Raw genomic sequence first — 56,867 nt, 5'->3', positions numbered from 1 at the left:
CCGAAGGCCCGAGAAGCGACGAATGAGTGCAGGTCTTCGCCGGTGTTGAACGCCTCGATCAGGCCCGCGTCCTGCGACAGATGCGCCATGATCCGCATCTCGATCTGGCTGTAGTCGGCGGTCATCAGCTCGGCATAGCTATCGCCCACCACGAACGCGTCGCGGATGCGCCGGCCCGCCTCGGTGCGGATCGGAATGTTCTGCAGATTCGGCTCGGTCGACGACAACCGGCCCGTCGCGGCGATGGTCTGGTTGAACGTGGTGTGGATGCGCCCGTCGGAGGCCACCGAATTCAGCAACCCGTCGACGGTGACCTTGAGCCGGGTGGCGTCCCGGTGGGCCAGCAGATGCTGCAGGAACGGATGGCCCGTCTTGTCGAACAGCGACTGCAGGGCGTCCGCGTCGGTGGTGTAGCCGGTCTTGGTGCGCTTGGTCTTCGGCATGCCCAGTTCGTCGAAGAGCACCGTCTGCAACTGTTTTGGCGAGCCCAGGTTGATCTGCTTGCCGATCACCTCGTAGGCCGCTTCGGCCGCGTCGCGGATCTGGTGCGCGAAATCGCTTTGCAGCTCGGACAGTTTCGGCAGATCCACCGCGATGCCGACGTGCTCGAGCCCGGCCAGCACGCGTTGCACCGGCAGCTCCATGCCCTCGAGCAGTGCGGTGGAGTTGATCCGGGCCAGCTCTTCGTCCAGCGCGTCGGCCAGATCCAGCACCGCCACGGCGCGCAGGATCAGCGTCTGCACCGCCTGGTCGTCCACGCCGTCGGAATCGTCGAGAAGCGAAAGCTGTTGCTGCTCAGCCGTTTCGGCGCGCAGCTCGCGCCGCAGATAGCGCAGCGACAGATCGTCGAGGGAGAAGCTGCGCTGCCCGGGCCGCACCAGGTAGGCCGCCAGCGCGGTGTCGGAGGTCACGCCGGCCAGCGTCCAGCCCCGCCCGGCGAGGTCGTGCATCGCCAGCTTGGCTTCGTGCAGGGCCTTGGGCGGGCCGGGATCGGCGAGCCAGGACGCCAGTGCCGCTTCGTCGTCGGGATCCAGCGTCGAGGTGTCGATGTAGCGACCCTCGCCATCGGCGGACACGATCGCCAGCGCGGTGGCGTCGGCGTCGTAGGCCAGGTGGGTGCCGACGACGGCCAGGCCGAACCGCTTGCCGGAGCTGTGTTCGGCCAGCCACACGGCCAGCTGACCGGGTTCGAGCGCGCCGCCGCGCACGTCGAATCCCTCGTCGACTTCGGGGTCCACCGAGGCGAGCGTTTCGAACAGCCGGTCGCGCAGCACCCGGAACTCGAGGTCGTCGAAGAGCCGGTGGATCTGGTCGCGATCCCATGGCAGCATCCGCAGCGTGTCCGGGGTTTGCGCCAGCGGCACGTCTTTAACGAGGTCGGTGAGCTCGCGGTTGCGGATGACGTTGGCCAAGTGCGCCCGCAGCGCGTCGCCGACCTTGCCTCGCACCGAGTCGACGTTGTCGACCAGACCCTGCAGCGACCCGTACTCGACGATCCACTTGGACGCGGTCTTCTCCCCCACGCCCGGGATGCCGGGCAGGTTGTCGCTGGGATCGCCACGCAGCGCGGCGAAGTCGGGGTACTGGGCAGGCGTCAGCCCGTACTTCTCGACGACCGCGTCCGGTGTGAAGCGGGTGAGTTCGCTCACGCCCTTGCGCGGATAGAGCACCGTCACGTCGTCGCTGACCAGTTGCAGGGAGTCACGGTCGCCGGTGACCACCAGGACCCGGTAGCCCTCGTTCTCCGCCTGGGTGGCCAGCGTCGCGATCAGGTCGTCGGCTTCGAAGCCCGGCTCGGCGAGCACCGTGATGCCCAGCGCGCCCAGCACTTCCTTGGTGATGTCGATCTGGCCGCGGAACTCGTCGGGCGTCTCCGACCGGCCGGCCTTGTACTCCGGGTAGCGCTCCAGCCGGAACGTCTGACGCGAGACGTCGAACGCCGCGGCGATGTGCGTCGGCGCCTCGTCGCGCAGCAAGTTGATCAGCATGGCGGTGAAGCCGTAGACCGCGTTGGTGGTCAGGCCGCCGCGGGTCTTGAAATTCTCCGCGGGTAGCGCGTAGAAGGCCCGGAAAGCCAGCGAATTGCCGTCCAGCAACATCAGTGTCGGTTTGGTCTGTTCCTCGGTCGCGACGGGCACGGCTCTCACTCTAGGCATCCGCTGTGACGAGTCACCCGCCCCCGCAGAACTGCAACACGTTTCAGTTTTGTGTTTGAGCTGGGTAGTCTGGCCGAGTGCCCGATGTCACCAGTACACAACCCGCGATCGACGGGTGGTTCGCCACCGACTCGACTCCTGACGGGGCCGCCCATCCCCATCTGATCGGCAGCAAGTGCCCCTCGTGCGGAACGTATGTGTTCCCGCCGCGGGAGAACAACTGCCCCAACCCGGCTTGTGCCAGCGACATCCTGGAGCCCGTCGCCCTGTCGACCCGCGGAACGCTGTGGAGCTACACCGAAAACCGCTATCCCCCGCCCGCGCCCTATCCCGCCGCGGACCCGTTCGAGCCGTTCTCGATCGCGGCGGTGGAGCTGGCCGACGAGGGAATCATCGTGCTGGGCAAGGTGGTCGAGGGCACGCTGGCCGCCGACCTGAAGGTCGGGATGCAGATGGAACTGACGACCATGCCGCTGTTCACCGACGACGACGGTGTCGAGCGCATCGTGCACGCCTGGAAGGTGGCCTCATGAGTACGCCCGAACCGCTGTACATCCTCGGCGCGGGGATGCACCCCTGGGGCAAATGGGGTCGCGACTTCACCGAGTACGGCGTCGTCGCCGCGCGCGCCGCGCTGGCCGAAGCGGGGCTGGACTGGCGGCAGATCCAGCTGGTCGCCGGCGCCGACACCATCCGCAACGGTTACCCGGGCTTCATCGCCGGGTCGACATTCGCGCAGAAGCTCGGCTGGAACGGCGTGCCGGTCAGCTCAAGCTATGCCGCCTGCGCCAGCGGTTCGCAGGCGCTGCAGAGCGCACGGGCCCACATCCTGGCCGGGTTCTGCGACGTCGCGCTGGTGATCGGCGCCGACACCACGCCGAAGGGGGCGTTCGCGCCGGTCGGCGGCGAACGCAAGAACGACCCCGACTGGCAGCGGTTTCACCTGATCGGCGCGATGAACCCGGTGTACTTCGCGCTGCTCGCGCGCCGGCGGATGGACCTGTACGGGGCGACGTCGGAGGACTTCGCCCAGGTGAAGGTCAAGAACTCGCAGCACGGCCTGCAAAACCCGAATGCCCGCTACCGCAAGGAATCTTCGGTCGAGGACGTGCTGGCCAGTCCGGTGGTCTCCGACCCGCTGCGTCAGCTCGACATCTGCGCCACCTCCGACGGTGCCGCGGCGCTGATCGTGGCGAGCGCGGACTTCGCGCGCAAGCACCTCGGCTCGCTCGACGGTGTGCCCTCGGTGCGCGCTGTCAGCACGGTGACACCGCAGTACCCGCAGCATCTGCCCGAATTGCCGGACATCGCAACGGATTCCACCGCCGTGGTGCCCGGACCCGAGCGGGTGTTCAAGGATCAGATTCTCGACGCGGCCTACGCCGAAGCGGGCATCGGGCCCGAAGACGTGAGCCTGGCCGAGGTCTACGACCTGTCCACCGCGCTCGAACTCGACTGGTACGAGCACCTGGGGCTGTGCCCCAAGGGTGAGGCCGAGCAGCTGCTACGCAGCGGCGCCACCGCCATCGGCGGTCGCGTGCCGGTCAACCCGTCCGGCGGACTGGCCTGTTTCGGTGAGGCCATCCCGGCTCAGGCGATCGCCCAGGTCTGCGAGCTGACCTGGCAGCTGCGCGGCCAGGCAACCGGCCGGCAGGTGGAGAACGCCACGGTCGGCGTCACCGCGAATCAGGGCCTGTTCGGCCACGGTTCATCGGTGATCGTGGCCCGTTAGCTGCTTCTCGTCCCGTCGAGTGTGCACTCAGGCCGCCCCTAGTTCACACTCGGCACCGCCACCGCACACTCGATGGGGCGAAGGGGCCTCGAGCGGCTAGCCGGACTCCTCGTCGGACTCGCCGCCGAGGGTTTCCAGCACGACCTCGGCCACCCGCTTCATCGTGGTCCGCCGATCCATGGCGGCCCGCTGAATCCACTTGAACGCCTCGGGCTCGGTCATGCCCTGCTTGGACTGCAGCAGGCCCTTGGCGCGCTCGACGACCTTGCGTGTCTCCAGCCGATCCGACAGCGTCGCGACTTCGCGTTCCAGCTCGGTGATCTCGCCGAAGCGACTGACGGCCAGCTCGATGGCCGGGATCAGGTCGCTGATCGTGAACGGCTTCACCAGGTACGCCATCGCCCCGGCATCGCGTGCCCGTTCGACGAGGTCGCGCTGGCTGAACGCGGTCAGCACCACGATCGGCGCGATGCGTTTGCTGGCTATCTCGGACGCGGCGTCGATGCCGTCACGGCGCGGCATCTTCACATCCATGATCACGAGGTCGGGCTTATGGAGCTCGGCCAGCTCGACGGCTTCCTGGCCGTCGCCGGCCTCGCCGACGATGTCGTAGCCCTCCTCTCGCAGCATCTCGGCCAAGTCCATACGGATCAGCGCTTCGTCTTCCGCGATCAGGACCCGGCGCGGCACAGCGGCGTCGGTGTCGGTCGTGGGGCCTGTCATGACAGACATTCTCTCGTGGATCGCGACAACCAGCGACATCGGGGGCGGTGAGAGCGGATGACGGCACCGATCCTCTATGGTGGGAGGCCGCAAAAGGTAAACACCAAGTAGAGCCCTCGTATCCCAACTGGCAGAGGAAACGGATTCAAAACCCGTCCAGTGTGAGTTCGAATCTCACCGAGGGCACCACGCAGACCGGAGCCAACCGGAGCCAAGATCGCGGTTGCGCAACGCCGCAATAACGCGTCAATCCCGAAAACAACACGGTTGGTTCGCGACACGTTTTCAGCTTGTTCAACAGACGTACAGTAAGCACGCTTTGCCCCGTTCACTCGGAATGGAGTTCGTCGTGTCGCGTTTTAGCAAACTGTTCGTTGCCATCGTTATTGTGCTGACCCCGCTCACCACTTCGGGATGCGGAAGCTTCTGCATTCCCGGCGGATCCTGCCTCAGCATTTAGGCTCGGCGCTATCCACCCCTGTCCGCAGGGGTGGATAGTCATTTCACGGGCCGCTAGATGACAACTGAGATCGCCTGTCCGCCAATATATTTCGGTCAAACCCTGGGTTACCGACGCCGACCTCAGTAATATTCGGGCGTGCCGCGACAGGCGGTGCCTTCTCGTGTGGGAGGTTGTGGCGTGGACCTGCGACGCAATCGCCAGGAAGCGTTGGCGGACATCGTCATTGAATTGGACGACCCCACCGAATTGTTCGCCGTCGACCCGCGGGCCCTGCTATCCGGCACGCACCGAATCGACAGTGGCATCGACGAACTCGTCGAATTGCTACTGGCCCAAAAGAAGCATTCCCGCATCCAACGCATCGTGCTCGACATCGCCGGAGAGTGCTCGGAGGAAGAAGCCCAGAACCTGGTGGCGTCGGTCCGCCGCTACGGCGAGTTGTCGGTACGCCGGGCCAACCGGCAGCACGACCTGATCTGGCGCCAGGGAATGCGGTCGCTGATCAGCGGCTCGGTGCTGTTCGTGGTCGGCATCGGACTGTCGTACCTCTTCACCCGCCCGATGGTGGGCGAAGTCGCCAGCGAGCTCCTCGGCAACGGCGTGTTCCTCGTCGTGGCCTGGGTCGGCCTTTGGTACCCGCTCGACGTGCTGTTCATCGCCCGGGAACAGGCGAAGCGCGAGGCCCGGGTATCGGCCACCATGGCGACCATGCCGGTCGTGGTCCAAAACCACGCCGGAGCGGTGCACGTCGCCCACCTGCCCGCGTTGCCGACGAAGCCGCCCAGTGGGCACCGATCGGGCCGCCTTCGTGACAAGCACATCCATCTGCGGGGCGCGCCGTCGACCGGGGCCCCCAGCCACAGTTAGCTCACCGCAGCGTTGGGGAATGTCCTGGCAAACGGTTACGCTCTTAACGTGGTGCCTAGGAAGTGCGGGGCCCCGCCAAACTCCTCAGATGGCTCGGCGCGACCGGACTGCAAAGCGGCGGTGCGGGCCGAGAATCGCGCCCGCAAAGAGCACTACGCCGATAGCCACGACCGTCGCGCCCGGGTGCTCAACATCAACGCGATGATGGCGGTAGTCGTCAGCCTGCTCTTCGGGATCCTGGGCATCTGGGCCGGGACCTTTGCCCAGCGAACCCAGGTGATCACCCTGATCGCCGCGATGATCTTCCTCACCGTCCCGTGGCTGCACCGTTTCGGGGAATTGGTTGCGCCGCTGACCTACATCGTCTCGGCGTATCTGGTCATCTTCGCCATCTGCTGGGAGGTCGGCACGGGTTCCGGCGTCCAGTACTACTACATCGCCAACGCGAGCCTGGTGGTGTTGCAGCTCGGGATCGAACGAATCGGCTTGGCCGCCCTGCTGGCGGGCATCGGTGCGGGGCTGGTGATCACCCTGCAGTTCCTGGTCCCCCGCTCGACCGGGCTCGAACAGCCCTGGGCCGAGCGGACGAGCTTTGTCATCACGACGGTCTCGGCCTGCACAATGGCGGTGGTGACGGTGTGGTTCGCGCTGCGCGACACCAAGCGCGCCGAAGCCGTCATGGAGTCGGAGTACGAGCGATCGGAAGCCTTGTTGGCCAACATGTTGCCGGCCAGCGTCGCCAACCGGCTCAAAGAACCCGAGCGTGACGTGATCGCCGACCGATACGACGAAGCCTCGGTGCTGTTCGCCGACATGGTCGGCTTCACCGAGCGCGCGAGCTCGACCGCGCCATGTGACCTGGTCAAGTTCCTCGACCGTGTCTACGGCGCTTTCGACGAACTGGTGGACAAGCACGGGCTGGAGAAAATCAAAGTCAGTGGGGACTCCTACATGGTCGTCAGCGGAGTCCCGCGGCCCCGGCCCGACCACGTGCAAGCACTGGCCGACTTTGCCCTCGACATGGTCGCCACGGCCGCGGAAATCAAAGACGCACAAGGACTTTCGGTGCCGCTACGAGTGGGCTTCGCTGCGGGCACCGTGGTCGCGGGCGTCGTGGGATCGCGGCGCTTCTTCTACGACGTGTGGGGGGACGCGGTCAATGTCGCGGCCCGGATGGAAGCGACGGACTCGGTGGGACAGATTCAGGTGCCCGAGGACGTGTACGAGCGCCTGAAGGACGAGTTCGTGTTGCGCGAGCGTGGCCGCATCGAGGTCAAAGGTAAAGGCGTGATGCACACCTGGTACCTGATCGGCCGCAAGCCGGCGGCTACCGTACCCGGTGAAATGGCCGCCGAGGAACCGCGAACGACGCACGGCGCCACGGTCTAAAGCCCCTATTTTCGGCTGCGCGGTTGTGCCACAGTGAGGCTATGCAGCCCACTGAAGTTCCAACCATGTTGCCGCATCTGTGGAAATCCACGCTGGTATCGGGAATCCTGACGCTGATCCTCGGTGTCCTGGTGCTGGCGTGGCCGGGAATCTCGGTCCTGGCCGCCGCGATCGCCTTCGGTTTCTATCTGCTGATTACCGGTGTCGCGCAAGTCGTATTCGCTTTCAGCCTGCATGTTTCGGCGGGCAGTCGGATCCTGCTGTTCGTCAGTGGCGCCGCATCGTTGATCCTGGCCGTGCTGGCATTTCGTCACTTCGGCCAGGGATACGCGGTCCTGTTGCTGGCCATCTGGATTGGCATCGGATTCGTCTTCCGTGGGGTTGCCACAACGGTTTCCGCGATCAGCGATCCGACGTTGCCGGGACGCGGCTGGTCGATCTTCGTGGGCGCGATCACACTGATCGCCGGCGTTGTCGTGCTGGCTTCTCCGTTCGCGTCGATCATCACACTGGCGATCGTTGTCGGCATTTGGCTGGCCGTCATCGGCGTCTTCGAAGTGATCGCGTCGTTCGGAATCCGCAAGGCCTCCAAAGAACTCGGCAATGGCGTCGGAAGCGCCTAACTACTACACTGCGTCGTAGAATGTTGCAGTCACGGGAGATGACGGATGAATGTCGTCGACATTTCGCGGTGGCAGTTCGGTATCACTACCGTCTACCACTTCATCTTTGTGCCGCTCACGATCGGCCTGGCCCCACTGGTCGCCGTCATGCAGACCGTCTGGGTGGCCACTGGTAATACGGCCTGGTACCGCCTGACCAAGTTCTTCGGCAAGCTGCTCTTGATCAACTTCGCGATCGGCGTGGCGACCGGGATCGTGCAGGAGTTTCAGTTCGGCATGAACTGGAGCGAATACTCGCGGTTCGTGGGCGACATCTTCGGCGCCCCACTCGCGATGGAGGGCTTGGCCGCCTTCTTCTTCGAATCCACCTTCCTGGGCTTGTGGATCTTCGGCTGGAGCAGGTTGCCGCGACTGGTGCACCTGGCCTCCATCTGGATCGTCGCAATCTCCGTCAACGTGTCCGCGTTCTTCATCATCTCGGCGAATTCGTTCATGCAGCATCCGGTTGGGGCGCACTACAACCCGGCGACCAAGCGCGCCGAGTTGGACAGCATCGGGGCGTTCCTCAGCAACAACACTGCCCGCGCGGCCTTTTCACACGCGGTCAACGGCTCGCTGCTGACCGCCGGCACCTTCGTCGCCGCGGTGAGCGCCTGGTGGCTGATTCGCGCGCAAAAGGCGGGCAACGTGGATCTCGGCACGGTGTTTCGTCCCGCGGCGATCCTCGGGTGTTGGGTTGCGCTGTTCGCCACCGTCGGGCTGTTCTTCACCGGAGACCAGCAGGGCAAGTTGATGTTCCAGCAGCAACCGATGAAAATGGCGTCGGCGGAATCGTTGTGCAACACCGAAACCGATCCGGACTTTTCGATCTTGACGGTCGGCTCGCACAACAACTGCGACAGCATCACCCGCGTGATCCAGGTGCCCTACGTCTTGCCGTTCCTCGCCGAGAGCAAATTCACCGGCGTGACACTGCAGGGCGTACGCGACATCCAGCAGGATTCGCAACGCAAGTTCGGGCCAAATGACTACCGGCCGAACCTATTCGTCACCTATTGGTCATTCCGCATGATGATCGGGTTGATGGCGATTCCGGTGCTGTTCGCGCTGGCCACCTTATGGCTGACCCGTGGCGGCCGCACCCCCACCCAACCGTGGTACTCCTGGTTCGCGCTACTGACCATCCCCACTCCGTTCCTGGCCAACAGCGCCGGATGGGTGTTCACGGAAATGGGCCGCCAGCCATGGATTGTGGTGCCGAATCCGACCGGTGACCAGCAGGTCCGTCTGACGGTCAGCCAAGGCGTATCGGATCACGCGTCTGGCATGGTCGTCACCTCGTTGGTGATATTCACCCTTGTCTACGCGGTGCTCGCGGTCATCTGGTTCTGGCTGCTGAAGCGCTACGTCGCCGAGGGGCCGATGGAACACGACGCGGAACCCGCACCGCCGAAAGCACCCGGCGATGACGAAGTGGCCCCGCTGTCGTTCGCCTACTGACCGGGAAAGAGTTGACCAATGGCGCTGCAAGAGTTGTGGTTCGGCATCATCGCCGTACTGTTCCTGGGCTTCTTCATCCTGGAGGGCTTCGACTTCGGCGTGGGAATGCTGATGGAGCCGTTCGCTCGGGTAAGCAGCGGCGATCCGGAAGTCCACCGGCGCACGGCGCTGAACACGATCGGCCCGGTGTGGGACGGCAACGAGGTCTGGCTGATCACCGCTGGCGCCGGGATGTTCGCCGCGTTTCCCGTTTGGTACGCGACGGTGTTCTCCACCCTCTACCTGCCGCTGTTGGCGATCCTGTTCGGCATGATCGTGCGAGCCGTGGCGATCGAGTGGCGCGGCAAGATCGACGACACAAAATGGCGTACCTTGGCCGATTTCGGGATTGCGATCGGCTCATGGCTGCCCGCCGTGCTGTGGGGTGTGGCGTTCGCCGTCCTGGTCCGCGGCCTGCCGGTGGACGCCAACGGCCACGTCCAGCTCTCCATCGGTGACGTGCTCAACGCCTACACACTGCTGGGCGGGGTGGCCACCGCCGGGCTGTTTTTGTTCTACGGCGCGGTGTTCGTCGCGTTGAAGACGGCGGGCGCGATCCGCGACGACGCGCACCGATTCGCCAAGCAGCTGGCACTGCCGGTCACGGGACTCGTTGGCGCCTTCGGGCTTTGGACGCAGCTGGCCTACGGCAAGGACTGGACCTGGCTGGTGCTGGCGGTGGCGGTCGTCGCACAGCTTGCGGCGGTGGCGCTGGTGTGGCGCCGCGTGTCCGACGGCTGGGCGTTCGCCAGCACCGTATTGGTCATTACGGCCGTGGTGATCCTGTTGTTCGGTGTGTTATATCCCAATTTGGTGCCCTCCACGCTGAACAAGCAGTGGAGCCTGACGATCTACAACGCGTCGTCGACGCCGTACACACTCAAGATCATGACGTGGGTGACCGCGTTCTTCGCCCCGCTAACGGTCGCGTACCAGGCCTGGACGTATTGGGTTTTCCGGCAACGGATCTCGACTGACCGGATACCTGCGTCGATCGGGCTGGCAAGGCGTCCGTCCTGAGCACACGCAACTCCCGGGCGCCCTTGGACCCGCGACTGTGGCGGGCATCGAGTGCGCTGCGTCGCTACCTGGCTGCCACGGTGAGCTGCGGAGTGGTGATCTCCGGCTGCACGATCGGCTCGGCGATCGTGCTGGCCGGCATCGTCGCGACCATCATCACCGATCCCCCGACTCGTGGTCTGCGCGGCTGGCTGGGACCGCTGTCGATTCTGTTGGCGCTGTGGGTCGTTCGCACGGTGACGCATTGGTTGCAGGCGCGCCTGGGCCAGCGCGGCGCCAGCGCGGTGATCGCCGATCTCAACGATCAGGTGCTGACGGCGGTCACCGCCCGGCAACCCAACGAGCTCGACGCGCAGCGGGACGCGGCCGCGGTTGTGGTAACCCGGGGCCTGGACGGCTTGCGTCCCTATTTCACCGGTTATGTGCCCACCCTGCTGCTTGCCGCGATCCTGACTCCGGCGACCGTGGCCGTGATCGCGCTCTATGACCTGAAATCGACGGTGATCGTGATGATCACGCTGCCGCTGATACCGATCTTCATGGTTTTGATCGGGCTCGCGACAGCGGAGCGATCAGCGGCCGCGCTGGCCGCCATGACCACGCTGCAGGGCCGGCTGCTGGACCTGATCGCGGGTATTCCCACGCTGCGGGCGTTAGGCCGCGCTTCAGGCCCCGAGCATCGCATCGCCGAACTCGCTGCGGCTCATCGCCGCTCGGCGATGGCGACGCTGCGCATCGCATTCCTGTCGGCCCTGGTGCTCGAATTGCTGGCCACCCTGGGTGTCGCGCTGATCGCGGTTGCTATCGGTCTGCGCCTGGTGGTCGGCGAGATGACGCTGAGCACCGGACTGACCGTGCTGCTGCTGGCACCCGACGTGTACTGGCCGCTGCGCCGCATCGGCGTGGAATTCCACGCTGCTCAAGACGGCCGGACCGCGGCCGACGAGGCGTTCGCGCTGATCGGCGACGACCCCGTGGCCGCAGAGCGCGATCGAACGGTCGTCGCGAGCGGAACGGAGATCCGGCTCGAGCAGCTCAGTGTCGCCGGCCGAGACGGCAATTCGCCCTGCGAGTTGACGACGGTGATCCAACCGGGCCGCGTCACGGTGCTGACCGGCCGCAACGGCGCCGGCAAGAGCACCACGCTGCAGGCGATCGCGGGACTCACGGTGCCGTCATCCGGTCGGGTCACCGTCGACGGGGTCGACGTCGCGGAGTTGGAGCGCAGCGCGTGGTGGCGGCAACTGTCCTGGCTGCCTCAGCGCCCCGTGCTGATCCCCGGCACGATCCGCGACAACCTGGCCCTGTTCGGCACGTTGAAAGACCCCGAATATGCTTGTGCCGCGGCCTGTTTCGATTCGGTGCTGGCCGAGCTGTCGGACGGGCTGGAGACGGTGCTGGGGCGTGACGGCGCCGGGCTGTCGCTGGGACAGCGCCAACGGCTGGGCCTGGCCCGCGCATTCGGGTCGCCGGCCCCGGTGCTGCTGCTCGATGAGCCCACCGCCCACTTGGACGCCAACACCGAGCAGCGGGTGCTGCGGGCCATTGTGCAGCGGGCACGCGCAGGGTCGACCGTCGTGGTCGTCGGCCACCGGCAGCCCGTCGTGGCGATCGGTGACCATGTGGTCGAGGTGGTTTCGGACGGCGAGGTGCGTTGTGCGCGAGTCTGATCCGCTCGTTACCGCGTCGAGCCTGTTGCGGCCGCGGCTGCCTCGCATCCTGGCCGCCATCGCGTTGGGAGTGCTGTCGCTGGGCAGCGCGCTGGCCTTGGCCGGAGTCTCGGCGTGGCTCATCACGCGGGCCTGGCAGATGCCGCCCATCCTCGATTTGTCCGTCGCGGTCGTCGCGGTGCGCCTGCTGGCGATCTCGCGCGGCGTGCTGCACTACTGCGAGCGACTGGTCACCCACGACACCGCGCTGCGCGCGGCCGGCTCCGCACGGTCGCAGATCTATCACCGGCTGGCGCACGGGCCGGCCGCGGTGGCCGTCCGGCTGCACAGCGGTGAGCTGGTGGCGCGCGTCGGCGCCGATGTCGACGAACTCGCCGACGTCCTGGTGCGCGCCCTGATCCCGATCGGTGTCGCATCGGTGTTGGCGGTGGCGGCAACGGTCGCGGTCGCGGTGATCTCGCCGGCGGCCGGCACGGTGTTGGCGATCTGCCTGCTGATCGCCGGGGTGGTGGCTCCCCTGCTGGCGGGCAGGGCCGCGGCCACGCAGGAAGAGGTTGCCCGCCAATATCATTCCGAGCGCGACACGGCGGCGATGATCGCCCTCGAGCACGCGCCCGAGCTTCGCGTCGCCGGTGCCCTGCCCGGCGTCATCGCAGAATCGCATCGTCGCCAGCTCCGCTGGAGTGATGCGCTGGACGCTGCCGCCAGGCCGGCCGCTCTGGCCGAGGCCATGCCGACCGCCGCGGTCGGAGCCAGCGTGCTCGGCGCGGTCGTCGCCGGCATCGGGCTCGCACACGTGGTCGCCCCGACCACCTTGGCCATCTTGATGTTGTTGCCGCTGTCCGCATTCGAGGCGATGACTCCCCTACCCGGAGCCGCTATTCAGTTGACGCGGTCACGGATCGCCGCGCGCCGTCTGCTCGACCTGGCGCCGCCGGTCCACGAGGCCGGACCCACATCCCCCGCGCCGACACCAACACCGGTCGGCACCGCGAGGTTGTCGGCCGACGTGGGATCCGGCCACACGCAGGCTTTGTCACACCGGGTGACCCTCGAGCTCGAGCCGGGCGCACGGTTGGCCGTCACCGGTGCCAGTGGCGCCGGGAAGACGACGCTGCTGATGACACTGGCTGGGCTGGTGCCGCCACTGCACGGCCACGCGATGTTGAACGGAACCGACGTGAGCCGGTTCGACGAGCGTGAATTGCCAGGCGCTGTCTGCTTTTTCGCCGAGGACGCACACATCTTTGCCACCACCGTTCGAGACAACCTCCTGGTCGCCCGCGGTGACTGCGGCGACGACGAACTGAGGGCAGCACTGGACGCGGTTGGCCTTGGCGACTGGCTCGCGAGTCTGCCCGGCGGGCTGTCGACGGTGCTGACCGGCGGCGCACACGCGGTCTCGGCGGGTCAGCGCAGGCGGCTGCTGCTGGCCCGGGCGATGCTGTCGCCGGCCCGCATCCTGTTGCTCGACGAGCCCACCGAACATCTCGACGCGGTCGACGCCGAGCGGATTCTGGCGGACCTGCTGACCCCGTCGTCCGGGCTGATGAGCAGGGAGCGGACGGTGGTGGTGGCCACCCATCACCTGCCCACGGCGGTGGACTGTCCCGAGCTGCGCATCGGGTAAGGCCCGGTTCTCAGAGGTGTCGTCGGCGCGGCGTGAATTCCAGTGTCAGCAAGACGAATACCAGCGGCACCAGCTGTGTCAGTGATATCAGCGCATAACGCCGGGCATCGAGCGCGTGGAACTTGTGTACGTATCGGTACAACGACTCCAGCGCGATCAACGGGTCGAGCAGATGGATCAACCGGTAGAACACCTGCTGCAATCGGCCGCGATTCTTGTCGTCGAAGATCTCCGGGAACGCCGCAAATGACAGCGAAACACGTTGTGCCCCAGCCTCTTTCCCTGCCATGATCATGTCTGCGCTGAGGCGTTCGTCGATCCCGTTGGGTGCACCGCGGCGACGCCACGGCACGTCCATGGTGATGTCGCTGCCGCCCCCGGCCGTCGCGTATCGATGAAATCCCTGCGCGCGCCCGTCGGCGTCCTTGGCGATGATCAGCTGTATTCCGGGGAACCGGCCCTCCAGCACGCCATCGAGGTTCATGTAGAACCCTCGGTCGGCATGCGCCCCGCTGGGCGATGCGCGCACCACGTCGATCAATTCGGCGCGCAACCGGTCGTCGAGTTCCTGCTCCGCAACGATTTCCGTGGTGATGCCGGCGTTGTGTGTGCGCTTCACCGCCTGACGCAGGTTGCGAAACTTGCGGCCCACCATGTCGAAGCCGGCCACGTCGACGACGACATCGCGACCGATCGGCACCGCTCGCAGCGATTGCTTGACCACCGCTCGGTCGCTCCACAGCGCGAGCCGGCGTTCGCTACACCCGACTACCGCGATGCGCCAGCCGTGGGCGTGACACATCGCGGCGAAATCGGCGATCAGTTCCGGGAATTGGGTCTCGTCACCGATCGGGTCCCCACCCACTACCGCAAACCCCATCCGGGTCCGGTAGGCCAGCGCGGCAGTGCCGTCGGCGGTGAAGTGGTAGCTCTTGCCCGTCTGCATCGCAAACGGTGCCAGCGGGTCGTCGGTGGTGGCGTTGATCAAAGCCCAAGCCCGCGCCAGATTTTCGGGTTGCGGATGAGATGAGGTGGGCCACATCAACACCAACCCCGAGACGGCGATCAGCACGTCGCCAATCAGGTCGAACCCCAACACATGTGAGCTCAGGCCGGCCACCACGCACAGCGCGGACGTTGCCGCATGCATGGTCGTCACGGGGCGGCCCAGGAAAATTCCGCGGGCGATCAACGCCACCGCGGCCAGTACCGTCAACGACCAGCCCAGCCGATCGGAGTAATGCCATTGCGGCTGATAGCGGTGATGGGCGACGATCGCTACCAGCCAGCACCCGGCGCACAACAGGGCAAAGGCGCCGATACAGCGCGCGGCGAGCGAATCGAGGTGAACCACAACACGTTCGCGCGCGCGCAGGGTGGGGAGAAGGTCTGCTGACGAGCCTTTCATACTTCACCTCCCGATGGGCGTAGCGCTTGTCCCATCGAATACCCGGCTCATTCGAAGTTACGCTCGATTGCCGCCCCGCAGAACCGAAATCGAACGGCTGTCCGGTAACTATTCGATAACCGTTATCGGTTAGACGGCGGAAAGTACTTCAGCACACCTTCTTGCGCGACGGTGGCGACCATTTGACCGGAACGATCGAAGAAATGGCCGGTGCCCAGCCCGCGCGAATCCGCGGCCACCGGCGACGACGTCGAATACAGCACCCAATCGTTGAAGTCGACCTGCCGGTGAAACCACACCGAATGATTGGCCGACGCGGCGAAGATGCGGTCGAAGCCCCAGGACAACCCGTGGGTGGTGATGACCGAGTCCAGCACCGTGGTGTCCGAGGAGTACACCATCGTCGCCGTGTGCAGCACGGGATCGTCGGGCACCATGCCCGACGCCTTGAGCCACACCCGGTTGTGCGGCAGCCGCTCACCCTTGTCCCGCATCACCCACGCGGGATCGTTGGTGTAGCGCCATTCGATCGGCTGCAGCGCGTTGACGAAGTGCGGAACGGTCTTTTCGTAGCCGCGCAACAGGTCACCGAGTGGTGGCTGCGCGTCTGCCGTCCCGACTTCGGGTGGTTGGACCGCATGCTCTAGACCGGGACCCCCCGACATATAGGTGATCATCGCTGAGGACAACAACACCCCGTCCTGTACCGCGTCGACGCGCCGGTTGGCGAAGCGCCGCTCGTCGCGCAGCCGGGAGACGTGGAATTCGATGTCCTTGCCGGTGTTGCCGCCGTTGATGAAATGCACCGACAGCGCACTGGGCGGCAAGTCGGGCCGGACCAGGCTGCGGCTGCCGGCGACGAACGATTGCGCCATGAGCTGCCCGCCGAAGGTCCGCATCGGGTTCTTGCTGGGATGCGACCCGACGAACAGGTCGTCGCCCGCGCGATTGAGGTCCAGGACCGCCAGCAGTTCTTGGAAATCAGACGAGGAATCGGTATTCGGCTGATCACCGGCCGGCACGGGCTCTCCTTGCGCTAGAGGTCGTCCTCCCCGATCCGGTGGACGTGGATCAGGTTGGTGGACCCTACTGTGCCAGGTGGCGCACCGGCGACAATCACCACCAGGTCTCCCCGCTTGTATCGGCCCAGCTCGAGCAGCGATTTGTCGGCCTGACGGATCATCTCGTCGGTGGAATCCATGATGGGAACGATGAACGTCTCGGTGCCCCACGTCATGGCCAGCTGGCTGCGCACCTCGGGCCACGCGGTGAACGCGAGCAGCGGCAGCGGCGTGTGCAGGCGCGCCAGCCGCTTCACGGTGTCGCCGGACTGGGTGAACGCGACCAGCGCCTTGGCGTCGAGCCGCTCGCCGATGTCGCGGGCGGCATACGAGATCACCCCGCGTTTGGTGCGCGGCACGTGGGTCAGCGGCGGCGCGGCCGTGGAGTTGTCCTCGACGGCGGTCACGATGCGGGCCATGGTGCGGACCGCGGCCAGCGGGTACTTCCCGACCGAGGTCTCCCCGGACAGCATCACCGCGTCGGCGCCGTCGAGCACGGCGTTGGCGACGTCGGATGCCTCGGCGCGGGTGGGCCGGGAGCTCTCGATCATCGACTCGAGCATCTGGGTCGCGACAATGACGGGCTTGGCGTTCTCGCGGGCCATCTGAATGGCCCGCTTCTGCACCAGCGGAACCTCTTCGAGCGGAAGCTCGACACCGAGGTCGCCGCGCGCCACCATGATGCCGTCGAAGGCCAGCACGATCGCTTCGAGATTGTCGACGGCTTCCGGCTTCTCCAGTTTGGCGATCACCGGCACCCGCCGGCCGATCCGATCCATCACCTCGTGCACTAATTCGACATCCGACGGCGAACGCACGAACGACAGCGCGATCAGGTCGACGCCCAGGTCCAGCGCGAAGGTGAGATCGTCGATGTCCTTATCCGACAAGGCCGGCGCGGACACGTTCATCCCGGGCAGCGACATGCCCTTGTTATTGCTGACCGGACCGCCCTCGACCACCGTGCAGACGACGTCGTCGCCGTCGATGGCCTCGACGACCAGTCCGACCTTGCCGTCGTCAACCAGGACCCGGTCGCCGACCGCGGCGTCCTTGGACAACGTCTTGTAGGTGGTCGATACCCGGTCGTGGGTTCCTTCGCAGTTTTCGACGGTGATGCGGATCGTTTCGCCGTCGGCCCAGTAGGTCGAGCCGGTGGCGAAGCGCCCCAGCCTGATCTTCGGGCCTTGCAGGTCGGCGAGCACACCGACGGCGCGCCCGGTGGCGTCCGAGGCGGCACGTACCCGCTCGTATGCGGCTTTGTGGTCGGCGTAGTCGCCGTGGCTGAAGTTCATTCGGGCGACATCCATTCCGGCCTCTACCAGCGCCAGAGTCAACTCGTCCGATTGGGTTGCAGGGCCGAGGGTGCAGACGATCTTCCCGCGTCTACTCACGCCGATTAGCTTAGTCGTGCCGTCGGCTGTCGGGGTGACCCGAAGGTGGCCGCGCGTTGAGCCACCGGAAAATGGTCACGACGGGTTCACCCGCGATTCAGCGGCCGCCTACCCGCTGAGCATGGTCGGGACCAGCGGAAACCCCGGCATATTGCGCACCACCGTCCACGCGATCGCCGCGACCGTGATCGTGATCACCGCCGTTATCGGCAGCGCGCGCCGGCCCTGCCGCCATCGGACCAGCAGCCAGAGGGCCAAGACCGGCAGCCCGACGAGCACGAAAGCGTTGTCGTAGACGCTGGCCGCCAGGTGGCCGTGCAGCAGGTCATGCGTCATGCGAAGCCCGCCGCAGAAGGGGCAATTCCAGCCGGTGAGCCATTTGAACGGGCAGAGCGGGTAGGCCGAATTCGCGTTGTGCGGGTCGACGGATCCGACATAGCCGAGTGCCCCGGCGAACAGGACGCCGGTACCGGCAGCGATATAACGGCCGTGGCGGTGACGCTGCCCTCCCGTGCGGGAGGCCGAGTCAGGTTCCATCGCGCAGTGGCCGGCCCTGCGGATCGTTGACCTTGTCGGTCAAGATCAGGACCGCGTCGATGATGCTCCAGATCAAACCGATTCCACACAGGCCCAGCAGCAGTTGTGCCACACCCAGGCCGGTGTCGCCGATATAGAAGCGGCCGATGCCGCCGATGCCGACCAGGCTGAGCAGCTGCAGCAGACCGGCGATTGTTTTCGACTTGTCCGAGTACGGCAGGCCCGTCACCGGATGACGGCCGTAGGGTGCCGACGGGTCGTATCCGGCGGCCCCGGGATACGGCTGGTATTGCGGGTACGGCGGTGGATATCCCGACGACTGCGGAGGTGGTGCGCCGGGGTCCGGGGCACTGCCCCACGACGGTTCGGTCACGGTGTTCAGCATGCCAGATGAACTGGGTGTACCCCAGCCTCGACGAGTCGTTCGCTAGCCGCCGGGACGCCGGGTGCGGCGGCGCAGCGCCCAGCGGCGCCGAGTTTGCTGGTCGTCCGCGGTGGGCGAGCTCTCCGACGCGGGCGGCTCAGCTGCGGGTTCCCCGGGTTTCTCGTCGACGGGCGGGGTTGACTCCGGCTCGTTCTCGGCGGTTTCCGCTGCTTCTACGCCACCGTCTTCAGATTCGCTGGCCTGCGCCTCGGGTGCGGCTTGTGCCGGCTCTTCGGCTTCCGGCTCTTCGGCTTCCGGCTCTTCGGCTTCGGGCTCTTCGGCTTCAGCCTCGGCTGCTGCCGCCTCTTCAGCTTCCGGCTCTTGCGCTTCCGCGACCTCCGGCTCCTCAGCCTCAGCGACCTCCGGCTCCTCAGCCTCGGCCTCGGCGATTGCCTCTTCAACCCCAGCCTCGGGTTCCTCAGCCTCTACAGCCTCTGCCTCCCCGACTTGCGGCTCTTCGGCTTCGGGTTCCGGCGACTCTTCGGGCTCTTCGGCTTCGGCGGTCTCGGCTTCTTCGGCCCTCGCCTCTCCAGGCTCTTCGGCTTCGGCGGTCTCGGCTTCTTCGGCCCTCGCCTCTTCAGGCTCCTCTGCTTCCGACTCCGCGTCCTCTGCTTCCGGCTTGTCAAGCGTCGCCGTTTCCACCGACTCGGCCGAACCCGCCGGGCCGGCGTCGTCGTCCGCGCTGGCCGCACTCGCCGCCACCGTCGAGGCCGCGGCGATACTGGCGAGTTCCTCCGTCCGTTCGACGGCGGGCTTGGATTCGTCGTCCTCCGGCTGCACCTTGCCGCGCAAACTCTCGGGATCCTCGCGGCCCTTCGGCGCCAAAACGATGTAGACGACGGCGCCGATGAACACGAAAGTCGATGTAAACGAGTTGATCCGGATGCCGGCGATGTGGGTGGCGGTGTCGTCACGCAGCAGCTCAACCCAGAAGCGCCCGACACAGTAGAGCGCGACGTAGGCGGCAAAGAGCCGTCCGTGACCGATCGCGTAACGCCGGTCGATGTAGATCAGGATGGCGAAAACTAGTACGTTCCAGAGCAATTCGTACAGAAAAGTCGGTTGTACCACGACCGCGAGCTGCCCGGTCGACACACCGTCGAGTGAATGTGGGTCGATGTATCCCGAAGGATCGCGGCGATAAAAGATTTCCAGGCCCCACGGCAGCGTGGTCTCCCGGCCGTAAAGCTCCTGATTGAAGTAGTTCCCGAGCCGACCGATCGCCTGCGCCAAGATGATGCCCGGGGCGACCGAATCGAGGAAGGCCGGCAACGGTATTCCGAGCCGGCGGCAACCGATCCATGCTCCCAACACACCGAGCGCCACCGCGCCCCAGATGCCCAGCCCGCCGTCCCAGATGCGGAACGCGGCGCCGAACCCGGCACCGCCCGGGCCCCAGTATGTCCGCCAATCGGTCGCCAGGTGATACAGCCGGCCACCGATCAAACCGAACGGCACCACCCACAGCGCGATGTCGTAAATCACCCCGCGCTGCCCGCCGCGGGCTGCCCAGCGCCGATCGCCGATGATCAGCGCGACCACGATCCCGGTGATGATGAACAGCGCGTACGCGCGAATCGGCAACGGACCCAGGTGCCAGACACCTTGCGGGGGGCTGGGGAAATACGTGGGCAACATCGTCATGATGACGACACTCGCACACCTTCGGCCAATTCCTGGGTCAACGCACGCAAGCTCGGCAGACCGTCGGCGAGTGCCGATACCAAGGCCGAGCCGACGATGACGCCGTCGGCGTAACTGCCGATTTGCGCGGCCTGCTCACGCGATCGCACGCCGAGGCCTACGCCGACGGGAATGTCGGACACCGCTTTGATCCTGTTGACCAATTCGGGGGCGGCGTTCGACACCGCGTCGCGGGCCCCGGTCACGCCCATCGTCGAGGCCGCGTAGACGAATCCACGCGATGCCTCGACCGTGCTCACCAGCCGTTCCGGAGTCGACGAGGGCGCCACCAGATAAATGCGATCCAGCCGATGCTGTTCGGACGCGGCCATCCACTCGCCGGCTTCATCGGGGATCAGGTCCGGCGTGATGAGCCCGTGTCCGCCTGCCGACGCGAGATCCCGTGCGAACGCGTCAATCCCGTAGCGCAGCACCGGGTTCCAGTAGGTCATGACCACCGCACGCCCGCCGGCCATACTGATCGCCTCGACCGCGGCCAACGTGTCACGCACGCGAACTCCGCCGCGCAACGCGGCCTCGGTAGCCCGGGCGATCGTCGGGCCGTCCATCCCGGGATCCGAATAAGGCACCCCGACTTCGACGAGGTCACAACCCGATTCGACCAGGGCGGTCATCGCGTCCACCGACGTCCGCACGTCGGGATAGCCGGTGGGCAGGTAACCGATCAGCGCGGCACGGTTTTCGGCCCGGCAAGCGTCGAAAAGCGGTGCCAGCCTGCTGGCCTGGCTCTGCTCCACCGTCATCGGGTGTCCTGGTCGTCCATCAGGCCGAACCATTTCGCGGCCGTCTCGACATCCTTATCGCCGCGACCCGACAGGTTCACCACAATGATTGCGCCGCTGCCCAATTCATGGCCGAGCTGCAGAGCACCGGCGACGGCATGAGCGGATTCGATGGCCGGGATGATGCCCTCGGTCCGGCACAGCAGCCCAAACGCGTCCATTGCCTCGGCGTCGGTGATCGGCCGGTACTCTGCACGGCCGGTCTCGCGCAGCCACGCATGCTCCGGGCCTACTCCCGGGTAGTCCAAACCCGCTGAAATCGAATGAGATTCGATCGTCTGGCCGTCCTCATCCTGCAGCAGATAAGAGAACGACCCCTGAAAGGCGCCCGGTGACCCGCCGGTGAATGTCGCCGCGTGCCTGCCGGTCTCGACGCCGTCGCCCGCTGCCTCGTAGCCGATCAACCGCACGCCGGGGTCGTCGATGAAGGCGTGGAAGATGCCGATCGCGTTGGACCCGCCGCCCACGCAGGCCGCGACGGCGTCGGGCAACCGGCCCGCCTGCGTCTGGATCTGTGCGCGCGCCTCGAGCCCGATGATGCGCTGGAAATCGCGGACCATCGTCGGGAAGGGGTGTGGGCCCGCCGCCGTGCCGAAGCAGTAGTACGTTTTGTCGGCGTTGGTGACCCAATCCCGGAACGCCTCGTTGATGGCGTCCTTCAACGTTTGCGAGCCCGAGTCGACCGAGACGACCTCGGCGCCCAACAGCCGCATCCGCGCCACGTTGAGCGCTTGGCGCGCAGTATCGACCGCGCCCATGTAGATCACGCACTCCAGGCCGAGCAATGCGCAGGCGGTGGCAGTCGCCACGCCGTGCTGCCCGGCGCCGGTCTCGGCGATCACCCGGTTCTTGCCCATCCTCTTGGCCAGCAACGCCTGGCCGAGCACGTTGTTGATCTTGTGAGATCCGGTGTGGTTCAAGTCTTCTCGCTTGAGGAAGATGCGTGCTGAACCAGCGTGTTCGCTTAGGCGGGTGGCCTCGTAGAGGGGTGACGGTCGGCCCGCGTAGTTCGCCTGCAAGTCGTCCAGCAGCTCCAGAAATTCCGGGTTGACGCGTTCCTTTTCGTAAGCCGCGGTGACTTCTTCGATCACCGCCATCAGCGCCTCGGCGACGTAGCGGCCGCCGTACACACCGAAATGTCCACCCGCGTCAGGGTCGTGTCGGGTGGGTTCAGAAATGGCCGCGCTGGAAAGCGGCAGGGCGGCGCGAGTGGGATCCACCATCACCAATGCTCAACGCGGGGACGGCTGATGGGGTTCAACGCAGGGCTCCGACTAGCGAGCCGGTTTCGGACATGACGGATGGGTACCCGCGGTCACCAGATCGGCAACGGCGGCACGCGGATCGCCACTTTTGACCAGGCCCTCACCGACGAGGACGGCATCGGCGCCGGCACCGGCGTACGCCAACAGGTCCGCGGTACCCCGTACACCGGATTCGGCGATCCTGATCACGTTGCTGGGCAGGCCGGGCGCGATCCGCGAGAAGCTGTCCCGGTCCACCTCTAGCGTCTTGAGATCGCGGGCATTGACCCCGATTACGTTGGCGCCGGCCTTGAGCGCGCGATCCGCCTCTTCTTCGGTGTGGACCTCGACAAGCGCTGTCATGCCCAATGATTCGGTGCGGTCGAGCATCGCCGCCAACGCCGACTGCTCCAAAGCGGCGACGATCAGCAGCAACATGTCCGCGCCGTGCGCACGAGCCTCGTGAATCTGATACGGCTGCACCACAAAGTCTTTGCGCAAGACCGGAATCGACACCGCGGCCCGAACCACATCCAGGTCGTCAAGCGAGCCGTTGAAACGCCGCTCCTCGGTCAACACACTGATGATGCGGGCGCCGCCGTCTTCGTATGCCTGAGCCAGTTTCGCCGGATCGGCAATGGGCGCCAAGGAACCCGCTGACGGACTCGCGCGCTTGACCTCGGCGATGACGCCGATCCCCGGCTCGCGCAGGGCGGCCATTACATCCAGAGGTGGGGGCGCCGCGGCGGCCGCCGCTTTGATCTCGGGAAGAGGGATACGCGCTTCGCGCGCGGCAACATCGGCCCGGACTCCCTCAAGGATGGAGTCAAGGACAGTCGCCGGACTCATACCTGTCGTTTCCCTTCTACAGCCATACAGACGGTCACCTAACCGGTTCCGAACCGATTTCGACGACGTCAATGAAGGGTAGCGACCGTCGGCTCGCGACCCGTCACCGACCCTCGGTGTCAGACTCGCGGGGCCGATCGGTCGGGTCGTGCCCCTCATCGAGTGCGTCCCAGATCATCCGCTCCGACATCTCTGGTGCCCCCGGCTCCTCCAGCATCGCCCCGTCGGCACCCTCGCGTCTCGCGATTGAGCGGCGGGTCGCCGGCGCGGCGTATTTTCTCGCCCCGGCCCGGGCCGTCATCGCCGACCGCATCAACAGGACGGCGGCGATCAACGTGCACACCGCCGCACCCACCGCGAACCCGGCGCCGACGTAACGCCGCTCGCTGCCCACCAGGGTCAGCAGCGAAATGTGGGCGAGTTCGGACCCTCGCACCGCCACATCCGGCAGCACCCACAGGCTGACGCCCAGATAGCCGATCGCCAGGCTGATCACGGCGAGCAGGCCGGCCAGCGCCCGCAGCGCCCAGCCACGCACCGCGAGCGCCGCGACGGCGGTGGCCAGCATCAGCAGCGCCAACGGCAGCAGGGCCGTCGACCAGGACACACCGGCCAGGACCACTTGCTTGGGCGGCCCCAGCCCGTCGAACGACCGAATCACCACCCAAGGCAGGCGCGAGGCCGTCCACAGCAGACCCGCGGCGATGACCAGCAGCAGCTGGGCGATGCCGATCGTCAGCCGGGGCCGCCGGTCCGGCGGCGGGTCAGCCATTGCGGGTGGCGCCCGGGGCGCTGAGCGTCTGCGCCGCGGCGATGGCATTGAGCACCGCGCGCGCTTTGTTGCTCGCCTCGGTGTACTCGTAAGGACCGTTGGAGTCCGCCACTACCCCGCCGCCCGCCTGGACATAGGCGGTGCCATTGCGCATCAGCGCGGTGCGAATGGCGATCGCGAAGTCCGCGTTGCCGGCGAAGTCGAGGTAACCGAGCACGCCGCCGTAGACGCCGCGGCGCGTCTTCTCTACCTCTTCGATCAGCTCCATGGCCCGCACCTTGGGCGCCCCGGACAGCGTGCCGGCCGGGAAACAGGCCGTGACGGCGTCCAGGGCGGTGCGGCCCTCGCCGAGCAGGCCGGTCACCGTGGAGACCAAGTGCATGACGTGGCTGTACCGCTCGATGTGGCTGTAATCCTCGACCCGCACCGTGCCGGGTGTGCAGACCCGGCCTAGATCGTTGCGGCCGAGGTCGACCAGCATCAGGTGCTCCGCGCGTTCCTTGTCGTCGGACAACAGCTCCTTCTCCAGCAGCTGGTCTTCTTCCTCGTTCTGTCCCCGCCACCGGGTGCCGGCGATCGGGTGCGTCGTCGCGCGGCCGTCGGCGACGGTGACGAGTGCCTCCGGGCTGGATCCGACGATCGAAAAGTCCGTTACACCAGCACTATTCGGCACATGAAGCAGGTACATGTAGGGGCTGGGGTTGGTCACTCGCAGAATCCGGTAGACGTCGATCGGGTCGACGTCGGTGTCCATCTCGAAGCGCTGCGAGGGCACCACCTGGAAGGCTTCGCCGGCCGCGATCTGGTCGACGAGGTAGTCGACGATCTTGCCGTACTCCTCGACCGTGCGCTGGGCGCGGAACTGCGGCTCGGGCTTGCTGAAAGTGGCCACCGTCGACGGCAGCGGCTGGCCCAGCGCTTCGGTCATCACATCCAGGCGCGCGACGGCGTCGTCGTAGGCCTCGTCGACCCGCTCGTCGGTACCGTTCCAGTTCACCGCGTTGGCGATCAGCGTGATGGTGCCCTCGTGGTGGTCGACCGCCGCCACATCCGTGGCCAGCAGCATCAGCATGTCCGGCAGCTGCAGATCGTCGACGGCCATTTCCGGCAGGCGTTCCAGGCGCCGCACCATGTCGTAGGCGAAGAACCCGACCAGGCCACCGGACAGCGGCGGAAGCCCCGGCTCGGACTGGCTGGTTTGTCGGGTGGACAGCAGCTCCAGGGTGGCCTGCAGCGCCTCGAGCGGATCGCCACCGGTGGGCGCGTCCTGCGGGACCGCGCCCAACCACACCGCTTGGCCGTCGCGCACGGTCAACGCCGAGGGTGCCCCGGCTCCGATGAACGACCATCGCGACCACGACCGGCCGTTCTCGGCAGACTCCAGCAAGAACGTGCCGGGTCGATTAGCGGCCAGCTTGCGGTATGCCGACAGCGGCGTCTCGCTGTCAGCCAAGACCTTCCGGGTCACCGGAACAAAGCGGTGCGCCGCCGCGAGCAGGCGAAATTCCTCCCGTGAGGTCGTGTCGGCGAGGTGTGGGTGCACCGAACCATCCTCGCAGATGCGGTTGCCCGGCCCGGGCGGTCCCGCGAGCCGGGGGCACCTCCCGCTTGCGGGGGAACGACACGGCGACTTTCCGCCCGATTTGTCGCGGTGCCGTCAGGCTCGCACCCGGCACGGCCTCGTGGGCAATTGGGCGTAGCCTGACGGCCATGAAAACTGGTGACACAGTGGCCGATTTCGAACTTCCCGATCAGACCGGAACGCCCCGCACGCTCAGCGCCCTGCTTGCCGACGGCCCCGTGGTGCTGTTCTTCTACCCCGCGGCAATGACTCCCGGGTGCACCAAGGAAGCCTGCCATTTCCGGGACCTGGCTGCCGAATTCGCGGCGGTCGGCGCCAGTCGCGTCGGCATCAGCACCGATGCGGTGCAGAAGCAGGCCAAGTTCGCCGACAAGGAAAGCTTCGACTACCCGCTGCTGTCCGACACCGACGGCACGGTGGCCACGCAGTTCGGCGTCAAGCGCGGTCTGCTCGGCAAGTTGATGCCGGTCAAGCGCACGACGTTCGTGATCGACACCGATCGCAAGGTGCTCAACGTGATTTCCAGCGAGTTCAGCATGGACACCCACGCCGACCAGGCGCTGCAAACCCTGCGGGCGCGTTCGTCGGCGTAATCGCTTGCGCTGCTTGCGGTTACGGGACGATCGCCAGGAACACGAACGCGGCCAGCAGCACCAGATGCACCTCGCCCTGTAGCCGGGTCGCCCGGCCGGGGATCACGGTGAGCATGCTGATCACCACGGTCAACGCAAACAGCACCAGCTGCGTCGAGCCCAGCCCGAGAATCAGCGGTCCCTTGATCCAGATCGACGCCAGCGCGATGCCGGGAATGGTGAGCCCGATGCTGGCCATCGCCGAGCCGTACGCGAGGTTGAGGCTGGTCTGAATGCGGCCCTGTCGCGCCGCTCGCACCGCCGCCAGCGTCTCGGGCAGCAGCACCAGGCCCGCGATCACCACGCCGACGAACGAGTTTGGGAATCCCGCGACCGACACCAGTTTCTCGACGGCCGGCGACTCCTGTTCGGCCAGGCCCACCACCGCGACAAGCGCGCCCACCAGCAGCGCAAGGCTGCGCAGTGCCGCGGCTTGGCTCGGCGGTTCCGCGTGGCTTTCCTCGTCGAGGATGCGTTGCTGACCGCGCTGCGCGATCGGCAGAAAGAAGTCGCGATGCCGCACCGTCTGGGTGAAGACGAACAGCAGGTAGACCAGCAGCGAAGCGACGGCGGCGAATACGAGCTGCCCGGGCGAGAACTCCTGACGACCACGAGTCGTGGTGAAGCTGGGCAGCGCCAGGCTCAGCGTCGCCAGCGTGGTGAGCGTGGCCAGCGCCGCACCGCTGCCTTCGGGATTGAACAACGTCACGCCGTAGCGGTGCGAGCCCAACAGCAGTGACAGCCCGGCGATGCCGTTGGTGGTGATCATCAGGGCGGCGAACGCGGTATCCCGGGCCAGCGTCTCCGCTTCGTTTCCGCCCGAGGCCATCAGCGCGATGATCAGGGCCAGCTCGATGACGGTCACCGCGGTGGCGAGCACCAGCGACCCGAACGGCTCACCGACCCGGTGTGCGACCACTTCGGCGTGGTGCACCGCGGCCAACACGGCGCCGATCAGGACGATCGCCTCGAGCGCGGCCAGCAACGGCCCCGGCTCCGTGCCCCAGGCCAGTGCCAGCATGACGAGAGCGACCAGCGGCACCACGACGTTCCACGACATCCGTTCGCGCATCGCCTGCCATTCTGATCGAAATCGTCGGCGGGTGCCGCCTGGGACGCGCCGCGTGCGGCTGTCCCGCACGGCCGCGATTTGCCGGCCGCGGCAATCATCGTCTCAGTAGCATGCTCACATGCCGCAAAGCGATGGGTTACCCGAAGGCGCGCTGTTCGCCGGATTCAGGATCATTCGGCGGCTGGGGGCAGGCGGGATGGGCGAGGTGTATCTGGCGCAGCATCCACGGCTGCCGCGCCGTGACGCCCTGAAGATCCTGCCCGGTGAGCTCACCGACAACCTCGAGTTCCGGCAGCGCTTCAACCGGGAGGCCGATCTCGCCGCGAGCCTGTACAACGAGCACATCGTCGGTATCCACGACCGCGGCGAATACGAAGGGCAACTGTGGATTTCGATGGATTACGTGGAGGGCACCGACGCCGCACAGCTGCTGCGCCAGTACCCGTCGGGGCTGCCGAAAGCCGACGTCGTCGAGATCATCGCCGCCATGGCCGACGCGCTGGATTACGCGCATTCGCGCGGCCTGCTGCACCGCGACGTCAAACCCGCGAACATCCTGATCAGTGACGCCACGCCGCGACGGCGCATCCTGCTGGCCGATTTCGGCATCGCGCGCGAGCTGGGTGAGATCAGCGGCCTGACAGCGACCAACATGATGATGGGCACCACCGCCTATTGCGCGCCCGAGCAGCTGCAGGGACTCGACATCGACGGACGCGCCGACCAGTACGCGCTGGGATGTACCGCGTTCAACCTGTTGACGGGTGCCGCTCCGTTTCAGAATTCCAATCCCGCGGTGGTCATCACACAGCACTTGTCCGCGCCGCCACCGCCGGTCAGCCAGCGCCGGCCCGAACTGGCGGATCTCGACGGCGCACTCGCCAAAGCCTTGGCCAAAAACCCCGCCGAGCGTTTTGCGACCTGTTCGGATTTCGCGGCCGCGCTCGGCAGCCAGCTCGGCACCGCGGTCGACGCCGTCGGTCCGACCCGAGCGGGCCCGATCGCGGACACCGAAGTAATCGCCAAGGCCCAAACCGCTTCGCCCGCAACGCCGCCCGCGCGCAGCACCCGGCGTACGGCGGTGGCGGTCGCCGCCGTCGTCGGTCTGGCCCTGGTCGGCCTTGGGGTCCTCGTCGGCGTCCGCGTGTTCGGCGGCTCGCACGGCAACGGCAACGCGAAATCTGTCGCGCCGACGACTAGCCAGGCGGCGGCGCCCGCGAAACCCGGGATCAAGCTGGCCGGCCAACTCACCGACCAGGCGGGTGTGCTCGGGCCCATCGAATACGACACGGTGAATCGGGCGCTCACCAAGCTGTACAACATGCGCGGCACGCGGTTGTGGGTGGTGTATGTCCGGACCTTCGACGGCCAAAAGCCGTTCAAATGGGCAGAGGAGGCGATGCGTGCCAACAACTTGACCGACAACGACGCCATCCTTGCCGTCGCCACCGAGGAGCCCGCGTACTCGTTCCGGGTGCCCAACGCCGTGACCGCCGGAAGGGCGATCGACCTCGAAGTCATTCGGCGAGATCGCATCTCACCGGCGGTCTTTCGTCACGAATGGACACGTGCGGCCCTCGAAGCAGCCAACAGCCTGGACGTCGCGCCGCGCTAATTCTCGGGTTCGAGCAGCGCGTCGGCATCGAAGCAGCTGTGGTCTCCGGTGTGGCACGCGCCGCCGACCTGGTCGACCGTCAGCAGCACGGCGTCACCGTCGCAGTCCAGGCGCACCGAGTGCACATGCTGGGTGTGCCCCGACGTCGCGCCCTTGATCCACTGCTCGCCGCGGGACCGCGAAAAGTAGGTGGCCTCGCGGGTTTTCAGGGTGCGGGCCAGCGCTTCGTCGTCCATCCAGGCGACCATCAGCACGTCCCCGCTGCCCCGCTCCTGCACGACGGCGGTGAACAGGCCGTCGGAATTGCGTTTGAGGCGCGAAGCGATGTCGGGATCGAGTGTCATCGTACCGTGATCCCTTCTGCGGCCATCGCCGCCTTCACCTGCCCGATCGTCAACTCCCGGAAGTGAAAGACGCTGGCCGCCAACACCGCATCGGCACCGGCTTCGACCGCGGGCGCGAAGTGGTCGACCGCGCCCGCGCCCCCGCTGGCGATCACCGGAACAGTGACCGCCGCGCGGACCGCGCGCAGCATCGCCAGATCGAAACCGGCCTTGGTGCCATCGGCGTCCATCGAATTGAGCAGAATCTCCCCCACCCCGAGGTCGGCGCCGCGGGCCGCCCACTCGACGGCGTCGATGCCGGTGCCGCGACGGCCGCCGTGCGTGGTGACCTCCCAGCCCGACCGCGTCGGCGCCGAACCCGGCGGCACCGTACGGGCGTCGACGGACAACACGATGCACTGCGAGCCGAATTGCCTTGACATCTCGGCCAATAGGTCGGGGCGCGCGATCGCGGCGGTATTCACCGAGACCTTGTCCGCGCCCGCCCGGAGCAGGACGTCGACGTCGGCCACGGCGCGGACGCCGCCGCCGACGGTCAGCGGGATGAACACCTGCTCGGCGGTGTGGCGCACCACGTCCAGCATCGTCGCCCGGCCCGACGAGGACGCCGTCACGTCCAGAAAGGTCAGCTCGTCGGCGCCCTCGGCGTCATAGGCCGCGGCGAGTTCGACGGGGTCGCCCGCGTCGCGCAGGTTCTCGAAATTGACTCCCTTGACCACACGCCCGTCGTCGACGTCCAGGCACGGAATCACCCGCACGGCAAGGTCGGTAGCCGAGTGCATCTCAGTAGTCCTCCGGTCGGCCGGCGCTGCGCAGAATCTCGAGGATTTCCCCATACGCTCCGGGGGCGGCGGCCAGCACCGACCGGGACTCGGGGGTCCAGGGTTGACCGAGTAGATCGGTGACAGTGCCACCGGCGGCGCGAACCTGCGCGACCCCGGCGGCGTGATCCCACACCTGGCCGCCGAAATGAACTGCGCACGAGAGGATTCCGTCGGCCACGTAGACCAGGTCAAGACCGGTCGAGCCGTGCATGCGCAGTCGCGAGGACACCCGGCTCAGCTTTTCCAGCACCGCCAGGCGGTAGCGCCCCGGGAATCGTCCCCGCGAACCGGCGTTGAATGTGCCGACGCCGATCAGGGTGTCGGCCAATCGCGTATGACTCAACGGCGTCTGCGCGACATCGTTTTTCATCAGCGGCCCTTCGCCGACGGCCAGGTAGCGGTCGTCCGTGAACGGTATCCAGGTCAAGCCGGCCACCGGCTCGCCCTCGTGCAGCAGGCCCAGCAGTATCGCCGCCATCGGTGAGCCGGCGGCGTAGTTGAAGGTGCCGTCGATCGGGTCCAGCACCCACACCCACGGCGAATCGACCGGCGTGCCACCGAATTCCTCGCCATGCACTCCGATTCCGGTGGCCGCTTCCAGCGCGGCGACAACCTGCCGCTCGATCGCCAGATCCACCTGGGTGGCGAAGTCGTTGCCCTTCTTGCGAACCGCCGAGTCGGCGCGATGGCCGGCCACGAACGGCTCCACTGCTGCATCGAGGATTGTCGACGCCTCGGCCAGCAGTGCGTGCAGATCCATCGTTCTACTGCCGTACCGCGTCCAGTGCCTGCGGCAAGGTGAACCGCCCGGCGTAGAGCGCCTTGCCCACGATGGCTCCCTCGACGCCGCGGTCGGTGAGAGTGGCGATCGCCCGCAGGTCGTCCAGGCTCGAGACGCCACCGGACGCGATGACCGGGGCATCGGTGCGCTCGGCGACGCTGGCCAGCAGGTCGAGGTTGGGGCCGCCCAGCGTTCCGTCCTTGGTGACGTCGGTGACGACGAACCGCGAACATCCTTCGCCGTCAAGGCGTTCCAGCACATCCCACAGATCGCCACCATCGGTTTCCCAGCCCCGCCCGCGCAGCCGGTGCTCGCCTCCCGGATGGCTAGGGTCGATCTGGACGTCCAGGCCGACGGCGACCCTCTCACCGTGCTCGCTGATCGCCCGCGCGCACCACTGCGGATTCTCCAGCGCCGCTGTGCCCAGGTTGACCCGGGCACAGCCGGTGGCCAGCGCCGCGGCCAGCGAATCGTCGTCGCGGATCCCGCCGGACAGCTCCACCTGCACATCGAGCTTGCCCACCACCTCGGCGAGCAATTCGCGGTTGGACCCGCGGCCGAACGCGGCGTCGAGGTCCACCAGATGAATCCAGTCGGCTCCGTCGCGCTGCCAGTTCAGCGCAGCGTCCAGCGCCGAGCCGTACTCGGTCTCGCTGCCGGCCTTGCCCTGCACCAGGCGCACGGCACGGCCTTCGACGACGTCGACAGCGGGTAACAAAATCAACAAAGCTCCTCCTGAGCGCCGAGACTGCAACTAGCGACGCGTCCTCTCGGCTCGTGCGTCGTGGAATACAGTTTCGCGCAAATCGTCACAGGGCGTGGACCCAGTTGCTCAACACGGCCGCACCGGCATCCCCACTCTTCTCCGGGTGGAATTGAGTGGCCGCCAGCGGCCCGTCCTCGACCGCCGCCAGAAACCGCACCTGATGGGTGGCCCACGTCAGCACCGCCTCCGGCGAGCCTTCCCACCGCTGCGCGGCGTAGGAATGCACGAAGTAGAACCGCGCGGACGCGTCCAAGCCCTTGAAAAGCCCACTGCCCGGACCGGATTGGACGACATTCCAGCCCATGTGCGGGATCACCGGGGCATCCAGCCGAGTCACGGATCCGGGCCATTGCCCACACCCCGACGTCTCGACCCCGAACTCCACGCCGCGCGTGAACAGGATCTGCATGCCGACGCAGACCCCGAGCACCGGGCGCCCGGCGGCCACCCGTTCGGCGATGATCCGCTCCCCCGCGATCTTGCGCAGGCCGGTCATGCACGCCTCGTACGCGCCGACCCCGGGCACCACCAGCCCGTCGGCTGCCGCGGCCGCACCCGCATCGGCGGTGACCTCCACAGTCGCACCGACCCGCTCCAGCGCACGCTGCGCAGACCGGAGGTTGCCTGAGCCGTAGTCCAGCACCACGACGGATCGCTTTGTCACAAAACACCTTTGGTGGACGGCACACCCGACACCCGGGGGTCGGGCTCGACCGCTTGGCGCAGCGCGCGCGCGACGGCCTTAAACTGCGCTTCGGTGATGTGGTGCGGGTCGCGCCCGTACAGCACCCGCACGTGCAGGGCGATGCGGGCGTTGGCCGCCAGCGATTCGAACACATGCCGGTTGATCACGGTGTGATAGGGCACCGAGTTTCCGGCGATCGTGGTGTGCTGCAGGTGATCCGGCTCGCCGCTGTGCACGCAGTACGGCCGGCCCGACACGTCGACCGCGGCGTGGGCCAGCGTCTCGTCCATCGGAATGAACGCGTCCCCGAACCGGCGGATACCCTTCTTGTCGCCCAGAGCCTCCCCGAGCGCCTGGCCCAGCACAATCGCGGTGTCCTCGATCGTGTGGTGCCCTTCGATCTCCACGTCGCCCTTGGTGCGCACGGTCAGGTCGAAGCTGGCGTGACTGCCCAACGCGGTCAGCATGTGGTCGTAGAACGGCACACCGGTGTCGACGTGCACCTGACCGGTGCCATCGAGGTCGAGCTCGACGACGATGTCGGATTCCTTGGTGCGGCGCTCGATTCGCGCGCGACGAGTCGCAATGGTTGTCACGGGGCTCCTAATACATGATCGCGGTCCGCCGCACGCGGCGTCGTCGCGCCGGCGGTCGCTGCGACCGGGCGGGAATCGGCCGGGGCCAGCTCGGTGGCGGCGATCTGGGCGCTCGCCTCGAGGAATGCGTCGTTCTCGTCGGCAAGTCCGATGGTGGTGCGCAGGTAGCCGGGAATGCCGACGTCGCGGATCAGCACGCCAACCTCCAGGTAGCGCCGCCAGGCGGCGGGCGCGTCGGCGAATTCGCCGAACAACACGAAGTTCGCGTCGCTGGGGATCACCCGAAATCCCAAGTGGCTCAACCCTGCCACGACTCGTTCGCGTTCGGAGATCAAGGTGGACACGCTGGCCAGGGTGTCGTCGGCGTGGCGCAGCGCGGCCCGGGCGGCGGCCTGGGTGACCGATGACAGGTGATAGGGCAATCGCACCAGCAGCATCGCGTCGATGAGAGCCGGCGTGGCGACCAGATACCCCAACCGGCCACCGGCGAACGCGAACGCCTTGCTCATCGTGCGGCTGACGACCAGCCGGGTCAGGTACTCCTCGATCAGCTCGACGGCGCTGGGCTGCGACGAGAACTCGCCGTACGCCTCGTCGACGATCAGAATGCCAGGTGTCACGTCGAGCAGCCGGCGCAGGTCTGCCAGCGGAATGCTTTGTCCGGTCGGGTTGTTCGGGCTGGTGACGAACACCACGTCCGGTTTGCGCTCGGTGATGGCGGCGACGGCGGCGTCGATGTCGAGATTGAAGTCGTCACCGCGCGGGGCCTCGATCCATTCGGTGCGGGTGCTGTCGGAGATCAGCGGGTGCATCGAATAAGACGGAACGAACCCGATCGCGCTGCGTCCCGGCCCGCCGAACGCCTGCAACAGCTGCTGCAAGATCTCATTGGAACCATTGGCGGCCCAAAGATTTTCGTAACTGAGCAGGGTGCCGGTCTGCGCGGTGAGGTAGCTCGCCAGATCGGTGCGCAACGCCACCGCGTCGCGGTCCGGGTATCGGTGTAAATCGGTGGCGACTTCCTGCACGGACCGGACGACGTCGTCGACCAGAGCCTGGCTGGGCGGGTGCGGGTTCTCATTGGTGTTCAGCCGCACCGGAACCGCCAGTTGCGGTGCGCCGTAAGGCGATTTGCCGCGCAAGTCGTCGCGCAGCGGCAGCTCGTCGAGGGTGACCTGCCGTTCGGATGCGGTCATCGTTCGAACCTCCGCCGGACCGCCTCGCCATGGGCGGGCAGATCTTCGGCTTTCGCGAGTGTGACCACGTGTCCGGAGACGTCCTTGAGGGCCGCCTCGGTGTAGTCCACCACGTGGATGCCACGCAGGAAGGTCTGCACAGACAGACCGCTGGAGTGCCGGGCGCTGCCCGCGGTCGGCAGCACGTGGTTGGAGCCGGCGCAGTAGTCGCCGAGGCTGACCGGCGAGTACGGACCGACGAAAATGGCTCCGGCCGAACGTATTCGGGCGGCAACCCGCGGGGCGTCGGCGGTCTGGATCTCGAGATGCTCGGCCGCGTAGGCGTTGACCACCGTGACACCGGCGTCGAGGTCGTCAACCAGGATGATCGCCGATTGCGGGCCGCTGAGCGCGGTCGTCACCCGTTCCCGGTGGACCGTGGTCTGCAGCTGCGCGGCGACCTCGGTGTCGGTGGCCGCGGCCAGCTCTTCGCTCGCGGTCACCAGCACGCTGCCGGCCATCTCGTCGTGCTCGGCTTGGCTGATCAGGTCGGCGGCCACGTGCGCCGGGTCGGCGGTGTGGTCGGCGAGGATGGCGATCTCGGTTGGCCCGGCTTCGGCGTCGATGCCGACCAGCGAGCGGCAGAGCCGCTTAGCGGCCGTGACGTACACGTTGCCGGGCCCGGTGATCAGGTCGACCGGCGCCAGTTGTGTGCCGTCGGTGTCGACGCCGCCGTAGGCCAGCAACGCCACCGCCTGCGCCCCGCCGACCGCCCACACCTCGTCCACGCCGAGCAGCCGGGCCGCGGCCAGGATCGTGGGGTGCGGCAAGCCGTCAAATCGGGCCTGCGGCGGACTGGTCACCACCAGCGAGTCGACCCCCGCCGCCTGCGCGGGTACCACGTTCATCACCACGCTGGACGGATACACCGCGTTACCACCGGGAACGTACAGGCCGACCCGCTCGACGGGGACCCATCGCTCGGTGACGCTTGCCCCCGGCCCGAGCACCGTGGTGGTGTCGGTCCGGCACTGGTCGGCGTGTACGGCGCGGGTCCGCTCGATCATCACCTGCAGCGCGTCGCGGACGTTGTCGTCCAGCCCGTCCAGCGCGGCCCGCAACGCGGCCACGGGCACCCGTACCGCCGCGGGGCGTACGCCGTCGAACGACTCGCCGTAGTCCAGCGCAGCCTCGGCCCCACGCTCGGCGACGGCCGCCACGATCGGCTGCACCTTCGACAACACCGACTCCACATCAGCCCCGCCGCGCGGCAACGCCGCCCGCAGCCGGGCAGCCGTCAGCTCCGCGCCCCGCAGGTCGATGCGGGCCAGCACAGAAGGGGGTGTGGCAGTCACAGCGTCCATTGTCCCAGAGGAACTCAAATCAATATCCGACCGGTACAGTGCCGATAATCAGCGCACAGACGTTCCGCAAGGGAGTGGGCATGTCCACAAAGGATCACCCGAACAACGCCCCGGGCATCCCGATGGTGTATCCGACGTGGTTTGAGAACTTCCAGGTCAAATACGTCAACCCGGCGTTGAAGCCGATCGCGCGCTTCCTGCCCGGCACGGGCACGATCGAGCATCGCGGCCGCACGTCGGGCAAGACGTACAGGACCATCGTCACGGCCTATCGAAACGGCAATGTGTTGGCGATCGCGCTGGGCCACGGCAAGACCGACTGGGTGAAGAACGTGCTGGCCGCCGGTCAGGCTGACCTGCACTTTGCCCGCAGCGTCGTGCACATCACCAATCCCCGGATCCTGCCCGCGGGGTCCGACGGCACGGGCCTGCCCCGGCTGGTGCGTCTGCAGTTGCGCCGGATGGCGGTGCTGGTCAGCGACATCGCCTGAGGTCGGCGACCACAACGCAGGTCGAGTGTGCGCTGAGGCCGGCGAGTGTGCATCCAGGCCGGCCTGGATGCACACTCAACGCCTGCAACCTAGGCCCGGGTGAAGACGGTCTTGCCGGCCATCGTCGGCCATACCGACGGCGCTTCGGACCAGGGCACCACCCGGTCGACGGCCGGTGACAGGTCGCACCCGCCGGCCAGCAACTCCAGCACCTGCGGAATCGCCGAGCGCGCGTTGACCCGCCCGGTGACGAACCTCACCCCGCGCGTGTACATCGGCAGCAGCGGCATCTCGACGGTCGGCTGGTAGTAGATCCCCGTGTCGGTGCACACGCCGTCCGGCCAGGTCGCCCGCAGCGTGGCGGCCAGCAGCGACGGATCGGCGGAGGTGTGCACCGTGACCGGATACGGCTCCCAGGTCTTATCGGGCTTCACCCGATCGTGGACCACCGCGCCGAGCTTCTCGGCGGCCGTCAGCCGGCGCACATCGTGGTCGACGTAGTCGACCCGGGCTCCCAGCGCGGCCGCGAACGCGGTTGCGTACAGCCCGATCGAGAGCTTGCCCACCACCAGCACCCGGCGGTCGGCCGGATCGAGCGCGGCCAACTCGGCCGCATACGGCCCCACCGCCCGCCAGCCGTCGGGAATGTTGTCCGACAGCGAGGCGATGGCGTTGGGCTGCACGCCATCCGGGACGGGGAGCAGCATCGCGTCGGCGTAGGGCACCAGCACCTCGTCCGACATGAATCCGCCGCCGTTCAGCCCGGCGAGCGGGCCGAGACCGTACATCGCCATCAGCGGCACCGAGCCACACGAGCCGGTCACGCCGCGGCGGCAGGCCGAACAGCTGCCGCAATTGATCTGGAACGGCACGACGACCCAGTCGCCCGGCCGAACGGTGCTCACGGCATCGCCGACGGCCACCACCTCGGCCAGCCCCTCGTGCCCGACGGCGTAGCCGGGCGGCAGCGGCGCCTGGCCGTTGGCAACCGCGATGTCGAGATCGCAGCAGGCCACCAACAGCGGCCTGACCACGGCTTGTTCCGGAGCGCTGATCTCCGGCTCCGGCACATCGCGCCAGATATAACGTCCGGCGTCTTCGAAGGTCAGCTGCCGCATCCGGGCCAGCCCTACATATCCAGCCCGATATCGAGCACGCGTACCGAGTGCGTCAGCGCGCCGACGGCCAGGTAGTCCACGCCGGTGCCGGCGTAGTCCGCGGCGGTCTCCAGGCTCAGCCCACCCGACGACTCCAGCAACACCGCGGGTGCGCGCGAGTCACGACGCTGCACGGCGATCTGGGTCTGCCACACCGGGAAATTGTCCAACAGGATCAACTCCGGCTTCTCGGGCAGTACCTCGTCGAGCTGCTCGAGCGAGTCGACTTCGACCTCACACGGCAGATCGGGTGCGGCCTCGCGCACCGCCTGCAGCGCCGCGACGACCGATCCGGCGGCCGCCACGTGGTTGTCCTTGATCAGTGCGGCGTCGCCCAGCCCGAGGCGGTGGTTGACCCCGCCGCCGATCCGGACCGCGTACTTCTGCAGGGCGCGCAGGCCGGGCAGCGTCTTGCGGGTATCGCGGACCTGCGCCTTGGTGCCGCTGACGGCGTCCACCCAGGCCGCGGTCGCGGTGGCGATCCCCGACAGGTGGCAGATCAGGTTCAGCATCGTCCGCTCGGCGGTCAACAGCCCACGGTTCTCAGCCCGCACCGTCAAGACCGGCTGGCCGGGTTGCACGCGGGCGCCGTCGTCGACGCGGTCGAGCACCTGATAGCCGTCGGCACCGAGCACCTCGTCGAGCACCAGCAGGGCGACATCCAATCCGGCGATGACGCCGGCCTCGCGGGGCACCATGGCCGCCGTCGCTTCGCCGGCGGGCACCGTCGCGAGGGTGGTGACGTCGGGGCCGTAGCGCAGATCCTCGTCCAGGCCGCGCCGGACGGTGTCGAGGGCAACGGCCAGCTCCGCGTCGGACAACGTCATCAGGACACCGCCGCCAGGTCTTCGGCGTACACCGTGTCGGCCGACCGGACCATGATGCTGCGGGCCTTGTCCGGCGCGGACTCCGGGTATTCGGCGCGGTGGTGGCAGCCCCGGCTTTCGCTGCGGGCCAACGCCGCAGCGGCCACCGCGCGGGCGGTGAGCGTCAACGCGACGTCCTCGAAATCGCGACGGCCCTCGATCGCGCGGACCCGCGCCCGGGACAGCGTCTCGGACAGCCGCTGCAGCCCGGAGGCGTCGCGCACCACCGACGCGTCGCGAGTCATCGCGGATTGCAGTTCGCGGCGTTTCGACGCGGTGTGGGCGATCGGCTCGGGCGGGGTCGCGAGCGCCCGTCCGGTCGCCAGCGCGTGTGTCGAAGCGGCCTTTCCGGCACGGCCGCCGACCACCAGACCTTCCAGCAAGCTGTTGGACGCCAAGCGATTCGCTCCGTGCATGCCGGTGCGGGCCACCTCACCGGCGGCGAACAGCCCGGGCAATTCTGTCCGGCCGTGCACGTCGGTGACCACGCCACCGCAGCTGTAGTGCGCGCCCGGTACCACCGGGATGGGTTGGCGGACCGGGTCGACGCCGGCGGCCCGGCACGCGGCGGTGACGTTGGGGAACCGCGCCGCGAAACCGTCGATGCCGCGCGCGTCGAGGAAGACGCATTCGTCGCCGGTGGCCCTCAGCCGTGCATCGATGGCCCCCGCGACGACATCGCGCGGCGCCAGGTCTCCCATCGGGTGCACTCCCGCGGTGACCGAATTGCCTTGCCGGTCAATCAATACCGCACCCTCACCGCGGATGGCTTCGGTGATCAGCGGCCGGCGACCGCCGGCCTGTCCACCGAACAGCATGGTGGGGTGGAACTGGATGAACTCGAGATCGCTGACCGCGACGCCGGCCCACAACGCCAAAGCGATTCCGTCGCCAGTGGATCCGTCCGGGTTGGTGGTCGCGCTGTAGAGATGCCCGAGGCCGCCGGAGGCCAGGATCACCGACGGCGCGCTGATGATCCCGATGCCGTCCGGATTGCCCACGGCTACGCCGGTCACCGCCGCACCGTCATGCAGCACCCGCAGTGCCACGTGGCTGCTGCGGATGTCCAGCATCCGGGCGGCATGGTCGAGTGCCCGCTGCACCTCGGCGCCGGTGGCGTCGCCGCCGGCATGAACGATGCGACGCCGCGAGTGCCCGCCCTCGCGGGTCAGCGCCCACCGGCCGGGCATTGATTCGTCGAATCGAGCACCGTTGGAGACCAATTCGCTGACCGCGCGGTAGCCGTCGGCGACGATCGAGTAGACCGCGCCCGGATCGCACATCCCGGCACCCGCGGCCAGCGTGTCGTCGACGTGCGCCTCGACCGAGTCGTCGTTGTCCGGCAGCACGACCGCGATCCCGCCCTGCGCGTAGTGCGTAGCGGTGACCCCGTGGGTTTCTTCGGCCTTGTTGAGCACGACGACGTTGCGGCCGGCCCGGTGAGCCGCCAGCGCGGCGGCCAATCCCCCGACACCCGTGCCGATTACGACGACGTCAGCGCTATCGGTCCAAGCGGGACGGGTCATCATTCGCCGCCGCCCGGCTGGCCGATCTCGATCATGCGCTGCACGCTGCGCCGGCCCGCCGCCGCGATGTCCGGGTCGACGTGAACCTCGTCGGCGCCGTCGACCAGGCAGCGCAACAACGCCGCGGGGGTGATCATCTTCATGTACTTGCAGGACGCGCGGTCGTTGACCGCCTGGAAGTCGACTTGCGGTGCGGCGCGGCGCAATTGGTGCAACATGCCGACCTCGGTGGCGACCAGGACCTTGCGGGCGCGCGTCTGGTGTGCCGCGTCCAGCATGCCGCCGGTGGAAAGGATCTTGACCCGTTCGGCGGGAAAGGCTCCCTCGCCGGCGAGGTACAACGCCGAAGTCGCACAACCACATTCGGGGTGTACATACAGTTCGGCGTCGGGATTGGCGCGGGCCTGATCGGTGAGCTCGTCGCCGTTGATTCCGGCGTGCACGTGGCATTCACCGGCCCACACGTGGACGTTCTTGCGACCGGTCACCCGGCGCACGTGGGCTCCGAGGAATTGGTCCGGGCAGAACAGCACCTCGCGGTCGGGGTTGATCGACTCGACCACGTCGACCGCGTTGGACGAGGTGCAGCAGATGTCGGTGAGCGCCTTCACGGCCGCGGTGGTGTTGACGTAGGAGACGACGACGGCGCCGGGGTGCTCGTCCTTCCAGGCGCTCAGCTCGTCGGGAGTGATGGAATCGGCCAGCGAACAACCCGCCCGCTGATCAGGGATCAGCACGGTTTTGTGCGGGCTCAGAATCTTGGCCGTCTCGGCCATGAAGTGCACGCCACAGAACACGATGGTGTCCTCCGGTGCTTCGGCGGCGATGCGCGACAGCGCAAGCGAATCGCCGACGTGATCGGCGACGTCCTGAATCGCGGGCAACTGGTAGTTGTGGGCGAGCACGGTGGCGCCGCGCAGGTTCGCCAGGCGGCGAATCTCGCTGGCCCACTGCTTATCACCGTCTACGCCGCCGTAGCCGGTGGGCGAGTCGGTGATGCTGGCAACCATGTCTTCGGCGAGCGAGTCCATGCGATTCATGACCGTCACGGCGGCTCCTTTCGACTTAGGAGGTTTTCGACTTACAATCGAAAACATGCCCAATGGTAGCACCGCGCATGAAGTGCTCGCGGTCGTGTTCCAAGTTCGCCAGGCGACCGAGCAGGTTAAGGGCGCCTCCCGAAAGGGAAAACCGCAGCTTAACGTGCTGTTATGGGAGCGTGCGCGGGATCCGCAACGCGGTTCTTGGTCGCTGCCGGGCGGGCGGTTGCGCAACGACGAGGACATGACCACCTCGGTGCGGCGCCAGCTGGCCGAAAAAGTGGATCTGCGCGAGCTGGCTCACCTGGAGCAGCTCGCCGTGTTCTCCGACCCCGGCCGGGTGCCGGGCGCGCGGGTGATCGCGTCGACATTCCTGGGCCTGGTGCCCTCCCCCGCCACTCCGGAGCTGCCGCCGGACACCCGGTGGCACCCGGTGAGCGCACTGCCGCCGATGGCGTTCGATCACGGCCCGATGGTGACGCACGCGCATGCCCGGCTGGTCGCCAAGATGTCCTACACAAACATCGGATTTGCGTTGGCGCCAAGGGAATTCGCGCTGTCCACGCTGCGTGACATCTACAGCGCAACCCTGGGCTACCAAGTGGACGCGACGAATCTGCAGCGAGTGCTGGCCCGTCGCGGCGTGATCACGCAGACCGGCACCATCGCGCAGTCGGGCCGCAGCGGGGGGCGACCGGCCGCGTTGTACCACTTCACCGACGCCGCGCTGCGAGTCACTGACGAATTCGCCGCGCTGCGGCCGCCCGGCCAGCCTTGATCTGCGTCACCCGCGCCCACTTGACGAGCAATCGCTCACAAGCTGGCCATTACAGTTTGGTTACCGACTGTTCATGCGCGAAAATGCCCGATGGCCTAGAAGGGATCCTGAATTGGTTGAACTCGGCAATTTGGCAGGTACCGACGGTGCGGAATGGATCGGTCGGCCGCCACACGAGGCATTGCAGCCCAAGGCGCGCCCACTGCTGCCCTCAGACGACCCGTTCTATCAGCCGCCGTCCGGCTTCCAGCACGCCGAACCCGGCACCGTGCTGCGCTCCCGCGATGTCGAACTGGCCTTTCTCGGCCTGATTCCGCAATCGGTTTCGGCCATCCAGCTGCTCTACCGGACCACGGACATGAACGGCGCGCCCGAGGCGTGCGTGACGACGGTCCTCGTCCCGGCCGAACGCGTTGCCGGTCAGAACACCCCGCTGCTGTCCTACCAGTGCGCGATCGACGCCATGTCGGCGCGTTGCTTTCCGTCCTATGCACTGCGCAGAAGATCGAAGGCGCTGGGTTCCATCGCCCAATTGGAGCTCTTCCTGGTCGCCGCGGCCGTCGCCGAGGGTTGGGTGGTCTCGGTGCCCGACCATGAAGGACTGCTGGGCATGTGGGGTGCCCCCTTCGAACCCGGCTACCGCACCCTCGACGGCATCCGGGCCGCCATGAACTCGTCCCGGATCCCGACGTCCACAAAGGCGCCGATCGGGCTGTGGGGATACTCCGGCGGTGGGCTGGCCAGTGCCTGGGCTGCCGAGGTGTGCGCCGACTACGCGCCCGAGCTGGACGTCGTCGGGGCGGTGCTGGGTTCGCCGGTCGGCGATCTGGGCCACACCTTCCGGCGCCTCAACGGCGGCTTCCTGGCGGGCCTGCCCGCGATGGTGGTGGCCGCGCTGGCACACATCTACCCCGACCTGAACAGGGTCATCGAAGAGCACACCAACGACGAAGGACGCGCCCTGCTGGACCGGCTGGAGTCGATGACGACGGTCGAGGCCGTACTGCGAATGGCCGGCAAGAACATGGGCGACTACCTCGACGAGCCGCTCGAGGACATCTTGTCGACCCCCGAGGTGTCTTATGTCTTCGACAACATCAAGCTCGGCGTCGCGACACCCGCGCCGCCGGTCTTGATCGTGCAGGCCGTCCACGACTACCTGATCGACGTCCACGACATCGACGCGCTGGCGGACTCCTATTCGGCCGGCGGCGCCAGCGTCACCTACCACCGCGACGCGTTCAACGAGCACATGCTCCTGCACCCGCTGTCGGCGCCGATGACGCTGCGCTGGCTCACCGACCGCTTCGCCCGCCGGCCGATCAACGAACACCTGATCAGGACCGTGTGGCCGACGGCGTTCAACCCCATGACCTACGCCGGCATGATGCGACTGGGCGTGATCGCGGCCAAGGTGCTGACCGGACGAAAGATTCATCGCCGTCCGTTGTGACGCGTCCGCTAGGACACGGAGGCTTCCGGCTCCATCGGCCGCGCGTGGGATGGCTGATCGGTGAGCCCTGAGCTGCCCAGGTCGTCGTGGGCGCTTCCGGCCGCCAGCAGGGCATAGACCAGTGCGGCGATGGCGGCGGGCCACAGCAGCGTGGTGGCGATCTGGAGCGGGCCGGGGCCGAAGAACACCGGCGGCGCTTGGATGACGTAGGACACCGCGGGGCTGCCCACCACCGGCACCTTGTCGACGTCGAGCGCGCCGTAGCGCAGCAGGGCCAGCACCGCCCCCACCGCCGACGCCACGCCGGCCGCACCGACCATGCCGAGTGTCAGGCCGACGACCATGCCCGGGCCCCGCAGCCGGCGCCACTGCCACGCCAGCACCGATGCCACCACCGCCAGCACCGTCAACAGACCCAGCATCAGGCACGGCACGTCGAAGAAGTGCTGAGATTCGGTGCCCAGGTAGTCATGCACCCGCTCGCCGGAGCGGGTGATCGCCACCACCAAGTGAATCGGCGGGGCCATCCACGCCCACAGACCGCCCACCAACACCCCGGTCGCCGAAAGCCCGAGGACCGCAACGACGATCGCGCGCACCCGCGACGGCCGGGCGGGTTGCACAGCCGTCGGCACCGCGGGCTCGGGGGCCGCGGGCGCCCAGGGCTCGGTCACCGCTGAGTCTCCAGTTCCGCCGAGTCCACCTCGCCGTGTCGCGAGCAACGCGCGCGCCAGCCGTCGGGGCGAACCTGGACGATCATCCGGCGCCCGCATTCGGCGCAGAAGCGCGGCGGCTCAAGACCCAGCTGGGCCGCGGTTGGCACCGTCGTACCCCCCAATTCCCCGGTGTAGACGTTGTAGACGCCGGCGCTGACGGGAGCGCCCAGATCTCCAACCACAAGACTCAAACCTAGCCGCTACCGCGTGGCTTACAAGCTGGCATTGAGCGCCTTGATCGGCATCTGCAGATCCTCGAGCAGCTCCAGATCGGATTCGGCGGGGCGGCCCAGGGTGGTCAGATAGTTCCCGACGATCACGGCGTTGATCCCGCCCAGGATGCCCTGCTTGGCGCCCAGGTCGCCCAGGGTGATCTCCCGGCCACCGGCGAACCGCAGCATGGTGCGCGGCAACGCCAGCCGGAACGCGGCCACCGACTTCAGTGCTTCGCCGGCCGGCATCACCTCAAGATCGCCGAACGGCGTGCCGGGCCGCGGGTTGAGGAAGTTCAGCGGCACCTCGTCGGGGCCGAGCTCGGCGAGGTCGGCGGCGAATTCCGCGCGCTGCTCCAGGGTTTCTCCCATGCCGAGGATGCCGCCGCAGCACACCTCCATGCCCGCGTCGCGCACCATCGTCAACGTCTGCCAGCGCTCTTCCCAGGTGTGGGTGGTGACGACATTGGTGAAGAACGACTTCGCGGTCTCCAGGTTGTGGTTGTAGCGGTGCACGCCCATCGCGGCGAGCTCGTCGACCTGCTCGGCGGTCAGCATGCCCAGCGAGCAGGCGACGTTGATCTCGACCTCGTTGCGGATCGCCTCGATGCCGGCCGCGACCTGGGACATCAGCCGCTTGTCCGGACCGCGTACCGCGGCCACGATGCAGAATTCGGTGGCACCCGACTTCGCGGTTTGCTTGGCGGCCTCGACCAGGCTCGGGATGTCCAGCCAGGCGCTGCGCACCGGCGAGGCGAACAGCCCGGATTGGGAGCAGAAGTGGCAGTCCTCGGGACAGCCGCCGGTCTTGAGGCTGATGATGCCCTCGACCTCGACCTCGGGGCCGCACCAGCGCATGCGCACCTCGTGGGCCAGCGCCAGCAGCTCCTCGAGCCGCTCGTCGGGCAATTGCAACACCTGCAGGACCTGATCCCGGCTCAATCCCTCGCCGCCCTCGAGCACCTGCCGGCGGGCTACCGCCAGGATGTCTGCTTCATCGCCGGCTTCGGTGGTGGGTCGAGTTGCCGCTTGCGTCACCCAGTACTCCCCTGCATCTTTGTCGCGTCCGCGTCCGCGGTCACATCCGCCACCACGCCGTGGCAGCCTGAACGAAACGGTATTCAACGTAGGGTAACGGCCCGCGGGTGCGCGCCCGCGACGCGGGCGAGCCGCGGCCGTGGATATGGCGACTTCAGGGGTATACGGGAATCATGGCCACTGAGCATGTCGAGTACCTGGCACACCACATGCTTCTGCTGGCGCTGCCGGCCTTCTTGCCGGCCGTGATCGTCGTCGCCGTGATCCTCTACGCCGCGTTGAAGGACCGGCGCACCGGACAAACCGACGACGCCGGGGGCCAACCGGGCGCGACTGACGACCCAGGTGACCGATAGGCCCACACCAGTTCCGTTGCAACTGTTCACCAATACGCCATTTGCTGAAGCATTAGTCCAGTCCAAAAGGCTTCAATGACAGAACCAACGCCGTATACGACCGTTCACTAACTCTTGCGGGAACGGGCTACTTACCGGTAACCTGCGCGGTAGAAGGGTCTGGCCAGTGGCATACGCAGGGGATGTCTGAGCTACCCGAAAATCCGCACGGACCTGGTGATTGACCGGCACGCAATCGGGGCATTACACACAGGATCGTGCACCTGACCTGACGGTAATAAATGACTGTCGGAGCAAACGTCGACGGTCCGCGCAGTAGGAGGACATGACGATGGTGTCAACTGAGCTGCCGCTTCTCGCCGAGCCGTCGGCTCGCGGAGCCGGACTCAACCAGGTGATCGGCCTGACGGTGGCCGCGGTGGTCATCACGCTGGTCATGTTGTGGGTGGGCTACGCGCACCGCTCTCGTCGCATCACGTGGTTGACCCGCGTCGCCGACAAACTCGGCGAGAAATTCCATCGCCCGAACTGGGTGGCGCTGCCGGTCCTGGTCTTCACGACGTCGATCATCTGCGCGCTGTTCGGCTTCATCTGGGACGTCAGCTGGCACATCGGTAACGGCCGCGATCCCGGGCCGTTGGCCAACCCGGCGCACTACTTCATCATCATCGGCCTGTTCGGGGTGTTCCTGGCCGGCATGATCGCGATCGTCATCCCGTACGAGCAGCCCGGCCCGGCGGCGGTGCGTATCACCCGTAACTGGTACGCACCGGTCGGCGGCGTCCTGATGGCCGGCTGCGGGCTCTACGCGATGATCGGCTTCCCGCTCGACGACATCTGGCACCGCATCTTCGGTCAAGACGTCACCCTTTGGGGCCCAACACATTTGATGATGATCGGCGGCGCGTGCTTTTCGCTGTTCGCGGTGCTGATGCTGGAACGTGAAGGCGAGGCCCAACAGGCCATGGAGGCGGCCAAGGGCGCTTTCATCACCTTCCTGCGCTACCTGTCCTTCGGCGGCATGTTCATCGGGCTGTCGGTCTACCAGATCGAATACGACTTCGGTGTCGAGCAGTTCCGGCTGGTGTTGCAGCCGATGATGATCGCCTTCGCGTCCGCACTGGCCGCCGTCGCCGCCCGCGTCACGATGGGCCGCGGCGCCGCGATCATCGCGGCGCTGTTCGCCATCGCGCTGCGCGGTGGGGTCGCGTTGCTGGTGGGCCCGATCCTGGGCGCACCGATCAACTGGTTCCCCCTCTACCTGGGCCCCGCGCTGGTGGTCGAACTGGTGGCGCTGACGCCGGTGTTCAAGCGCCCCATCGCTTTTGGCGCCGTGTCCGGGTTGGGCGTGGCGACGTTCGGGCTGTGGCTGGAATCGCTGTGGATCGCGGCGGTCTACCACTACCCGTGGCCGGTCAGCATGTGGGGCGAGGCCCTGGCGATGGCGGTCCCGGTGGGGGTGTTCTCCGGAATGTGCGGGGCGCTGTTCGGCATGGTGCTGACCGGCCAGCGGCTGCCGCACCGCTGGATCGGCATCTCGACGGTGGTGGCCACCGTCCTGGTGATCGGTGGCGCGGTGGCCAACGGCCTGCACATCGTGGTGCCCGAGCACGGCAAGGCCACCATCACCCTGACCGAGCTGCCCAGCCCCACAGGCCAGCGCATGGTGTCCGCGGATGTGCAACTCACACCGCCCGATGCCGTTGGCCCGCAACCGGATTGGCTGACAATTCTGTCCTGGCAGGGCCGCATGGAGAACCAGCGCGGCCTGGTGATCGACCGGCTCGAGAAGGTCGGACCGGGCCACTACCGGTCCACGCAGCCCGTCCCGGTCTGGGGATCGTGGAAGACGCTGCTGCGGATTCAGGACGGTTACACGATGGCGGGCGTGCCGATCTACGAGCCGGCCGACGACGCCATTCCCGCGGCCGAGGTTCCCGCGCTGTCCTCGATCGACCGGCCGTTCGTGCACGAGATCACCATCCTGCAGCGCGAACGCGACCAGAACGCTCCCAGCTGGCTGTACAACGCCGGTTCGCTGGTCGTGCTGGTCCTGACGCTGATGGTGATCGCCGCTCTGACGTGGGGTGCGGGCCGCATCAACGACGCGCTGTCCGAACCGGAACCGGTCGAGGAAAAACAACCACTACCGCGGGCGGCATGAGCCGATGACGTGGCGCGGCACGCTCAATGCGGCGTGGGTGACGGTGTTGATGTGCGGCCTGATCGCCTGCGGCGGCCCCAAGGGCCAGCCTGCGCCCGGCGCCTTGGACATCGACGTGAAGATCGCCCAGCAGCAGGTCACCCCGACCAACGCGGTACTGCAGGCGAAGGTCAAGCAGCAGATCGTCCTGCACGTCACCAGCGATGCGCCCGATGAACTGCACGTGCACTCGGTGCCCGATCACAAGTTTGCGGTCGCCGCCGAACCCAACCAGACGTTTCAGTTCAGCGTCGACGTCCCCGGCAATGTCGACGTGGAACTCCACCACCTGGACCGGACGATAGCGACGATTCAAGTCCAGCCGTGACGCGGGTGCTGGCCCACGGCCTGGGCGGATCGAGCGATCTTCCGGTCCCCTACGCGTACGCGATGGTCGGCGCCGCGTGGGCGCTGACGTTCACGTTCGCGCTGGTCGCGTTCGCGTGGCGGCGACCTCGATTCGACCCGGAAGCGCCCGGCCATCCGCTGCCCGCGTGGGTGACGACGCTGGTCGACGCCCGGGCGACGCGCTGGACGGTTGCGGCCGTGGCGCTGGCCTTCGCGATATGGGTGGTGCTGGCCGGGTTCTTGGGTCCGCAGACGCGCGCCAACGGCCTGCTCGGGGCGTTCTACGTGCTGCTGTGGGTCGGGCTGGTCGCGCTGTCGCTGGCGTTCGGCCCGGTGTGGCGGGTCGTCTCCCCGGTGCGCACGGTGTACCTGTTGCTGCGCCGCGCCATGCCCGAGCGGCTGAGCCGACCGCGACTGTGCTACCCGGAGAGCTGGGGTTACCGTCCGGCCGCGGTCGGACTGTTCGCCTTCGTGTGGCTGGAGTTGGCCAGCCCGGACTCGGCGTCGCTGCCCTGGGTGCGGAGTTGGCTGCTGATCTACGGGTCTGTGTTGCTGGTCGGGTCGTGGCTGTGCGGGCAACGCTGGCCGGCCAGGGTCGACCCGTTCGGTGTGTACAGCATGGCGGTGTCGCGGCTGTCTCCGTTCTGGCGCTCAAAAGCCAACGGGCAGATCGTGATCGGCAATCCGTTCGACCACCTGCCGTCGCTGCCGGTGCGGCCCGGTGTGGTCGCGATGCTGTCGGTGCTGCTCGGGTCGACGGCGTTCGACAGCTACTCGTCGTCGCCGACCTGGCGGGACTTCGCCGATCGGCTTTCCCGGCTGGCGCACGACGTGCCGCCGACGCTGATGTCGTCCGCGCTGCGGACCGTCGGGCTGCTGGTCTTTATTTCGGTTGTCGCGCTGACCTTTTCGCTGGCGGCCCGGGCAACCGGCGGGGTGAACCGCGAGCAGCGACGCGCCCTGCCCGGTCAGCTGGCACACTCGCTGATCCCGATCGTGGTGGGCTACATCTTCGCCCACTACCTCTCCTATCTGGTGGAACGCGGACAGCAGGCCGTGATCGCGCTGGCCGATCCGTTCGGGCACGGCTGGAACCTGTTGGGACTGGCCCACTTACAGGTGGCCTATGTGTTGTCCCAGCACCCGCCGGTGCTGGCCGGAATCAAGGTGGCCTGCGTGGTGACCGGGCACATCGTCGCGGTGATAGCGGCGCATGACCGGGCGCTGCGGCTGTTGCCGGCCGGCCATCAGCTCACCGGGCAGCTCACCATGATGCTGGTCATGGTCGGCTACACGTTCACCGGCCTGTACTTGCTCTTCGGCAGCTAGAGCGGGTGCTCGACGCGTTCGTCGCCGTCCCAGCGCCGTAACCCGGCGAAGTGTCCGTCGAGCTGTGCCGGGTTGGCCGCAATGGTCAGCGCCGGCCCCAGATGGTCGGCGTCGATCCGCCGGGCCAGCGTGACGTGGGCCGTCCACTGACCGGGCACACTGTTCGGCAGCGGCGCGGGCAGCAGATGCGCGGCGGCGAGGCGGTGGACTTCGGCGTGCAGATCCAACAACTCGGCGCTGGGCAGGATCAGCCGGGCGAACACGACATTGGACCGGCCGAACAAGACCGGCGCTCCGATCGCGCAGCGCAACGGCAGCCGCCGCAGCACCGGCCGCAGCGCCTCGTCGACGGCCGGGTCGATGCGCTCGGCGACGGCTACCGTCACGTGCGGACGTCCGGGCGGTATTCGGCAAGGCAGGTCGGCGGCGGCCAGGTCGTCCCAGATCCGCCGGAGCGCGGCCTCGGTATCACGGTCGAACAGCAACTCGATCGAATGGACCATCAGCCGGCCCTCAACCAACCACAGCGCTCACCCAGTCACGGTCGAATGCCGCGGCGCTCATCGTGGCGAAGTCGTCGGCGCTCAGCGCGCCGGCCCCGGCGGGCAGCGCGGCCCGCACCGGCGCCATCCGCTCCAGGGCGCATCGGTTGGACGTCTCCAGCACTGTCGCTCGCGACGGCCAGCTGCCGATCACCAATCCAGCGCATGAAAGCCCTTGTCCAGCAAGCGATTCCAGAGTAAGCGCGGTGTGGTTCAGCGTGCCCAGTTCCGCTGTGACGGTGACCAGCACCGCGGCACCCAACTCGACGGCGAGGTCGCGCAGGGTGACGCCGGCGTTATCCTCCCGTCGGGCGAGTTCGACCAGCAGCCCGCCGGCACCCTCGACCAGCGTGAGCCGGCCAGGGCGGTCCAGGTCGCGGATGAGCCGCAGCATCTGATCGCCGGTGGGCAGCGGCATCCCGGCCTGCTCGGCGGCGGCCACGGGCGCCAGGGGCTGCGGATACCTTGCCAGGCCGGCCGTTTCGGTCACGCCGGACAACCGCGTCACTTCGGCGAGGTCGTCGTCGCCCGAATCGGTGCCGGTCTGCGCGGGTTTACACACCGCGACGTCGATCCCGGCCAACCGCGCGTGACAGGCCAGCGCCGCGACGGCGATCGTCTTGCCAACCCCCGTTCCGGTACCCGTCACGGCGAGGACGGTCAACGGCGCGCCACGGCAAGGACATCGGTCAGCACCCGCCGGGCGACCTGCAGTTCGGCGGCGTCGAGCGACGCGCGCGCGGTCAGCCGCAGCCGCGACGTCCCGGCGGCCACGGTGGGCGGCCGAAAGCAGCCCACCCGCACCCCGGCGTCCAGGCAGGCGGTCGCGGCGGCCACCGCCACCTCCGGGTCGCCCAGGATCACCGACACCACCGCCGATTCCGGGTTCTCGGACACGCCGCAGATATCGGCCAACTCGCGGGCGTGGCGCAACACCGCCTCGGGCCGCCAGGGCTCGGAACGCAGCAGGTGCAATGCGGCCATCGCGGCACCGACGGCAGCCGGAGCCAGGCCGGTGTCGAAGATGAACGGCCGGGCCGCATCGATCAGGTGAGCGCGCACCTCGGCGGGTCCCAGCACCATGCCGCCCTGGCTGCCGAGCGCCTTGGACAGCGTCGTCGTCATCACCACGTCGGGCGCACCGGCGAGTCCCAGCTCGTGCAGCAACCCGCGGCCGCCGCCGCGCACGCCGAGGCCGTGTGCCTCGTCGACGATCAGCAGCGCGCCGTGGCGCCGGCAGACCTCGTGCAGCTCGCGCAGCGGGGCCAGCACGCCGTCGGCGCTGAAGACCGATTCGGTGATGACGACGGCGCGTTCCTCGGCGCGGGCGGCCAGGGCCGCGTCGACGGCATCCACGTCACGGTGCGGGGTCACCACGACCCGCGCGCGCGACAGCCGGCAGGCGTCCACCAACGATGCGTGCGAACGCTCCTCCGACACCAGCAGCGAGCCCGGGCCGGACAGCCCGACGACGGTACCGAGGTTGGCGGTGTATCCGGAGGAGAACAGCAGGCCGGCAGCGGCGCCGACATAGTCGGCGAGCTCGGCCTCGAATTGCTGGTGCAGTTCGGTATCGCCGGTGACCAGGCGGGATCCGGTGGCGCCGGCACCCCAGACCCGCAACGCCGCGACGCCGCCCTCGATCACGTCGGGGTGCTGCGACAGGCCGAGGTAGTCGTTGGACGCCAGGTCGAGCTCGGTGGCGACCGCGGGGCGCGGCCGCAGCGAGCGGCGCAGCCCGGCCTCGCGGCGCTGCTGTTCCACCGCGTCCAGCCAGGCCAGCGGGGAAACCTCGATCGGTGCCTTCATTTGGCGTTCAGCCTACGAGCCTTGCGACCTCGACCATCGCCGAGGTGATCCGGGCGATCTCGTCGGGCCCGCAGATGTAAGGCGGCATCGCGTAGATCAGGTTGCGGAACGGGCGTAGCCAGATGCCGTGGTCCAGCGCTGCCGGGGTGGCTACCGCGAGGTCGACCGGCCCGGCGCATTCGATGACGCCGATGGCACCGCACACCCGCACATCGGCCACGCCGGGCAGGTCCCGGGCCGGCTCGAGTCCCGCCGCGAGCCCGGCCGCGATGTCGGCGACGCGCGAGCGCCAATCCTGGCCCAGCAGCACCTCGACGCTGGCCACCGAGACCGCGCAGGCCAGCGGGTTGGCCATGAATGTCGGGCCGTGCATCAACGCCCCGGCTTCGCCGGAGCTGATCGTGTGCGCGATGTCTTGGGTGCACAACGTGGCGGCCAGGCTGAGGTATCCGCCGGTCAGCGCCTTGCCGACACACATGATGTCCGGGCTGACGCCGGCGTGGTCGGCGGCGAACAGCGCGCCGGTCCGGCCGAACCCGGTGGCGATCTCGTCGAAGATCAGCAGCACGTCGTGGCGGCTGCAGATCTCGCGCAGGTCGCGCAGGTAGCGAGGGTCGTGGAAGCGCATGCCGCCGGCGCCCTGGACCACGGGTTCGACGACCACCGCCGCCAACTCGGTCGCGTGGCGGGTCAGCTGCTCCTCGAACGCCACGCTGTAGGCGGTGTCGTAATCGCGGGGCACCTGCGGGGCGAACACCTGGTCGGCCAGGATGTCGGTCCACAGCGAATGCATTCCACCGTCGGGGTCGCAGACGCTCATCGGGGTGAAGGTGTCGCCGTGGTAGCCGCCGCGCCAGGTCATCAGCCGGTGCTTACGGAATCGACCGCGGCTGCGCCAGTACTGCAGCGCCATTTTGACCGCTACCTCGACCGCCACCGATCCGGAGTCGCTGAAGAACACCGTCTCCAGACCGGCCGGGGTGATCTCCACCAGCAGCTGGCCGAGCCGGGCCGCCGGTTCGTGGGTGAGCCCGCCGAACATCACATGGTTCATCGAGCTCAGCTGGGCCGTCAGCGCCGCGTCCAGCACCGGATGACCGTGGCCGTGGATAGCGGTCCACCAGGAGCTCATCGCGTCCAGCACGTCGACCGGCTGACCGTCTCTGACCAGTGTCAACCAGGCGCCACGGGCGCCGATGGCCACTACCGGAGGGATGGCTTCACTGCCGATGGTGCTGTAGGGGTGCCAGAGATGAGCGGCGTCGATCGCGCTGATTTGCTCGGGCGTCAACCCGGATCTCGCCGCAGGCATAGAGACCGAGCGTAAAGCAGCCGGCTCGCACAAAAGCCGACCATCGGGAAGCATCTATCGGCATGGCGTTGCCGTACCCGTTCGAAGACCCGCATCGCGGCGGTCGTCCCGAGTCCCAGCAGCAGACTCACGAGACCGAAGAGCCGGGCGACTTCCGGCCAATGACATACGGCGACAACGAATCTGACGCTAAGCCGCACGTCATTCGCCTTCGGGTAGCCCCCTGGGACCTGGTCGCCACGCTCACCCTGGTGACGCTGCTTGTGGTGCTGGCCACGGCGACGACGTGGCCGACCCGGCTCTACGGCTTCCTCGGCGAGGTGTGCTCGGACGAGTCGTGCGGCCTGGTTCCTTTCCAGCTCGACGTGTATATCTACCCGGTGGTGTGGGGCGGGATCGGCGCCGCGATCGCCGCGGCGGGCATCGGCCCGTTCGTCTCCCTGCTGAAGGGCTGGTACATGTCCTTCTGGCCGGTGTTGTCGCTCGCGATCATCATGGTGAGCTCCGTGATCGGCGACGTGCTGACCGTCTTCAGCGCCCGCTACTGGCACTGATTCTCCGCTGCCGCGTCCGCTCGTAAATCGTTGCGGCCGAGCACCGGTGTGAGACCGAAATCACAACTGCCGATAAAGATTTGGGATCGGCAGTCACCATCCGGTCACGGTCCAGCGGCAAATCTTTCGTGGACCTCACCAGCTATTTTCCGGGCGCGATTTCTGTTGTAAAAGTTTCTGTAGTGACTGGTGTGACTCAACGGGCTCAACCGACTGATTCACGTCCCCCGCAAGGAGGCGGCGGCCGATCCCCCACTCGGGGTTCGTCGCGAGTCATCGAACGGCGGTCGCGGCGCCTACAGCGCCGCGGCCTCACCCCGACAGAGTTCAGGAAGGCTGGAACTCCAATGAAGCGCATCTATTCGTTTGCCATCGGTCTCGCCATCTTGGCGGCCCCGATGGCCGCCGCCCCCGAGATCGCGGTCGCCGACCCCGGCGCCCGGTCGATGGATTACCAGCAGGCCACCGATGTCGTCGTGATGCGCGGTCTGTCGCAGCGCGGCGTGCCCTTCTCCTGGGCCGGTGGCGGTATCAACGGCCCCTCCCGCGGCACCGGCACCGGCATCAACACCGTCGGCTTCGACGCCTCCGGTCTGATGCAGTACGCCTACGCCGGCGCCGGCATCAGGTTGCCCCGGTCGTCGGGCGCGATCTACCGGGCCGGCCAGAAGGTTCTGCCGCAGCAGGCCCAGAAGGGCGACATGATCTTCTACGGTCCGGAAGGCACGCAAAGCGTCGCGATGTATCTCGGCAACAACCAGATGCTCGAGGTCGGCGATGTCGTGCAGGTCTCGCCGGTGCGTTCGGTGGGTATGACGCCGTACCTGGTCCGCGTGATCGGCGTACCGCTGCAGCAACTGCCCGCCCAGCCGGCCCCGGCGCAGCAGCTCCCCGGCCAGCAAGTGCCGGGCCAGGCCCCGCTACAGCAGCCGCCGACGCAGCAGGCCCCGCTGCAACAGCTGCCCGCCCAGCAGGCACCGCTGCAGCAGGCCCCGCTCCAGCAACTGCCCACCCAGCAGGCACCGTTACAGCAGGCGCCTCTCCAGCAACTGCCTGCTCAGCAGGTGCCCGCGCAACAGCCGGCGCCCGCGCCGCCGGCGCTGCCGCAACTGCCGAACCTGCAGACGCTTCTGCAGCCGGCACCTGCGCGGTAGTCGCCGCGACCCGTCACCAACGCCACCTGCTCCACTGAGCAGCCTCGCCGCCCGGCGAGCGCTGCGGAGCAGGTGGCGTTTTTGGGTAAATTACTGGTGATCATGCAGACCACCGCGCCTCAGACCCCTGCCGCCACGGCCAATCCGGGCACCTCAGAGGCGCGCCGAACGGGGTCGGCGGGGTTCTACCGCTATGACCTCGACGGCTTGCGCGGCATCGCGATCGCGCTGGTCGCCGTGTTCCACATCTGGTTTGGCCGGGTCTCCGGGGGCGTGGACGTGTTCCTGGCGCTGTCCGGGTTCTTCTTCGGCGGCAAGATCCTGCGCGCCGCGCTCAACCCGACCGCCACGTTGTCGCTCGTCGCCGAAATCACCCGGCTGATCCGGCGTCTGGTGCCCGCCCTGGTCGTGGTGCTGGCCGCGTGTGCGGTGCTCACCATCCTGGTGCAGCCGCAAACCCGCTGGGAGACCTTCGCCGACCAGAGCCTGGCCAGCCTCGGCTATTACCAGAACTGGGAGCTGGCGAACACCGCGTCGGATTACCTGCGAGCGGGCGAAGCCGTCAGCCCGTTGCAGCACATCTGGTCCATGTCGGTGCAGGGGCAGTTCTACGTCGCCTTCCTGCTGCTGGTCGCCGGCTGCGCGGTCCTGTTCCGCCGCCTGCTCAAGGCCCACCTGCGCACGCTGTTCGTGGTGCTGCTCAGCGCCCTGACTATCGCCTCGTTCAGTTACGCGGTCTTCGCCCACCTCGACAACCAGTCGGTCGCCTATTACGACAGCTTTGCCCGCGGCTGGGAGTTGCTGCTGGGCGCGCTCGTCGGCGCCGTCGTGGCCCGCGTCCGGTGGCCGATGTGGCTGCGGACCGCAGCCGCCTCCGTCGCCCTGGCCGCCGTCGTATCCTGCGGGGCCCTGATCGACGGCGTCGACGAGTTTCCGGGCCCGTGGGCCCTGGTGCCCGTCGGGGCCACGATGCTGGTGATCCTGGCCGGGGCCAACCTGGCGGGCGATGCGGACACCAGCGGCCGGATGCCGCTGCCGAATCGGCTGCTGGCCACCCGGCCCCTGGTGGAGCTGGGCGCCATCGCGTACTCGCTGTATCTATGGCACTGGCCGCTGCTCATCTTCTGGCTGTCCTACACCGGACACAAACACGCCAACTTCGTCGAAGGCGCGGCCGTGTTGCTGGTCTCCGGCGTGCTCGCGTACCTGACCACCCAGCTCGTCGAGGACCCGCTGCGCTACCGCGCGCCCCAGGGTTCGGTCGCGCCGCCGGTACTGCCGTGGTGGTCGAGGTTGCGCAGGCCGACGATGGCGCTGGGCGCGGCGGTGGTGTTGCTCGGCGTCACCCTGACCGCGACGTCGTTCACCTGGCGCCAGCACGTCACGGTCTTGCGGGCTGCGGGCAAGGAACTGTCCGTACTCAACCCGCAGGACTATCCCGGCGCGCGCGCCCTGACCGAACACGTGCGAGTCCCGACGCTGCCGATGCGGCCCAGCGTGCTGGAGGTCAAGGAAGACCTGCCGGCCTCCACCCGGGACGGCTGCATCAGCGACTTCGTCAACCCGGCGGTAGTCAACTGCGTCTACGGCGACCTCGCCGCGACCCGGACCGTCGCACTGGCCGGCGGGTCGCACGCCGAGCACTGGCTGCCGGCACTGGATGTGCTCGGACACGCCCATCACTTCAAAGTTGTGACATATCTCAAAATGGGCTGCCCGCTGTCCACCGAGCAGGTCCCGCTGATCATGGGTAACAACGCCCCCTACCCGCAGTGCCGGGAGTGGGTGCAGGCGACGATGGACAAGCTGATATCCGATCGCCCCGACTACGTCTTCACCACCACGACCCGGCCGTGGAACATCAAGAGCGGTGACGTGATGCCCGCGACTTACATCGGGATCTGGCAGACGTTGTCCGACAACAACATTCCGATTCTCGGCATGCGCGACACCCCGTGGCTGGTCAAGAACGGCCAGCCGTTCGATCCCGCCGACTGCCTGGCCAAGAAGAGCGGCACCGCGACGTCGTGCGCGATCAAGCGCTCCGACGTGCTGTCCGACCGCAATCAAACCCTGGACTTCGTCGAGCAATTCCCGCTGCTCAAAGTGCTTGACATGTCAGATGCCATCTGCCGCACCGATGTTTGCCGCCCGGTCGAAGGAAACGTGCTGATCTACCACGGCGCTCATCACCTGACCCCCACCTACATGCGCACCCTGGCCCACGCGCTCGGCCTGCAGATCGCGGCTGCCACAGGCTGGTGGTAGCCCGGACAGGACCGTCCGCCGCGGATAAGGTCAAGTGGTGCCGTCAACCAACCCGGCTTCCCGACCGGCCGCAGCATCGGGTGCTGCCACACCGGACGAGGCCATACCCACCCTGCCCACCGTTTGGCCCGGGGGCGCCTATCCCCTCGGCGCCACCTATGACGGGGCGGGCACTAACTTTTCGCTGTTCTCCGAGATCGCCGAACAGGTCGACCTGTGCCTGATCGACGACCGCGGCAACGAATCGCGGATCCCGCTCGACGAGGTGGACGGATACGTCTGGCACGCCTAT

The 56,867-nt window shown here is 67.5% G+C and carries 55 protein-coding genes and 1 tRNA gene (2 of these 56 cut by a window edge); 23 read left to right on the top strand and 33 right to left on the bottom strand.

Going from position 1 to position 56,867, the window contains the following annotated elements:
- Nucleotides 1–2,156, bottom strand: partial view of a DNA polymerase I gene (polA, locus tag AC5Y5O_RS22045; protein ID WP_500027449.1) — the 5' portion only. The gene continues 562 nt to the left of window position 1, outside the view; the window shows 2,156 of its 2,718 coding nt (coding positions 1–2,156); it begins with the start codon at nt 2,154–2,156; its stop codon lies beyond the left edge, outside the window.
- A 77-nt stretch (nt 2,157–2,233) separates the two neighbouring features.
- On the opposite strand from polA, the gene AC5Y5O_RS22040 reads away from it, so the two are divergent.
- Both AC5Y5O_RS22040 and AC5Y5O_RS22035 read left to right on the top strand, forming a co-directional pair.
- Nucleotides 2,234–2,689: a Zn-ribbon domain-containing OB-fold protein gene (locus AC5Y5O_RS22040; protein WP_500027443.1), complete on the top strand. Its 456-nt coding sequence runs from the start codon at nt 2,234–2,236 to the stop codon at nt 2,687–2,689.
- Nucleotides 2,686–3,888 (top strand): lipid-transfer protein, encoded by a 1,203-nt coding sequence (locus tag AC5Y5O_RS22035; RefSeq protein ID WP_096287129.1) that lies wholly within the window; start codon nt 2,686–2,688, stop codon nt 3,886–3,888. Before AC5Y5O_RS22040 ends, AC5Y5O_RS22035 begins: the two co-directional genes overlap by 4 nt.
- 96 nt (nt 3,889–3,984) lie before the next feature.
- On the opposite strand, the gene AC5Y5O_RS22030 is transcribed toward AC5Y5O_RS22035, so the two are convergent.
- On the bottom strand, nt 3,985–4,611 hold the full coding sequence (locus tag AC5Y5O_RS22030; protein WP_500027438.1) for an ANTAR domain-containing response regulator: 627 nt from the start codon (nt 4,609–4,611) through the stop codon (nt 3,985–3,987).
- A gap of 112 nt (nt 4,612–4,723) precedes the next feature.
- Here AC5Y5O_RS22030 and AC5Y5O_RS22025 point away from each other — a divergent pair.
- From AC5Y5O_RS22025 to cydC, 8 genes are all read left to right on the top strand, one after another.
- Nucleotides 4,724–4,800 (top strand) — tRNA-Leu (locus AC5Y5O_RS22025).
- A 451-nt stretch (nt 4,801–5,251) separates the two neighbouring features.
- Nucleotides 5,252–5,941, top strand: a complete 690-nt coding sequence (locus tag AC5Y5O_RS22020) for a hypothetical protein (protein WP_500027435.1) — start codon at nt 5,252–5,254, stop codon at nt 5,939–5,941.
- 48 nt (nt 5,942–5,989) lie between these two features.
- Nucleotides 5,990–7,330: an adenylate/guanylate cyclase domain-containing protein gene (locus tag AC5Y5O_RS22015; RefSeq protein WP_500027432.1), complete on the top strand. Its 1,341-nt coding sequence runs from the start codon at nt 5,990–5,992 to the stop codon at nt 7,328–7,330.
- Nucleotides 7,331–7,371: 41 nt separating this feature from the next.
- Complete coding sequence (locus tag AC5Y5O_RS22010; protein WP_423790875.1) at nt 7,372–7,953, top strand: HdeD family acid-resistance protein; 582 nt, start codon at nt 7,372–7,374, stop codon at nt 7,951–7,953.
- A gap of 45 nt (nt 7,954–7,998) precedes the next feature.
- On the top strand, nt 7,999–9,453 hold the full coding sequence (locus tag AC5Y5O_RS22005; RefSeq protein ID WP_096287091.1) for a cytochrome ubiquinol oxidase subunit I: 1,455 nt from the start codon (nt 7,999–8,001) through the stop codon (nt 9,451–9,453).
- Nucleotides 9,454–9,471: 18 nt separating this feature from the next.
- Complete coding sequence (gene cydB / locus AC5Y5O_RS22000; protein WP_096287089.1) at nt 9,472–10,512, top strand: cytochrome d ubiquinol oxidase subunit II; 1,041 nt, start codon at nt 9,472–9,474, stop codon at nt 10,510–10,512.
- 80 nt (nt 10,513–10,592) lie between these two features.
- Nucleotides 10,593–12,182 (top strand): thiol reductant ABC exporter subunit CydD, encoded by a 1,590-nt coding sequence (cydD, locus tag AC5Y5O_RS21995; RefSeq protein ID WP_243393969.1) that lies wholly within the window; start codon nt 10,593–10,595, stop codon nt 12,180–12,182.
- Nucleotides 12,169–13,812, top strand: coding sequence for a thiol reductant ABC exporter subunit CydC (cydC, locus tag AC5Y5O_RS21990; protein WP_243393878.1), 1,644 nt, complete (start codon nt 12,169–12,171; stop codon nt 13,810–13,812). Before cydD ends, cydC begins: the two co-directional genes overlap by 14 nt.
- Nucleotides 13,813–13,822: 10 nt before the next feature.
- Here cydC and AC5Y5O_RS21985 read toward each other — a convergent pair whose 3' ends face one another.
- From AC5Y5O_RS21985 to AC5Y5O_RS21935, 11 genes are all read right to left on the bottom strand, one after another.
- The gene (locus AC5Y5O_RS21985) at nt 13,823–15,220 is read right to left on the bottom strand and encodes a bifunctional lysylphosphatidylglycerol flippase/synthetase MprF (protein ID WP_500027431.1); all 1,398 of its coding nucleotides are present in this window, start codon (nt 15,218–15,220) and stop codon (nt 13,823–13,825) included.
- A 122-nt stretch (nt 15,221–15,342) separates the two neighbouring features.
- Entirely contained in the window at nt 15,343–16,242 is a 900-nt protein-coding gene (locus AC5Y5O_RS21980) for an acyl-CoA thioesterase II (protein WP_500027430.1), read from the bottom strand.
- 14 nt (nt 16,243–16,256) lie between these two features.
- The gene (pyk, locus tag AC5Y5O_RS21975; protein WP_096287081.1) at nt 16,257–17,675 is read right to left on the bottom strand and encodes a pyruvate kinase; all 1,419 of its coding nucleotides are present in this window, start codon (nt 17,673–17,675) and stop codon (nt 16,257–16,259) included.
- A 108-nt stretch (nt 17,676–17,783) separates the two neighbouring features.
- Nucleotides 17,784–18,212, bottom strand: a complete 429-nt coding sequence (locus AC5Y5O_RS21970) for a DUF2752 domain-containing protein (RefSeq protein WP_500027428.1) — start codon at nt 18,210–18,212, stop codon at nt 17,784–17,786.
- Complete coding sequence (locus AC5Y5O_RS21965) at nt 18,202–18,597, bottom strand: TM2 domain-containing protein (RefSeq protein WP_096287077.1); 396 nt, start codon at nt 18,595–18,597, stop codon at nt 18,202–18,204. Before AC5Y5O_RS21965 ends, AC5Y5O_RS21970 begins: the two co-directional genes overlap by 11 nt.
- A gap of 42 nt (nt 18,598–18,639) precedes the next feature.
- Nucleotides 18,640–20,280, bottom strand: a complete 1,641-nt coding sequence (locus AC5Y5O_RS21960; RefSeq protein ID WP_500027425.1) for a prolipoprotein diacylglyceryl transferase — start codon at nt 20,278–20,280, stop codon at nt 18,640–18,642.
- Entirely contained in the window at nt 20,277–21,083 is an 807-nt protein-coding gene (trpA, locus tag AC5Y5O_RS21955) for a tryptophan synthase subunit alpha (RefSeq protein WP_096287073.1), read from the bottom strand. The genes AC5Y5O_RS21960 and trpA overlap by 4 nt, the downstream gene beginning before the upstream one ends.
- On the bottom strand, nt 21,080–22,345 hold the full coding sequence (gene trpB / locus AC5Y5O_RS21950; protein ID WP_096287071.1) for a tryptophan synthase subunit beta: 1,266 nt from the start codon (nt 22,343–22,345) through the stop codon (nt 21,080–21,082). Before trpB ends, trpA begins: the two co-directional genes overlap by 4 nt.
- Nucleotides 22,346–22,396: 51 nt before the next feature.
- Nucleotides 22,397–23,215 carry an indole-3-glycerol phosphate synthase TrpC gene (gene trpC / locus AC5Y5O_RS21945; protein ID WP_096287069.1) on the bottom strand — a complete coding sequence of 273 codons (819 nt, stop codon included), beginning with the start codon at nt 23,213–23,215 and terminating at the stop codon, nt 22,397–22,399.
- Between the two features lie 103 nt (nt 23,216–23,318).
- The gene (locus tag AC5Y5O_RS21940) at nt 23,319–23,987 is read right to left on the bottom strand and encodes a TIGR02234 family membrane protein (protein ID WP_500027422.1); all 669 of its coding nucleotides are present in this window, start codon (nt 23,985–23,987) and stop codon (nt 23,319–23,321) included.
- Nucleotides 23,980–25,530, bottom strand: a complete 1,551-nt coding sequence (locus AC5Y5O_RS21935; protein ID WP_500027420.1) for an anthranilate synthase component I — start codon at nt 25,528–25,530, stop codon at nt 23,980–23,982. The genes AC5Y5O_RS21940 and AC5Y5O_RS21935 overlap by 8 nt, the downstream gene beginning before the upstream one ends.
- Nucleotides 25,531–25,697: 167 nt before the next feature.
- Here AC5Y5O_RS21935 and AC5Y5O_RS21930 point away from each other — a divergent pair, with 167 nt between their 5' ends.
- On the top strand, nt 25,698–26,162 hold the full coding sequence (locus AC5Y5O_RS21930) for a peroxiredoxin (RefSeq protein WP_096287064.1): 465 nt from the start codon (nt 25,698–25,700) through the stop codon (nt 26,160–26,162).
- 19 nt (nt 26,163–26,181) lie between these two features.
- Here the strand turns inward: AC5Y5O_RS21930 and AC5Y5O_RS21925 are convergent, their stop codons facing one another.
- Nucleotides 26,182–27,273: a calcium:cation antiporter gene (locus AC5Y5O_RS21925; RefSeq protein WP_096287062.1), complete on the bottom strand. Its 1,092-nt coding sequence runs from the start codon at nt 27,271–27,273 to the stop codon at nt 26,182–26,184.
- A 118-nt stretch (nt 27,274–27,391) separates the two neighbouring features.
- Between AC5Y5O_RS21925 and AC5Y5O_RS21920 the strand changes: the two genes are divergently transcribed.
- Complete coding sequence (locus AC5Y5O_RS21920) at nt 27,392–28,888, top strand: serine/threonine-protein kinase (protein WP_500027417.1); 1,497 nt, start codon at nt 27,392–27,394, stop codon at nt 28,886–28,888.
- On the opposite strand, the gene hisI is transcribed toward AC5Y5O_RS21920, so the two are convergent.
- The 8 genes from hisI to hisD all read right to left on the bottom strand — a co-directional run bounded on the left by hisI (nt 28,885) and on the right by hisD (nt 35,393).
- Entirely contained in the window at nt 28,885–29,232 is a 348-nt protein-coding gene (hisI, locus tag AC5Y5O_RS21915; protein ID WP_500027416.1) for a phosphoribosyl-AMP cyclohydrolase, read from the bottom strand. The two genes, AC5Y5O_RS21920 and hisI, sit on opposite strands and share 4 nt — an antisense overlap.
- Nucleotides 29,229–30,014 carry an imidazole glycerol phosphate synthase subunit HisF gene (gene hisF / locus AC5Y5O_RS21910; RefSeq protein WP_096287056.1) on the bottom strand — a complete coding sequence of 262 codons (786 nt, stop codon included), beginning with the start codon at nt 30,012–30,014 and terminating at the stop codon, nt 29,229–29,231. Before hisF ends, hisI begins: the two co-directional genes overlap by 4 nt.
- A 1-nt stretch (nt 30,015) precedes the next feature.
- Nucleotides 30,016–30,816: an inositol monophosphatase family protein gene (locus AC5Y5O_RS21905; RefSeq protein WP_500027413.1), complete on the bottom strand. Its 801-nt coding sequence runs from the start codon at nt 30,814–30,816 to the stop codon at nt 30,016–30,018.
- 4 nt (nt 30,817–30,820) lie between these two features.
- On the bottom strand, nt 30,821–31,564 hold the full coding sequence (priA, locus tag AC5Y5O_RS21900) for a bifunctional 1-(5-phosphoribosyl)-5-((5-phosphoribosylamino)methylideneamino)imidazole-4-carboxamide isomerase/phosphoribosylanthranilate isomerase PriA (protein WP_096287052.1): 744 nt from the start codon (nt 31,562–31,564) through the stop codon (nt 30,821–30,823).
- Nucleotides 31,565–31,646: 82 nt separating this feature from the next.
- On the bottom strand, nt 31,647–32,267 hold the full coding sequence (hisH, locus tag AC5Y5O_RS21895) for an imidazole glycerol phosphate synthase subunit HisH (protein ID WP_500027411.1): 621 nt from the start codon (nt 32,265–32,267) through the stop codon (nt 31,647–31,649).
- Nucleotides 32,264–32,896: an imidazoleglycerol-phosphate dehydratase HisB gene (hisB, locus tag AC5Y5O_RS21890; protein WP_423790892.1), complete on the bottom strand. Its 633-nt coding sequence runs from the start codon at nt 32,894–32,896 to the stop codon at nt 32,264–32,266. The genes hisH and hisB overlap by 4 nt, the downstream gene beginning before the upstream one ends.
- A complete protein-coding gene (locus AC5Y5O_RS21885; protein ID WP_500027409.1) occupies nt 32,881–34,080 on the bottom strand; it encodes a histidinol-phosphate transaminase in 1,200 nt (399 codons plus the stop codon). Before AC5Y5O_RS21885 ends, hisB begins: the two co-directional genes overlap by 16 nt.
- Complete coding sequence (gene hisD, locus AC5Y5O_RS21880) at nt 34,077–35,393, bottom strand: histidinol dehydrogenase (RefSeq protein WP_096287044.1); 1,317 nt, start codon at nt 35,391–35,393, stop codon at nt 34,077–34,079. Before hisD ends, AC5Y5O_RS21885 begins: the two co-directional genes overlap by 4 nt.
- Nucleotides 35,394–35,503: 110 nt before the next feature.
- Here hisD and AC5Y5O_RS21875 point away from each other — a divergent pair, with 110 nt between their 5' ends.
- A complete protein-coding gene (locus tag AC5Y5O_RS21875; protein WP_342928649.1) occupies nt 35,504–35,914 on the top strand; it encodes a nitroreductase family deazaflavin-dependent oxidoreductase in 411 nt (136 codons plus the stop codon).
- 89 nt (nt 35,915–36,003) lie between these two features.
- Here AC5Y5O_RS21875 and AC5Y5O_RS21870 read toward each other — a convergent pair whose 3' ends face one another.
- The 4 genes from AC5Y5O_RS21870 to nadA are packed head-to-tail and all read right to left on the bottom strand — an operon-like array spanning nt 36,004 to nt 40,512.
- The gene (locus tag AC5Y5O_RS21870) at nt 36,004–37,032 is read right to left on the bottom strand and encodes an alcohol dehydrogenase catalytic domain-containing protein (RefSeq protein WP_500027406.1); all 1,029 of its coding nucleotides are present in this window, start codon (nt 37,030–37,032) and stop codon (nt 36,004–36,006) included.
- Between the two features lie 11 nt (nt 37,033–37,043).
- On the bottom strand, nt 37,044–37,898 hold the full coding sequence (gene nadC / locus AC5Y5O_RS21865) for a carboxylating nicotinate-nucleotide diphosphorylase (RefSeq protein ID WP_500027404.1): 855 nt from the start codon (nt 37,896–37,898) through the stop codon (nt 37,044–37,046).
- Nucleotides 37,898–39,463, bottom strand: a complete 1,566-nt coding sequence (locus AC5Y5O_RS21860) for an L-aspartate oxidase (RefSeq protein WP_500027403.1) — start codon at nt 39,461–39,463, stop codon at nt 37,898–37,900. Before AC5Y5O_RS21860 ends, nadC begins: the two co-directional genes overlap by 1 nt.
- The gene (gene nadA / locus AC5Y5O_RS21855; protein WP_096287036.1) at nt 39,463–40,512 is read right to left on the bottom strand and encodes a quinolinate synthase NadA; all 1,050 of its coding nucleotides are present in this window, start codon (nt 40,510–40,512) and stop codon (nt 39,463–39,465) included. Before nadA ends, AC5Y5O_RS21860 begins: the two co-directional genes overlap by 1 nt.
- Nucleotides 40,513–40,558: 46 nt before the next feature.
- Here nadA and AC5Y5O_RS21850 point away from each other — a divergent pair, with 46 nt between their 5' ends.
- Nucleotides 40,559–41,281, top strand: a complete 723-nt coding sequence (locus AC5Y5O_RS21850) for an NUDIX hydrolase (protein ID WP_096287034.1) — start codon at nt 40,559–40,561, stop codon at nt 41,279–41,281.
- Between the two features lie 112 nt (nt 41,282–41,393).
- Nucleotides 41,394–42,734 (top strand): lipase family protein, encoded by a 1,341-nt coding sequence (locus AC5Y5O_RS21845; protein ID WP_096287032.1) that lies wholly within the window; start codon nt 41,394–41,396, stop codon nt 42,732–42,734.
- Between the two features lie 8 nt (nt 42,735–42,742).
- On the opposite strand, the gene AC5Y5O_RS21840 is transcribed toward AC5Y5O_RS21845, so the two are convergent.
- From AC5Y5O_RS21840 to bioB, 3 genes are read right to left on the bottom strand one after another with little or no spacing between them, the layout of a single operon-like run.
- Entirely contained in the window at nt 42,743–43,369 is a 627-nt protein-coding gene (locus AC5Y5O_RS21840) for a DUF2567 domain-containing protein (RefSeq protein ID WP_243393962.1), read from the bottom strand.
- 35 nt (nt 43,370–43,404) lie between these two features.
- Entirely contained in the window at nt 43,405–43,632 is a 228-nt protein-coding gene (bsaP, locus tag AC5Y5O_RS21835) for a biotin synthase auxiliary protein BsaP (protein ID WP_500027400.1), read from the bottom strand.
- A gap of 30 nt (nt 43,633–43,662) precedes the next feature.
- Nucleotides 43,663–44,700 carry a biotin synthase BioB gene (gene bioB, locus AC5Y5O_RS21830; protein ID WP_096287028.1) on the bottom strand — a complete coding sequence of 346 codons (1,038 nt, stop codon included), beginning with the start codon at nt 44,698–44,700 and terminating at the stop codon, nt 43,663–43,665.
- Between the two features lie 173 nt (nt 44,701–44,873).
- Between bioB and AC5Y5O_RS21825 the strand changes: the two genes are divergently transcribed.
- From AC5Y5O_RS21825 to AC5Y5O_RS21810, 4 genes are all read left to right on the top strand, one after another.
- Nucleotides 44,874–45,056 (top strand): hypothetical protein, encoded by a 183-nt coding sequence (locus AC5Y5O_RS21825; RefSeq protein WP_096287026.1) that lies wholly within the window; start codon nt 44,874–44,876, stop codon nt 45,054–45,056.
- A 331-nt stretch (nt 45,057–45,387) separates the two neighbouring features.
- On the top strand, nt 45,388–47,220 hold the full coding sequence (locus AC5Y5O_RS21820) for a hypothetical protein (RefSeq protein ID WP_096291073.1): 1,833 nt from the start codon (nt 45,388–45,390) through the stop codon (nt 47,218–47,220).
- A 4-nt stretch (nt 47,221–47,224) separates the two neighbouring features.
- Nucleotides 47,225–47,587 (top strand): hypothetical protein, encoded by a 363-nt coding sequence (locus tag AC5Y5O_RS21815; protein ID WP_500027398.1) that lies wholly within the window; start codon nt 47,225–47,227, stop codon nt 47,585–47,587.
- On the top strand, nt 47,584–48,936 hold the full coding sequence (locus AC5Y5O_RS21810; protein ID WP_500027395.1) for a hypothetical protein: 1,353 nt from the start codon (nt 47,584–47,586) through the stop codon (nt 48,934–48,936). Before AC5Y5O_RS21815 ends, AC5Y5O_RS21810 begins: the two co-directional genes overlap by 4 nt.
- Here AC5Y5O_RS21810 and AC5Y5O_RS21805 read toward each other — a convergent pair.
- From AC5Y5O_RS21805 to AC5Y5O_RS21790, 4 genes are read right to left on the bottom strand one after another with little or no spacing between them, the layout of a single operon-like run.
- A complete protein-coding gene (locus AC5Y5O_RS21805) occupies nt 48,933–49,439 on the bottom strand; it encodes a 2'-5' RNA ligase family protein (RefSeq protein WP_096291072.1) in 507 nt (168 codons plus the stop codon). The two genes, AC5Y5O_RS21810 and AC5Y5O_RS21805, sit on opposite strands and share 4 nt — an antisense overlap.
- A gap of 10 nt (nt 49,440–49,449) precedes the next feature.
- Complete coding sequence (bioD, locus tag AC5Y5O_RS21800; RefSeq protein ID WP_096287020.1) at nt 49,450–50,142, bottom strand: dethiobiotin synthase; 693 nt, start codon at nt 50,140–50,142, stop codon at nt 49,450–49,452.
- Nucleotides 50,139–51,287 carry an 8-amino-7-oxononanoate synthase gene (locus tag AC5Y5O_RS21795; protein ID WP_096287018.1) on the bottom strand — a complete coding sequence of 383 codons (1,149 nt, stop codon included), beginning with the start codon at nt 51,285–51,287 and terminating at the stop codon, nt 50,139–50,141. Before AC5Y5O_RS21795 ends, bioD begins: the two co-directional genes overlap by 4 nt.
- A 7-nt stretch (nt 51,288–51,294) precedes the next feature.
- Nucleotides 51,295–52,599 carry an adenosylmethionine--8-amino-7-oxononanoate transaminase gene (locus tag AC5Y5O_RS21790; protein WP_096287016.1) on the bottom strand — a complete coding sequence of 435 codons (1,305 nt, stop codon included), beginning with the start codon at nt 52,597–52,599 and terminating at the stop codon, nt 51,295–51,297.
- A 161-nt stretch (nt 52,600–52,760) separates the two neighbouring features.
- On the opposite strand from AC5Y5O_RS21790, the gene AC5Y5O_RS21785 reads away from it, so the two are divergent.
- The 4 genes from AC5Y5O_RS21785 to glgX all read left to right on the top strand — a co-directional run.
- Complete coding sequence (locus tag AC5Y5O_RS21785) at nt 52,761–53,153, top strand: hypothetical protein (RefSeq protein ID WP_500027487.1); 393 nt, start codon at nt 52,761–52,763, stop codon at nt 53,151–53,153.
- 347 nt (nt 53,154–53,500) lie between these two features.
- Nucleotides 53,501–54,307, top strand: a complete 807-nt coding sequence (gene ripD, locus AC5Y5O_RS21780; protein ID WP_500027390.1) for an NlpC/P60 family peptidoglycan-binding protein RipD — start codon at nt 53,501–53,503, stop codon at nt 54,305–54,307.
- 102 nt (nt 54,308–54,409) lie between these two features.
- Nucleotides 54,410–56,575 (top strand): acetyltransferase SucT, encoded by a 2,166-nt coding sequence (gene sucT, locus AC5Y5O_RS21775; RefSeq protein WP_500027485.1) that lies wholly within the window; start codon nt 54,410–54,412, stop codon nt 56,573–56,575.
- A 103-nt stretch (nt 56,576–56,678) separates the two neighbouring features.
- Nucleotides 56,679–56,867 carry the 5' end (the start) of a glycogen debranching protein GlgX gene (gene glgX, locus AC5Y5O_RS21770; protein WP_500027483.1) on the top strand. 1,959 nt of this gene lie beyond the right edge of the window, so 189 of the gene's 2,148 nt are visible here — the first part of the coding sequence; its start codon is at nt 56,679–56,681; the stop codon falls past the right edge of the window.

It is taken from the genome of Mycobacterium sp. NGS40 (assembly GCF_059812735.1).
Note: the sequence above shows the minus strand (reverse complement) of the source record. Positions and strands in the feature narration are given on the sequence as shown.

Coding starts and splice junctions, on each gene's coding strand:
- AC5Y5O_RS22035 (WP_096287129.1), top strand. CDS start 2,686: ATGAGTACGCCCGAACCGCTGTACATCCTCGGCGCGGGGATGCACCCC.
- AC5Y5O_RS22030 (WP_500027438.1), bottom strand. CDS start 4,611: ATGACAGGCCCCACGACCGACACCGACGCCGCTGTGCCGCGCCGGGTC.
- AC5Y5O_RS22010 (WP_423790875.1), top strand. CDS start 7,372: ATGCAGCCCACTGAAGTTCCAACCATGTTGCCGCATCTGTGGAAATCC.
- AC5Y5O_RS22005 (WP_096287091.1), top strand. CDS start 7,999: ATGAATGTCGTCGACATTTCGCGGTGGCAGTTCGGTATCACTACCGTC.
- cydB (WP_096287089.1), top strand. CDS start 9,472: ATGGCGCTGCAAGAGTTGTGGTTCGGCATCATCGCCGTACTGTTCCTG.
- AC5Y5O_RS21985 (WP_500027431.1), bottom strand. CDS start 15,220: ATGAAAGGCTCGTCAGCAGACCTTCTCCCCACCCTGCGCGCGCGCGAA.
- AC5Y5O_RS21970 (WP_500027428.1), bottom strand. CDS start 18,212: ATGGAACCTGACTCGGCCTCCCGCACGGGAGGGCAGCGTCACCGCCAC.
- AC5Y5O_RS21965 (WP_096287077.1), bottom strand. CDS start 18,597: ATGCTGAACACCGTGACCGAACCGTCGTGGGGCAGTGCCCCGGACCCC.
- AC5Y5O_RS21960 (WP_500027425.1), bottom strand. CDS start 20,280: ATGACGATGTTGCCCACGTATTTCCCCAGCCCCCCGCAAGGTGTCTGG.
- trpA (WP_096287073.1), bottom strand. CDS start 21,083: ATGACGGTGGAGCAGAGCCAGGCCAGCAGGCTGGCACCGCTTTTCGAC.
- trpB (WP_096287071.1), bottom strand. CDS start 22,345: ATGGTGGATCCCACTCGCGCCGCCCTGCCGCTTTCCAGCGCGGCCATT.
- trpC (WP_096287069.1), bottom strand. CDS start 23,215: ATGAGTCCGGCGACTGTCCTTGACTCCATCCTTGAGGGAGTCCGGGCC.
- AC5Y5O_RS21940 (WP_500027422.1), bottom strand. CDS start 23,987: ATGGCTGACCCGCCGCCGGACCGGCGGCCCCGGCTGACGATCGGCATC.
- AC5Y5O_RS21930 (WP_096287064.1), top strand. CDS start 25,698: ATGAAAACTGGTGACACAGTGGCCGATTTCGAACTTCCCGATCAGACC.
- AC5Y5O_RS21925 (WP_096287062.1), bottom strand. CDS start 27,273: ATGCGCGAACGGATGTCGTGGAACGTCGTGGTGCCGCTGGTCGCTCTC.
- AC5Y5O_RS21920 (WP_500027417.1), top strand. CDS start 27,392: ATGCCGCAAAGCGATGGGTTACCCGAAGGCGCGCTGTTCGCCGGATTC.
- hisI (WP_500027416.1), bottom strand. CDS start 29,232: ATGACACTCGATCCCGACATCGCTTCGCGCCTCAAACGCAATTCCGAC.
- hisF (WP_096287056.1), bottom strand. CDS start 30,014: ATGCACTCGGCTACCGACCTTGCCGTGCGGGTGATTCCGTGCCTGGAC.
- AC5Y5O_RS21905 (WP_500027413.1), bottom strand. CDS start 30,816: ATGGATCTGCACGCACTGCTGGCCGAGGCGTCGACAATCCTCGATGCA.
- AC5Y5O_RS21885 (WP_500027409.1), bottom strand. CDS start 34,080: ATGACCGCATCCGAACGGCAGGTCACCCTCGACGAGCTGCCGCTGCGC.
- AC5Y5O_RS21875 (WP_342928649.1), top strand. CDS start 35,504: ATGTCCACAAAGGATCACCCGAACAACGCCCCGGGCATCCCGATGGTG.
- AC5Y5O_RS21870 (WP_500027406.1), bottom strand. CDS start 37,032: ATGCGGCAGCTGACCTTCGAAGACGCCGGACGTTATATCTGGCGCGAT.
- nadC (WP_500027404.1), bottom strand. CDS start 37,898: ATGACGTTGTCCGACGCGGAGCTGGCCGTTGCCCTCGACACCGTCCGG.
- AC5Y5O_RS21860 (WP_500027403.1), bottom strand. CDS start 39,463: ATGACCCGTCCCGCTTGGACCGATAGCGCTGACGTCGTCGTAATCGGC.
- AC5Y5O_RS21850 (WP_096287034.1), top strand. CDS start 40,559: ATGCCCAATGGTAGCACCGCGCATGAAGTGCTCGCGGTCGTGTTCCAA.
- AC5Y5O_RS21825 (WP_096287026.1), top strand. CDS start 44,874: ATGGCCACTGAGCATGTCGAGTACCTGGCACACCACATGCTTCTGCTG.
- AC5Y5O_RS21820 (WP_096291073.1), top strand. CDS start 45,388: ATGGTGTCAACTGAGCTGCCGCTTCTCGCCGAGCCGTCGGCTCGCGGA.
- AC5Y5O_RS21815 (WP_500027398.1), top strand. CDS start 47,225: ATGACGTGGCGCGGCACGCTCAATGCGGCGTGGGTGACGGTGTTGATG.
- AC5Y5O_RS21805 (WP_096291072.1), bottom strand. CDS start 49,439: ATGGTCCATTCGATCGAGTTGCTGTTCGACCGTGATACCGAGGCCGCG.
- AC5Y5O_RS21795 (WP_096287018.1), bottom strand. CDS start 51,287: ATGAAGGCACCGATCGAGGTTTCCCCGCTGGCCTGGCTGGACGCGGTG.
- AC5Y5O_RS21790 (WP_096287016.1), bottom strand. CDS start 52,599: ATGCCTGCGGCGAGATCCGGGTTGACGCCCGAGCAAATCAGCGCGATC.
- AC5Y5O_RS21785 (WP_500027487.1), top strand. CDS start 52,761: ATGACATACGGCGACAACGAATCTGACGCTAAGCCGCACGTCATTCGC.
- ripD (WP_500027390.1), top strand. CDS start 53,501: ATGAAGCGCATCTATTCGTTTGCCATCGGTCTCGCCATCTTGGCGGCC.
- sucT (WP_500027485.1), top strand. CDS start 54,410: ATGCAGACCACCGCGCCTCAGACCCCTGCCGCCACGGCCAATCCGGGC.